Raw genomic sequence first — 57,671 nt, 5'->3', positions numbered from 1 at the left:
CAAATGGATTTGCTGTTGTACGCGCTCCCACCCATAAAACATCAATGTCATATTCCAAAGCTAATTTACAATGTGCTGCAGTAGCTACTTCAGTACCCATTAGTAAACCTGTTTCTTCTTTGGCTTTTTTTAACCATTTCAATCCAATTTCACCTACACCTTCAAATCCTCCTGGACGCGTTCTAGGTTTCCATATACCAGCTCTAAAAATACTTACGTCTGAATCTTTTAATTCGTGAGCAATTTTTAAAACTTGCTCTTCAGTCTCAGCACTACATGGACCAGCTATTACTAATGGATGATCCAATTTGAATGCCTCCAACCAACTTCTCATTTCTTTACTATTTTCCATCTTTACTAAAATTACTTTTTTATGTTTATTCCGTTTAATATTTCTTTAATTCGATTGACACTTTGCATCTCATTATAAATTGCATCATAATCACCATTTTCTAATAACTCTTTAAAATTAGTTAAATTAGAAATGTATTCTTCTAAGGTATTCACCACTTGTTCTTTATTCTGTTTGAAAATCGGTGTCCACATCGCTGGCGAACTTTTAGCTAAACGCACCGTACTTTCAAATCCACTGCCTGCCATATCAAAAATATCTTGTTCTTCTGTTTCTTTGTCAATTACTGTCCTTCCTAACATGAACGAACTAATGTGCGACAAATGAGACACATACGCAATATGTTTGTCATGCGCTTCGGGATCCATATAGCGGATGCGCATTCCTAAAGCCGTAAACAATTGCAAGGCTTTTTCTTGTAATTTAAAAGTTGTTTTTTCTACCTCACAAATGATATTCGTCTTACCTTGAAACAATCCTTTTATTGCTGCCGAAGGTCCTGAAAACTCCGTTCCTGCAATGGGGTGTGTTGCAATATAATTGCGACGCTTGGGATGATTAGCCACTGCTTCACAAATAGGTAACTTGGTGGAACCTACTTCAAAAACAATTGTATTCTCACCAACAGCATCCAATACTTGTGGCAAAACTACCAAGGCAATATCTACTGGAACCGAAACAATCACAAAATCAGCATCGGCTAGATCGTCGGTAGTTCCTTGTTTTTCAACAACGCCTAAATCAATGGCTTCTTGCAAATGGTTCTCATTCGTATCCATCCCTAAAATAGTCGCATCCGGATGCAGCGCTTTGATGTCTAAAACCATCGAACCACCTATTAAACCAATACCTATTACAACTACTTTCATTTTTTGTTTTTTTATTCCTACTCCAATTATAAATAATGATGTAGAAAAATCTGAAATCTAAAATCGTTATTCTTGAATCTAAAATCGATCAATCGCTTCTTGTACTAATTCTTCTTTTACACAAAGTGCAAATCGAATATATCCTTCTCCATTACTTCCAAAAATAGTTCCCGGGGTAATAAAAATATGTTTCTCGTATAAAATTTGGTCGATAAATGCTTCTGAAGAAGAAATTCCTGCTGGTAATTTTGCCCAAACAAATAAACCTACTCCTTCTTTATACACTTCGCAACCTAATTTTTTTGCCAATTGTTCGGTTAAAACACGACGCTTTCTATAAATGACGTTCATCGATTCGAACCAAGAAGCATCACTTTTCAACGCTGCAATGGCTCCTTTTTGGATACCGTAAAACATTCCGCTATCCATATTACTTTTCACTTTCAGCACGGCATCAATACAAACGGCATTTCCTAAAACCATTCCTACACGCCATCCTGCCATATTGAAAGTTTTACTCAACGAATTCAATTCTAAAGCTACTTCTTTAGCGCCTTCCACCTGTAATAAACTCATAGGATTGTCATTCAAAACAAAACTGTACGGATTGTCATTAACTAACAAAATACTGTGTTTTTTGGCGAAAGCCACTAATTTTTCAAACAAAGCCAAACTTCCTCTCGCTCCCGTTGGCATGTGCGGATAACCAACCCACATAATTTTCACTTTGGATAAATCCAATTGTTCCAACGCTTCAAAATCAGGTTCCCAATTGGTACTTTCTTTTAAATCATAATAAACAGGAACCGCTCCTACTAAATTCGTCACCGAAGTATAGGTTGGATAGCCTGGATTAGGAATCAATACTTGGTCTCCTTCATTCAAGAAAGCCAATGAAATATGCATAATCCCTTCTTTAGAACCCATCAAAGGCAAAATTTCAGTAGTAGGATTCATCACTACACCAAAGTTATTTTGATAAAAATCAGCCATACTTTGACGCAATTCGGGTAAGCCTTGATAACTTTGGTATTGGTGGGCATTTTCTTCTTGCATTGCCGAAATCACAGCTTCAATAACAGCTTGCGAAGGCTTCAAATCGGGACTTCCAATTCCCATATTAATGATGGGTTTCCCTTCTGCAGCCAATTGCCTTACTTCTCTCAATTTGGAGGAGAAATAATATTCTTCTACTATATCTAAACGTTTTGCCGTTGTAATCATCTCAGTTATTCTAATTTTATATCAACCTCTAGGTTTTGAATTCTTATATTCTCCCAAAACTTTGAAATACTCGGCCATAATATCGATTAAGGCTTTTACTTTGGCATAATCTTCATATTTCTCAAAGGTCACATCTACAAAAAACGAATATTTCCACGGCGTTTCAATTTTGGGTAACGACTGAATCTTAGTTAAATTCAATTTGCAATCGCTCATCACATTCAAAACTGCAGCCAAACTACCGCGTTTGTGATCCAATTCGAATTTGAGAGAAGCTCTGTTAATTTCATCTGTCGATAAAAGTGACTGTGTTTTACTAATAATTACAAAACGTGTCATGTTATTATTAATCGTTTGAATCTCTGGCGCCAAAATTTCCAAATCATACATTTCAGCAGCAACTTTACTAGCAATGGCGGCAATTCCTTTTAATTGTTTTTCGTGAATTCTTCGAGCTGTTTCTGCTGTATCCTTATCTTCAACAATTTTAATATGAGGATACTGTTTCAAAAACTCCATACATTGCAACAAGGCCATCGGGTGCGAATGCACTTCCTCAATATCTTCTATTTTCTGACCGTTTAACGCCATTAAATTTTGATGAATATCTAAATAATGTTCGCCAATTATGTGCAAATTATTCTTGTCAATCAACGCATAATTAGGAATAATCGGACCTGCAATCGAATTTTCAATCGCCATAACTGCCTGAGTTGACTTTTCAGTCAACAAACTTGCTATTAACTCTTCAAATGACAAACACTCGTCTACTTCAACTTCTTTCTCAAAATACTCTTGAGCCACTTGATGATGGAACGAGCCTTTAATACCTTGTATTGCAATTTTTGCTGCCATAAATTCAAAAAAAAATCCTGATTTTCATCAGGATTGTATATTGTTTTAATTTGCTTTTTAATTTTTCAAATAACCATATAACAATCCTTACTTCCTAAAAAAGAAGTAATAAGTATTGCTAAAATAAAAACGGTTACTACACATATGATGCTTTTTTTGCCTTGTTTAACATTGCAAATATTAGCATTAATTTTAACTCAACCAAGTAAAATAAAGGATATTATAAAACAAAAACAGAATTCTTTATCAAACTATAAAATAATTACAAATTGGCTAAAAAAGTAGTGTTTTAATAATCGATAATTGTGAATTTGAAAATAGTAACCAAATTGAAATCTAAAGAAATAATAAATAATTGCTTTTTCTGTTTACTTTTGTAGTAAATAATAAGCAATGTCAATAGAAATTAAGAACCTTTCTAAAAGTTACGGAACACAAAAAGCATTAGATGCTATTTCATTTGCTATCAAAAAAGGAGAAATTGTGGGTTTTTTAGGTCCCAACGGAGCTGGAAAATCGACTTTGATGAAAATTCTAACTACCTATCTGACAGCTGATGAAGGCAGTGCCAAAGTGAACGACTATGATGTCAATTCGCAACAAAAAGACGTCCAACTTTCTATTGGCTATTTGCCAGAACACAATCCGTTGTATTTGGATTTGTACGTTCGGGAATATTTAGCTTTTAATGCTGATGTATATAAAGTAGCCAAATCACGAATTGAAGAAGTGATTCAATTGACTGGATTAGCTAGTGAAAGTCATAAAAAAATTGGACAACTCTCTAAAGGATACCGCCAACGTGTGGGTTTAGCCAATGCATTATTGCACAACCCTGACGTTTTGATTTTGGACGAACCTACAACAGGTTTGGATCCCAATCAATTGATAGAGATTCGAAATGTGATTAAAAACGCAGGTAAAGACAAAACTGTTTTCCTTTCTACGCATATTATGCAAGAAGTAGAAGCGATTTGCGACCGTGTCATTATTATTGACAAAGGGAAAATTGTAGCCGATACAAAATTGGAAAAATTAATCTCAGAAACCTCTACTCAAATTATCGAAGTAGAGTTTGACCAAGAAGTAACCGAAACCCAAATTGCCACGATTGAAAACATTAGTTCGTATACCAATACCAATGGTACTATTTGGGAATTGACTTTTGCTGCCGATAAAGACATGCGCCCTGTAGTATTTGATTTTGCTACTGCCAACGGATTGAAAACATTACAACTCAACCAGAAAAATAAAAACCTAGAAACGGTGTTCAGAGAGGTTACAAAATAAAAAAGCTTCCAGCCTTTGAAAGATTAGAAGCTTTAAATATCTATAGGTTTCAATTAAAAAACTTTACTCGCTATTTGACGGATATTCTCTGATTTACCCATAGAATAATAATGTAAAAACGGCACTCCAGCAGCTTTTAATTCTAATGACTGTTGTATTGCCCATTCCACTCCTACTTGTCTAATATCAGCTGGTGTTTTACATTTTTCCACTGCATTGATTAAATCTTCTGGTAAGTCAATTCTAAAGATTTGAGGTAAGATTTGCAAATGCCTTTGTACTGCAATCGGTTTTATCCCCGGAATAATAGGAACGTTGATTCCAATTTCTCTTGCTTTGGCAACAAATTCAAAGAATTTTGAATTGTCAAAAAACATTTGAGTTACTACATAATCAGCTCCTGCATCTACTTTTTCTTTCAAACGTTTCAAGTCAGAAGTTAACGATGGTGCCTCCAAATGCTTTTCTGGATAACCCGCTACTCCAATACAAAAATCGGATTTATGTTCGATATCCTTCAAACCGTGTAAATAATTCCCTTGATTCAATTGGTGAATTTGGCTCACCAAATCAGCTGCATAATGGTTTCCGCCTTCTTTCGGAATAAAAGATTGTTCGTCTTTCATGGCATCGCCACGCAAGGCCATTACGTTATCAATACCCAAATAATGACAGTCTACTAAAAGGTACTCCGTTTCTTCTTTGGTAAATCCGCCACAAAGTACGTGAGGTACAGTATCCACATTATACTTGTGTTTAATAGACGCACAAATTCCCAAAGTTCCTGGACGCATTCTGGTTAATTTTTTTTCTAGTAAACCATTGCCTTTATTCACATAAACATATTCCTCACGAGAAGTGGTTACATCTATAAATGGCGGTTTGAATTCCATTAACGGATCTATATTATCATACAATTCCTGGATACTTGTTCCTTTGGTAGGCGGCACAATTTCAAATGAGAATAAAGTTTCTCCTTTGGCTGCTGCTATATGGTCTGTTACTTTCATAGTATCGGTTGTTGGTTGTTGGTTGTCGGTTGTTAGTTGTCGTTTTACTTTAAAACTGACAACAGTCAACCGAGAACTGAATTAATCTGCAATATTCGGAGCCAACCATTTTTGAGCTTGCTCCAGTGTTGTATTTCTTCGTTTCGAATAATCTTCTACTTGATCTTGTTTTATTTTACCCAAACCAAAATACTTACTTTCTGGGTTGGCAAAATAATACCCTGAGACCGATGAAGCCGGCCACATGGCCATACTTTCAGTCAAAGTTACTCCAATTTCTTGTTCCACATTTAAGAGTTTCCAAATCGTTGGTTTTTCTAAATGGTCTGGACAAGCTGGATATCCTGGTGCAGGACGAATTCCTTTATAATTTTCAGCGATCAAATCTTGATTTGATAAATTTTCCTCAGAGGCATAACCCCAAATTTCCTTACGAACTTGCAAATGCAAATATTCAGCAAAGGCTTCCGCCAAACGATCGCCTAAGGCTTTGACCAAAATCGAATTATAATCGTCTAGGTCTTTTTCAAATGCTTTGGCTTTTTCTTCTACTCCAAAACCAGTGGTTACACAAAAACAACCCATATAATCTTGAACTCCTGAATCTTTTGGCGCAATAAAATCAGCTAAGGCGATATTAGGCGCGCCAGCCGTTTTTTGGGATTGTTGACGTAGCGTTAAAAAAGTGAATTGTTGTCCATTATTAGTTGTCAACTGAATGTCATCATCATTAATCGTATTGGCAGGGTAAATTCCTAAAATACCTTTGGCAGTCAACCAATTTTCTTGAATTAACTGATGTAACATTTTTTGTGCATCCGCAAATAAAGACGTAGCTTGTTCTCCAACCACATCATCGGTTAAAATAGCTGGATACTTTCCGTACAATTCCCAAGAATTGAAAAATGGTGTCCAATCGATAAAATCTACTAAATCAGCAATCGCAACCTCAACGGTTTTTGTACCAATGAAATTAGGTTTTGTTGGCGTATAGGTACTCCAATCTAACTTTAATTTATTTACTCTTGCCTGCTCAATCGTTAGGAAATTTTTATCCCTACTACGATTCAAGTAGCCTTCACGAAGCGCATCGTATTCGGTACGAATGTCTTGTGTGTATTTTTCTTTAGTTTCTGAATTCAATAAGTTTCCAGCAACTGTTACTGCTCTAGAAGCATCGTTTACGTGAACTACTGTCGCTTTATATTGAGGTGCAATTTTCACGGCTGTATGCGCACGCGAAGTGGTTGCTCCACCAATCATAATTGGAATTTGAACATTCAATTTATCCAATTCTTTGGCTAAATATACCATTTCGTCCAGCGAAGGCGTAATCAAACCACTCAATCCAATAACATCTACATTATGCTCGATAGCTGCTGCAATAATTTTCTCAGGCGCTACCATTACACCTAAATCGACTATTTCGTAATTGTTACAAGCTAAAACAACTGAAACAATGTTTTTTCCAATATCGTGAACATCACCTTTCACAGTCGCCATCAATACTTTTCCAGCACTTGAGGAAGCCGAACCGTCTTTAGCCGCTTCAATGAAAGGCAATAAATACGCTACCGCTTTTTTCATTACACGTGCCGATTTAACTACCTGTGGCAAGAACATTTTTCCGCTTCCGAATAAATCGCCTACCACATTCATTCCTGCCATCAAATTGATTTCGATAACTTCAATGGGTTTCGAAGCCGCTTGTCTTGCTTCTTCTACATCTATTTCTATAAATTCGTCAATTCCTTTTACTAACGAATGAGTTAAACGTTCTTGTATTGTTCCTGAACGCCATTCTGCAATTGCTTTTTCATTGGCTTTGAAATCCCCTTTGAAACTTTCTGCTAAATCCAATAAACGCTCTGTAGCATCCTCTCTTCTGTTTAACAAAACATCTTCTACATGTTCTAACAAAACAGGATCAATTTCGTCGTAAATCTCTAACATTTCAGGATTCACGATACCCATTGTCATTCCATTCTTAATGGCGTGGTATAAAAATGCGGAGTGCATTGCCTCACGCACTTTGTCATTTCCTCTAAACGAAAAAGAAACATTACTTACTCCTCCCGAAATATGAGCATACGGCAAGTTTTCTCTAATCCATTTGGTCGCACGGAAAAAGTCCAAAGCATTTAATTTATGCTCTTCCATTCCTGTTGCCACTGGGAAAATATTCGGGTCGAAAATAATGTCTTGAGCAGGAAAACCAACTTTATCGACTAATACATCGTAACTTCTTTTACAAATTTCGATACGTCGCTCGTAATTATCAGCTTGACCCTTTTCGTCAAATGCCATTACAATTACCGCAGCACCGTAACGTTTGATTTTTTTAGCGTATTCAATGAATTTTTCTTCTCCTTCTTTAAGCGAAATAGAATTCACGACTCCTTTTCCTTGAACTACTTTCAATCCAGCTTCGATGATTTCCCACTTCGAACTATCAATCATTACGGGAACACGAGATATATCGGGTTCAGCAGCAATTAAGTTTAAGAATTTGGTCATGGCATACACCCCATCCAACATTCCTTCATCCATGTTGACATCAATGATTTGCGCACCACCTTCCACTTGATTTCTCGCAATATCTAAGGCTTCTTCGTATTGCTCTTCTTTGATTAATCGAAGGAACTTTCTGGAACCAGTTACATTAGTTCGTTCCCCCACATTCACAAAATTAGTTTCTGGGGTAATAATTAATGGCTCTAGACCGGACAACTTTAAATAGTTGTTGGTTGTTGGTTGTTGGTTGTTGGTAATATCAATACCCATAATTATAATTTTTTGTAATAATTGATAAATCCATTTAACAATTTCTTACTTGTTTGAATTTGATTAAAAATAACAGTAAAATTATTTTCATCAATATAATTTTGATCCAATGCTAAATAACATTGTGTTTCTAACTCATATAAAGAGCCTCTTGAAATATGCAAAAAATTAATCGTATCCTTAGCAGTTTGACGACCACAACCTTCTGCTATATTAGATAGAACTGAAACAGCACATCTTCTCATTTGATTCACCAAACCAAAAATTTCTTCTTTAGGAAAAACTTTAGTTGCATCATAAATCAAATTAGCTAGTTTCCTAGTTTCAACCCAAACATCTAATTTTATATATTCCATCTTTTTTGTTTTTGGTTGTTGGTTGATAGTTTTTAGTTTTCAATCTATCAACCAACAACTACCAACTATCAACCCTTACACTTTTCTCGGTTTAAACTCTCTCGCTACATCAGCGATTGCTTTGATGTGATCTGGAGTAGTTCCGCAACAACCTCCAATAATATTGATTAAATTATCTTGTAAATACTCTCTAATCAAAGCTTGCATTTCTTCTGGAGTTTGATCGTAATGTCCAAAGGCATTAGGCAAACCTGCATTCGGATGAGCTGAAATATTCAATTGCGTATTCATCGACAAACGTTTCAAATACGGCTTCAATTGGTCGGCTCCTAAAGCACAATTAAAACCAACGCTCAATAACGGAATGTGTGAAATCGAAATTAAAAAAGCCTCCACCGTTTGGCCCGAAAGTGTTCTTCCTGAAGCATCGGTAATCGTTCCTGAAACCATTACTGGCATATCTATTTTACGTTCTTCTTTTACTTCTTCAATGGCGAAAAGAGCAGCCTTAGCATTCAAAGTATCAAAAATAGTTTCCACTAATAACACATCGCAACCACCATCAATCAAGGCTTCTACTTGTTGCTTGTACGCCACACGCAAATCGTCAAAAGTAACTGCACGATAACCCGGATCGTTTACATCAGGCGACATCGAAGCCGTTCTGTTAGTTGGTCCGATAGAACCCGCTACAAATCGGGGACGGTCTGTGAATTCGTCAGCCACTTCTCGAGCAATTTTAGCCGATTGGTAATTCAACTCATATACTAAATCTTCCAAATGATAATCGGCCATACCGATAGTCGTTCCAGAAAATGTATTAGTTTCTACAATATCGGCGCCTGCTTGAAAATACAAACGGTGGACTTGTTTTACGGCTTCGGGTTGTGTAATCGAAAGTAAATCGTTGTTTCCTTTTAACGGATGTGGAAAATCTTTAAAGCGTTCGCCACGAAAATCTTCTTCAGAGAAATTGTTGCGTTGCAACATGGTTCCCATAGCACCGTCTAGGACTAAGATTCTTTCTTTTATGGCTTGTTGAATTTTTGACATATTTTTTATTTTGGCCTTGAAGGCACTTCATCAAACTATTATGTTGTTTACTTCTTGGCAAAAAAATCCCTTTCTGCCTTTTAGCCCTGATGGAAGCGGCATCCTTTTATTCTGGGTTTCAGAAAAAAGATACAGCGTACAGCAGGAAAAAATCTTGGCAAAAATACGCCATTCCTTTGCTTTAAAAAAATATTAGTAACGATCCTTTTAAAAATTTGGAATTGCGTCAGTTGCCAACAAACAAAAAGCGCTAAAACTCGAAAGTAATAGCGCTTTGTATTGTTATGCAAAAGTTTTTACACGATCGCTTTTACTACTGCTTTTGGCGCTTCTTTACGAGTTCCATCAAATCCGTCTACCCCAGAAACGGTAGTGTATTTCAACACATAACGTTTTCCTGGGTTGATGATTTGGTAGGCCGCCTGGCACATCAAAGTGGCTTCGTGGAAACCACAAAGAATCAATTTCAATTTACCCGGATAAGTATTAACGTCACCAATGGCGAAAATTCCGGGAATGTTCGTTTGGTAATCCAAAGCGTTGTTTACTTTGATCGCATTTTTCTCGATTTCCAATCCCCAATCAGCGATTGGACCTAATTTAGGTGTCAAACCAAAAAGCGGAATGAAATAATCTGTTTCGATCGTTCTTTGCACTCCATCTTCTTCAATTACAATCGATTCAATATGATTCGCACCGTTTATACCCACTACTTCTGCAGGCGTAATCATTCGGATTTTACCTTCGTTTTTCAACTCTTGTACTTTTTCTACTGAATCTAAAGCACCTCTAAACTCATTTCGTCTATGAATTAAAGTTACTTCTGAAGCTACATCAGCCAAGAAAATACTCCAATCCAAAGCCGAGTCTCCTCCACCAGCAATTACGACTCTTTTATTTCTGAACTCTTCTGGATTTTTAATGAAGTATTTTACTCCTTTATCTTCGTAGAATTCGATATTTTCAATTAAGGGTTTACGAGGTTCAAAACTTCCTAAACCACCTGCAATGGCAACTACTGGTGTGTGGAATTGTGTTCCTGCATTAGAGGTTACGATAAAGGTTCCGTCTTCTTGTTTTACAATGGTTTCAGCACGCTCCCCAAGCGTAAATCCTGGTTCGAATTGCTTGATTTGCTCCATCAAATTATCTACCAAGTCACCTGCCAATACTTCAGGAAAACCTGGAATATCATAGATGGGTTTTTTAGGATATAATTCGGAAAGCTGTCCACCCGGTTGTGGCAAAGCATCTAGAATATGACATTTTAATTTTAATAATCCCGCTTCGAATACGGCAAATAAACCTGTTGGGCCTGCTCCAATTATAAGTATGTCTGTTTTAATCATGCTATTAGGTTTTATCCTTTAATTATTCTTATCTAATTTTATGCAAATGAACGAATGATTTTAGTTTTTAAAGGTAACATTTATCACTTTTTCAATTCAATCACTATTTCTTATTTTTCAACGATTCGGTAATTTCATTCATTTTTTGGACTTTTTCTTCAAAATTTCCTTTTAAGGTTTTTCGGTATTCATTCAAATTTTCGACCATTGTATTGATGTCGTCTGGAATTATTTCTTCAAAAAATTCTCGCAATCGCTTAGCTGTTGTGGGTGATTTTCCGTTGGTTGAAATAGCAATTTTTACATTTCCTTTGGTTACAATTCCCCCCAAATAATAATCACACAACAGAGGTGTGTCGGCAATATTGCAAATCAAATGACGCTTGCGACACAAATCAAATACTCTTTTATTTACCTTCAAATCATCCGTACACGCAATTACCAAATGGCGTTTGCGAAGCATCCAACGATTGAATTTCTTTGCTGTTAGCTTAACCGAAGGATGTTGTGCAACCAAAGCTTCCAGTTCAGGAAGAAATCGTGGCGCTACTACTTCAACATTGGCATTCGGACTGGATTTCAACATAAAAGATAACTTCTCTAAACCTACATTTCCGCCACCCACAATCAACACATTCAATTGATGTAGTTTTAAAAACACAGGATATAGTTCGTTTCTTTCTTCCATATTTTTTTAGCTTTCGCCAAAGGAACGCTGTTTATCTTTTTTCTATCAAATAGTCGTGATAGAAATCTTTTAGTTTATTACTTTCTCTTACCACTTCGCCAATGACAATAATGGCTGGCGAACTTAATTTCTTTTCCGCCACTACATCTTGAATGCTGTCAATGGTTCCCACTCCTATTTTTTCTTTTGGAGTCGTTCCGTTTTGAATAATGGCTACCGGAGTTGTTCCTTTTGATTCGTTTTGGAACAAACTCACAATCTGCGCCAATTTACTCATTCCCATCAAAATCACCACCGTGGCTGATGATTGTGCAGCTAAAGCTACATCAGTTGACAATTTTCTATCCGAAGTAGTTCCTGTAATTACCCAAAAACTTTCTGAAACTCCGCGTTTAGTTAATGAAATTCCTTGATAAGCCGGCACTGCTACCGAAGAAGATATTCCAGGTACTACGGCTGTAGGAATTCCGAAGCTCTCTACAAAATCAATTTCTTCACTTCCACGACCAAAAATAAACGGGTCGCCTCCTTTTAAACGCACTACGTGTCCATAAGTCAGGGCATTGTCCACAATCAATTGATTGATTTCGTCTTGCGAATACGCGTGACATCCTTTTCTTTTTCCCACAAAAATCTTGATTGATTTTTTTGGTGCATAGGTTAGAATTTCTTCGTTTGCCAAGGCATCATACAAAACCACCTGAGCTTCTGCTAAAGCATTGGCTCCTTTGATAGTTAGCAAGTCTGGATCGCCTGGACCAGCACCAACTAAAGTTACTTTGGGTTGTATTGTTTTATGCATCAGCTAAATCTTTTTCTCTATATTTTTCAATCGTTTCGAAGAATGCTTTTGCTTGTTCTAAATACTCTTTCGCAAATACTTCTGAAGCTTCGTTCGCTTTAATTTGGTACACCAAATCTTTGAAAGCAGTTGCTAGTTGAATGGTATTGGTTTCCACAAAAACGGTGTCAAACAAATCGATGATTCCGGCGTGGTGGTTTGTTTTTTGATTTTCAGCAAGCAATAACGCTTTGGCAGCATTCACAAATCCTGCGTAAGTCAAATAAATGGAATCCGACCATTTTTGATCGTTCAAGGCTTCTTGAGAGAACGTCAATTTGTCTTTCGCTTCTACCAATAAAGTAGCCACTAAATCAATCACCACTCCTGCACATTCACCCACACCTACTGCTTTTACGTAGTTGTCTGCATTTCCCCAATCCACAAAATCAGCTTCTGTTAAGTTGGTTACATCGGCTAAAGGTTTCAAAAATTCGTAAAAATATTTTTCTCCTTTTGCTTCATAATAATTCAAGAACGATTGTCCATTGGCATTTGCTTCAAAATCATTTAAGATCAAACGCAAAGCATCAGGTCCTCTTCGACTTGGAATTTTAATTACTTTATCTGAAAAACGACCTTGACCGTTTCCTAAGTTACCACCTCCCAACAATACTTGAAGGGCTGGTGCTACTAATTTTCCAGAATTGATGGACATTCCTTGAAAACCAATTTCTGCCATATTATGTTGTCCACAAGCATTCATACAACCACTGATTTTAATCGTGATTTCTTGGTTATTGCTATATTGCGGATATTCGGTTGCTAAAACACGTTCTAATTCTACTGCAATTCCTGTACTACTGGCAATTCCTAAATTACAGGTATCAGTTCCAGGACAAGCCGTAACGTCATTGATGGTATTGTATCCTAAGGTAACAAAATCCAACTTGGCTAATTCTTGGTAAAAGAATGGCAAGTTTTCTTCATTAATGTTGCGAATCAAAATGTCTTGACGCAAGGTAAAACGCAATTCATTGGCTCCATAATTTTTAATCAAATCCGCCAAAGCTCTTGCTTTATCAGTGTAAAAATCACCTAAAGCCACTTTAATTCCGATGGCTACATAACCTGCTTGTTTTTGAGCGATGACATTCGATTTTTTCCAAGCTTCAAAACTTGCAGTATCTTCAATAGTCACTTTTGGCACTTCTAATGCAGGTGCTGGAATTGGACCATCAAAAGCAGTTGTGTCAATTTCTACTGTCTGAAAAGACAAGGCTTTTTTCTCTTCTTCTACCAATCGCAAGAATTCGTCTTTACCAATATCTTTAATTAAGAATTTCATACGGGCTTTCAAGCGTTTGGCTCTTTCGCCATAGCGATCAAAAATACGCAAGACCCCTTCTGTCATCGGAATAATTTGGTTTACCGGCACAAAATCTGAAAGTAATTCGGCGTGACTGGGTTGCGAACCTAATCCGCCACCTAACATTACTTTGAATCCGCGTTCTCCATTGATAATTTTTGGAATGAATCCTAAATCGTGCAAATAGCTCAAAGCCGTATCTTTATCAGAAGAAGAAAAAGACATTTTGAATTTACGTCCCATTTCTTGACACACTGGATTTCTTAAGAAAAACTGAAACAAAGCATGTGCATAAGGCGACACATCAAAAGGTTCTTCTGGATCAATTCCTGCATTTTCACTCGCTGTAATATTTCTAACCGTATTTCCGCAAGCTTCTCTCAGCGTGATATCGTCTTTTTCCAAATCAGCCCAAAGCTGCGGCGTTCTATCCAAACTTACGTAGTGGATTTGAATATCCTGACGCGTAGTAATGTGCAAACGTCCTGTCGAATATTCGTCAGACACTTTAGTAATACGCACTAATTGTTCGCTGCTCACTTTACCAAAAGGCAATTTGATACGAATCATTTGCACCCCTTCTTGACGCTGACCATACACTCCTCTGGCCAAACGAAGACTACGAAAACGTTCGTCATCAATTTTTCCTTCTTTGAATAATCGAATTTTTCTTTCTAAATCGATAATGTCTTTTTGGACAATCGGATTTTCTATTTCGGTTCTAAAACTTTCCATTTTTTTGGGCTTTGAGCCTTGAGCTTTGGGCTCTGGACTATTATTTTAATGATTTTGGTCTATTTCTAAACCCTGTCTTTTTATTCCTTTAGAAACTTTAGGCTCAAAGCCCAAAGCCGATAGCTTTTATTTAATTTATAAATCCAACTCCCGCTGTTGTGTTGGTATTGGCGTCAATTAAAATAAACGCTCCATTTGATTTGTTATCATTGTACTTATCAAAATACAATGCTTTGCTTAATTTGATCGTTACTTCTCCAATTTCGTTAATCGCTAATTGCGTAGCGGGAGTTGCTCCTGAATAATCTGTCGCAATCACATTTTTGATTGCATCAATTTTAGCCAAAACTCTATTCGTATTGTGTTGTACCAAATACTTGGTTCCCGGCATTAATTTCTTGCTGTCCATCCAGCAAATAGTCGCATTAATATCTTTTTCTACTTGCGGTAATTCTCCTGATTTCACAATCATATCGCCTCGAGTCACATTGATGTCGTTTTCCAATTCAACTACAATAGACGAACCTGCTTTAGCCTCATCAAATTGTTGGTCAAAGAAGTGTATTTTGGATACTTTTGATTCGGTTAACGAAGGTAAAACCGTAACGGCATCGCCCACTTTAATTGAGTTCCCGTATAATTTTCCAGCATATCCTCTAAAGTCGTGGTATTCTTCGGTTTTTGGACGAATAACCGTTTGCACAGGGAAACGCGTTTTACCGGTTTCAAAAACATCTTCAGGTTTCAAATCTTCTAAATGTTCCAATACTGTTTGCCCAGTGTACCAAGGCATATTTTCTGATTTATCAGCCACATTCCCTCCATTAATAGCACTCAACGGAATGTAACTTACGTTTTGTTCTTTGAACGAACTTTTGGCATTTAAGGCTTGGAAGTCGGCTTTGATTTTGTTAAAAACTTCTTCTGAATAATCGACTAAGTCCATTTTGTTTACTGCAACAATTACCTCTTTCACACGCAATAAATTATTGATAAAGAAGTGTCGGTAAGTTTGCTCAATCACTCCTTTACGAGCATCAATCAAAATGATCGACACTTGAGAAGTCGAAGCTCCTGTTACCATATTACGCGTATATTCTACGTGACCAGGAGTATCGGCAATAATGTAACTTTTCTTTGCAGTCGAAAAATAAATATGGGCTACATCAATCGTAATCCCCTGCTCTCTTTCGGCAACTAAACCATCCGTAGCCAAAGAAAAGTCAAGATAATCGTAGCCTTTTTGCTTGCTGCTTTTTTCTATTGCTTCAATTTTATCCGTAGTCAATGATTTGGTATCATACAATAACCTCCCGATTAAAGTACTCTTTCCGTCATCTACACTTCCTGCTGTTGCTATTTTTAAAACTTCCATGTTTTTAATTAGTTATTGGTTGTCGGTTGTTGGTTGTCGGATTCTCAACTTAAACAAAACCGCACAAAATAGTTAAAACTTACATTCTAAAAGGGGTTGGGTTATTTATAACCTATCAACTAATAACCATCAACCAAATCCTTTTTTCTAAAAGTACCCTTGTTGTTTTCTTTTCTCCATTGCAGCCTCTGAACGTTTGTCGTCAATTCTAGCCCCTCTTTCAGAAATGGTTGACGAGCGAATCTCTCCAACTACTTCTTGAATGGTTGCTGCATATGATTCAACAGCCGCCGTACAACTCATATCACCTACCGTTCTAAAACGAACAATTCTCTCTTCAATTTCTTCATCTTCCTCTTGGTAAACAAATGGCGAATGCGACCAAATCAATCCGTCTCTTAAGAATACTTTACGTTTATGTGAAAAATAAATCGACGGAATTTCGATTCCTTCTTGTTCGATATAACTCCAAACGTCTAATTCTGTCCAGTTGGAAATTGGGAAAACACGAACATTTTGACCCAACTCAATTTTACCGTTCAACAAATCGAATAATTCAGGGCGTTGGTTTTTCTCATCCCACTGACCAAAATCATCACGTACCGAAAAAATTCGTTCTTTCGCTCTTGCTTTTTCTTCATCTCTTCGCGCTCCTCCAATACAAGCATCAAATTTGAATTCTTCAATCGCATCCAAAAGCGTTGTAGTTTGTAAGCTATTTCTGCTCGAATATTTCCCAGATTCTTCTACTACTTTTCCTTGATCAATAGCATCTTGTACATTGCGAACAATTAATTCTAACCCTAATTCGGCTACCAATTTATCTCTAAATTCAATCGTCTCAGGAAAGTTGTGACCTGTATCCACGTGCAACAATGGAAAAGGAATTTTAGCTGGAAAAAAGGCTTTTTGTGCCAATCGTACCAAGGTAATTGAATCTTTTCCACCTGAAAAAAGCAATACGGGTTTTTCAAATTGAGCAATTACTTCTCTAAAAATGTATATCGCTTCGCTTTCTAAAGCATTTGTTTTTACTATTGAACTCATTTATCATTGTTTAAAAGTTTAAAGTTTAAAGTTTAAGGTTTGTTAACCTCTTATCATTAAACTTTCCACTACTCTTTAATTATTATATTCTAATCTCTAATTACTATTGACTAATAACTATTTTTGGTGTAACCCACATTCTTTATGACTTGATTCCCAAGACCATCTCCCTGCCCTAATATCTTCACCTGGAAGAATTGCACGAGTACAAGGCGCACAACCAATGCTTACAAAACCTTGTTTGTGCAAACTATTTTGAGGGACGTTATTCTTTTCTAAATATTCTTCTACTTGGGGTAAGGTCCATTTTAACAATGGATTGAATTTAATGATATCAAAATGAGCATCGTATTCAAAAAAGTTCAAATCACTTCTATTCTCTGATTGCTCTGCTCTTAAACCGGTTATCCAAATGGCATTGCCTTTCAAAGCTTTGGTTAAGGGCGCTACTTTTCGAATGAAACAACATTCTTTTCTATTTTCTACCGAAGCATAAAAACTATTTGGACCTTTTTGATTTAACAAACTTTCTACTGCAATTGTATCTGGAAAATAAGTTTTAATTTCGGTTTTGTATTTTTTCAATGTTTTATGAAACACATCGTATGTTTCTTGGAACAAACGCCCTGTATCCAATGTAAAAACCTTTATTGGCAACTGATTTTTACCAATCAAATCAGTAATTACCTGATCTTCTTGTCCAAAAGAAGTAGAGAAAACCACTTGATTTGGATATTCATTCGCCAAAAAAGCAAGCGTCTCCTCGATAGAGAAGTCTTTTGTTTTTTCCAATAAACTGGCTACGACTGATGTACTCATTATAGTAATTTAGATAAGGTTCGTAAACTTAAAATGACAATTAAAATTCCCACTGCAATCATCATCGGCTTTCTTTGAATTTTATTTACTAAAATGGCAGCAATAGGCGCTGCAATTACGCCTCCTAAAATCAAACCAATAATTACTTGCCAACCTTCAATTCCACCAAAAAGCATAAAAGTTAACCCACTGGCAAAAGAAACAGCAAACTCGGCAGCATTTACAGAACCTATCGTGTAGCGAGGATTTCTACCACGTCCTAACAAGGTAGAGGTTACAATTGGCCCCCAACCACCGCCGCCAACAGCATCCATAAAACCTCCAAAAGAAGCAAGAATACTTAATCGTTTGGTCTTCTTTTTGACAATGTTCTTTTGAGCTGCTTTTCTAATAATTATTATAGCCAATACAATCATATATACGGCAATAAAAGGCTTTATTACATCTCCGTCAATTACATCAGACAGTAAATAGGCTCCTGTAACAGAACCCAAAACTCCAGGAATTAACAAATGCCTTACTAGTTTTTTGTTGATATTTCCAAAACGATGGTGCGATATAGCCGAAACTCCTGTAGTAAACATCTCTGCAACGTGAACTCCTGTGCTGCTTATTGCAGGCGGAATACCATAAGCCAATAAAAAGGAAGTGGAAGTAGCTCCATATCCCATTCCTAAAGTGCCGTCTACTAACTGAGCAAAAATTCCAATTAAGAAAAAAACCAACAACTCTTGGTCAAAACCTGCTACCAAACTATCCCAAGAAAACTCAGCATGATGATTGTAAATCAAACTAGAAATCAAACCTGCCAATAAAACAACAGGGATAATTACCCAAAGACGCTGAAAAAAAGTAGTCTTGATTTTTGGTGAAGTTGTATCCTTGATTAACTGATTGCTCATTTCTATTAGTTATATTTTATTTAAAAACTATTATCCTATCGGATTAGTAGATTAAAATGCAAAAGTAATTCTTTTTTACTAATTACAAAAAGGAATTTAAAAAAGTTTAGATTTAAAAAGAGACGTCTGCGAGGGTGTTGTTTTCGAGTATCATCAGCGTGTTATCGCGGACTTCGGTCATTAATTTATGTACTGAACAACTCGCTTCGTCCACACAATCATCACATTTTTCATAAAAATTGTGACTTACGCAAGGTAGTAATGCAATGGGGCCTTCTAAAATACGGTACACATGCGCCATATTGATGTCTTTGGGATCTTTAATTAAATAATATCCGCCCCCTTTTCCTTTTTTGGCACCCAAAAAACCGGAATGACGTAACAATAATAAAATGCTTTCTAAAAACTTAATCGAAATATGTTCGCTCTTTGCTATTTCAGCAATTTGCACAGGCGTATGATTTTCTTGGCGCGCCAAGAAAGTCAATGCTTTTATTCCGTATTTTGTTTTCTTTGATAACATGTATTATAGGTACGATTTACAATGTGGGATTTACGATGTGCTAAATTATAACACTAAATCGTAAATTCAATATTCAAAATCGTAAATTTTAAGATAAGGCTTGTTCCAAATCAGCAATTACATCCGCAACGGTTTCTAAACCTACCGAAACACGAACTAAACCATCAGTAATGCTTACCGCTAAACGTTCTTCAACAGATAATTTACTATGCGTTGTAGAAGCGGGATGTGTTACAATTGTTCTAGTATCTCCAAGATTTGGCGACAAAGAGCATAATTTTATTTTATCCAAAAAGGCTCTTCCGGCTTCGATTCCGCCTTTGATTTCAAAAGCGACAATATTGCCTCCTAACTTCATTTGCTTTTGTGCAATGGCATATTGAGGATGCGATTTCAAAAACGGATATTTAACTTTATTTACTTGTGGATGGTTTTCTAAAAACTCGGCTACTTTCAATGCATTTTCACAATGTTTTTCCAAACGAACGGCTAATGTTTCCAAACTTTTTGACAAAACCCACGCATTAAAAGGAGATAAAGTAGGTCCTGTTAATCGAGAAAAAAGATAAATATCTTTAATCAAATCAGATCTACCCACTGTAATTCCACCTAAAACACGTCCTTGACCGTCCATTAATTTTGTAGCTGAATGTATCACCAAATCGGCTCCCCATTTGATAGGTTGTTGTAAATAAGGCGTTGCAAAACAGTTATCAATGATTAAAATCAAATTGTGTTTTTTAGCAATTTTTCCCAATAAATCCAAATCGATAATATCTACCGCAGGATTGGTTGGCGACTCCGCAAATAAAATTTTAGTATTGGGTTGAATACAACTTTCTATTGTTTCCGGAGCATTAATGTCAAAATAAGTCGTTTCAATGTTCCACTTTGGGAAATAATTCACAAACAACGAATGGGTTGCCCCAAAAACACTACTCGCCGAAACAATATGATCTCCCGATTTCAATAAAGCCGCAAAAGTAGAATACACCGCTGCCATACCTGAGGCAAAAGCAAAACCGGTTTCGGCACCTTCCATTTGGCATACCTTATTGATAAATTCAATTGTATTGGGGTTGCTATATCGGCTATAGATATTGCGCTCTTTTTCGTCTGCAAAAGAAGCACGCATATCTTCAGCATCTTCAAAAACAAAACTAGAGGTTAAGTACAAAGGCACTGAATGCTCCAAATATTGTGTTCTTTCTAATTGACCGCGTATCGCTTGGGTTTCAAAACCGAAATCTTCTTCGTTCATTGTAGTTGTATTTATTTTTTTAATTCGCTAATTCCACTCCATTCAATACTACTTTGTACAATATTGTTGCTGTAGGTTCTAAAGTTTTGGAAACAGAGCAATATTTTTCAAAGGATAATTGTGCCGCTCTAGCCGCTTTATCTTCGTTGATTGGGCCTTCTAAAAAGAAAACAACCTGAATCGTTTTAAATGGACTAGCGTCTCCTACTGGTACGCGCTCTCCTTCTACCTCAGCTTTAAAGGAAGTTATTTCTTGACGTTGTTTTTTCAAAATCGAAATCATATCGATTCCGCTACATCCTGCTACTCCCATCAATACCAATTCCATTGGACTTGGTCCCATATCATTTCCTCCATACTCTGGACGCGCATCCACATTGACAAGATGCCCTCTATCATTTTTCAATTGAAAATGAAAGTTATCATTTACTCTTTCTAATGTTATTTTCATATTAGCCCCTCCCCGACCCTCCCCATATGGGAGGGAGTTTAGACTGGAGGTAAGTCGTATTTTAAGTTAGTACTGTGTAAATTTAAAAATCTCTTTTATAATCATTAAATAAAAGACGAATCCTACTTAATTCTATTTTTAATATCTATTTTCTCCTTGTTCATTCCCCCTTTGGGGGTTAGGGGGCTTTACCCTTTGTCTGACAATCTCAAAATATCTCCAAAAACACCTCTTGCAGTTACTGCCGAGCCTGCTCCTGCTCCTTGAACTACAATCGGTCTATCGCCATACGATTCCGTGTATATTTCGAAGAATGAATCCGATCCTTTCAATCCGCCTAATGCCGTATCTGATGGAACTGAAACTAATTTTACTTCTAAATTTCCTTTGTCACTTTGCAAATCGCCTGACAATTCGCCAATGTAACGCAACACGTGATTCGGTTGTTGTTCTGCTTTTATTTTGGCGTAGACCGCATCAAATTCTTTCAATTTAGTCAAAAATTCAGATGCGCTTCCTTCACGCAAATGTTCTGGAATTAAATTCTGAATTTCAATTTCTTCAAATTCGTTTTGCAAATCCAATTCACGTGCTAAAATTAATAATTTTCTACCCACATCATTTCCACATAAATCTTCTCTTGGATCGGGTTCGGTATAACCGTTATCAATCGCCTCTTTCAAGATGTCGCTGAACGGAACATCTTTAGCTGAGAAATTATTGAACAAATAACTCAATGTGCCTGAAAACACTCCTTTAATTTTAGTGATATTTTCTCCTGAAAGGTGCAATAATTTAATCGTATCAATCAATGGCAAACCAGCACCAACATTGGTTTCATACAAATAGGTTTTTTGATTGTCTGCCAATACTTTGCGTAGTTTTTTGTAGAAACTATAACTCAAGGTATTCGCTACTTTATTAGACGAAATTAAGTCAAAACTACTTTCTATCAACGGAATGTAATTCTCAACAAATTCAGCACTAGCAGTATTATCTACTGCAATTAGGTTTTCCAAATGATGCTCATTAGCATAATCAATTACATCTTGAATAGTATATAAAGTTCCTTTGTTTTGGATTTCGTTTTTCCAATTGGGTGTTACTCCATTCTTATTTAAAAGTACATTTTGTGAATTGGCAATAGCAAAAATATTCAACTTCACATCTTTACGTTTTTCAATAGCAGTAGCCGATTCCAAAATTTGATTAATCAAAGTTCCGCCTACTAATCCGTGTCCAAAAATGGCAATGTTGATTTTTTTGGAAACCCCAAAAATCTCTCCGTGAATTACATTCAAGGCACGATTCAATTCGGATTTTTTTACTACCAAACTCACGTTTTTACCCGTAACCGTGTTGTTGAACAAAATCGGAACAATCTTGTTCTTAATCAAAGCGGTATATGGTTTGTGAAAAGTGCTTAAATCTTGTCCAATGATAGAAATCACCGACACATTATCCGTTACCGAAATTTTATTCACATCTTTCGAATAGAAATCATTTTCAAATTCTTTCTCTAACTGGATCATCGCTAAAGATGCTTTATCCGCATCAACTACTAAACCAATTCCTCGCTCTGAAGAACCTTGCGAAATAATACTTACACTGATGTCATTATCACCCATGACTTTAAAAATTCGGGCATCGACGCCTGTTTTTCCAAGCAATCCACGTCCTTCTAAATTTACCAAAGCCACATTTTCCAAAACAGAAAGTGTTTTGATTCCTTCTTTACTGGCTGTAGAACGAATTAAAGTTCCTTTATTTTCGTGATTGAAGGTATTTAAAATACGAAGCGGAATATTTTTTTCCAATAACGGAATAATCGTTTTAGCGTGTAAAATGGTAGCCCCAAAATTAGCCAACTCATTCGCCTCGTTAAACGTCAAATAATCAATTTTCTTGGCGTCAGGCACTAAATCAGGATTTGCAGTGTAGATTCCGTCTACGTGGGTGTAGTTCTGTAATTCTTCCGCATCCAAATAATTAGCAATCAAAGAAGCGGTATAATTACTTCCGTTTCTTCCTAAAGTAGTCGTTACGTTTTTAGCATTCGAAGCAATGAAGCCTGTTACAATATTCACTGCATCTTCATTTTCTTTGAAATACTGAATTACATTTTTCTTAGAAGCTTGTTCAATTGGTTGCGCATCGCCAAATTTCGAATCGGTTTTAATTAATTCTCTACTGTCTGCAAAACGCGCATTTACACCATTATTAACCAAAATAGCCGTCAGTAATTTTGCCGAAAGCAATTCGCCAATTGACAAAATTTGGTCTTTAATTTTGCTGCTATAGTCTCCAATTAAGCTTACACCTTCAAATAATTTTTCAAGAACAGTAAATTCCTCTGAAAAATCAACATCTATAAAACCATTTTGCTGTTCCAATTTGAATTGGTCCAACATTATCTTATAACTTTCATTTTTAGCAGCACTATCCAATATTCCCTCCAACTCATCAGTGGCATTGCCACGTGCTGAAACCACCACGGCTATTTTTTCGCCTTGGTTCACTTTGTCTAAAATAATTGCAACTACTTTATCTAATCCTTCTCCATTGGATAATGATTTCCCTCCAAATTTTAAAATCTTCATAGTATTTGATTTTTGGTTATACCACTAAAAAATGGTAGCCAATAAATTATGTAATTGTTGGTATTCTATCAAAAAAGCGTCGTGACCGTGAATGGAAACAATCTCTTGATAGGATACATTTTCTTTGTGTTTTTTTAATTCTTCATAAGTAGCACGGTTCTCATTTGCCGTAAAAAACAAATCAGAATCAATCCCAATAATATGAATATGCGCTTCTATTGTTGATGCTATTGATACAAATGAATCTCTTCCTCTTGTAATATCAATCGTCTTTAATAACTGGTTCATCATTTTGTATGCCGATAGCTGAAAACGCTTTTGCAACTTATTACCGTGATGCGCTAACCAACTTTCTACATTATACACTTGCAATTCTTCATTTAGTGTCCGTTGAAATTTAGCCGAAAAAGAGGCTGGCGTTCTATAACACAACATCGCGTGAATGCGGGCGTCTTCAATTGGTTTTGACGAATTGGCTAAAATTTGCTCTTGCAAAAAACAATTCGCAATCAACCAATCTGTCGATTTCCAATCGGTTGCAATCGGAATTAAATGTTGGGTAATTTTAGGTTCTAAAGCTGCCATTTCCCAAGCAATTCCGCCACCAACAGAACCTCCAATTATCGCAAACAACTGCTTAATTTGCAAGTTTTTAATTCCTTGGTTAAATAACCGTGCAACATCTCTTGCATTGAAATCTTTGTAATTTTCTATCAGGAAGCCATCATATCCGTTACCAGGAACATTGAATGCCAAAACGGTGTATTTCAATGTGTCAATGGTTTTGCTTTCGCCAATAAGATCATTCCACCAACCTTGTTCTCCAATAACTTGAGAATTTCCCGTCAAGGCGTGATTGACCAAAACAATGGGTGCTGTATTCAATTGAGGTCCAAAAACTTGGTAACTTAAATTGATTATAGGATAATGTTCACCACTTTCTGTGGTGAAATTATGTGTTTGTATTTGGTTGAATTTATTTTCCAATGTCAAATCGGTTGTAAATATTGATTTGTGCTGGAAATATTAGAAAGAAAATCTAGAAGTAAACTAGAAAAAATCTCGTGTTATCTTTCCACATTACTGTGGTAGAATGCAGCACCTTCTTCGATTTACCGAAGGGTTGCTAAGGCTTCACTGGGTCTAATCCCTCTACCTTTCTTTATAACATTTCAATACGTTTATTTGAACTTTGAATTGCAAATTAACGTCATAATTATTAAAAAAACAAATCTCGCCGACTTATATTCAACCTAAGATTGCTCTGATTGCAGTAATGTTTCTCCTGCCAACTGTGAAAATTTTAGTTATTTTTCATTTGTAAGAATCAATCTTACACCTATAACACAACTTTACAACAGAATCAAATCGTTTTATTATGAATTCATCAAAACGAAAGAAAATTGAAAATGAACTCATTTTTTTTATTTCATATTAGTTAAACCATATAAATTTTAAAAAAAAGACAAAGTTTAATTTGGAAATCAAAATCGTTTTATAACTTTGCACTCTAATTTCAGAGGAAAAATTTGAACTGATTGCAACCTCGTTAAAAAATGCTAAAGCAGGAACTTCCCTTTAGCATTTCGTGGCAACACCCTTTTTTCCTCGCTTAATTTTAAATAAAATTAAATTATTATGGCTTATTTATTTACGTCAGAATCTGTGAGTGAAGGACATCCAGATAAAATAGCTGATCAAATCTCCGATGCATTAATCGATAATTTTTTGGCATTTGATGCCGATTCAAAAGTAGCTTGTGAAACTTTGGTAACTACTGGTCAGGTGATCTTGGCTGGAGAAGTTAAATCCAATACCTACTTAGATGTACAACAAATTGCTCGTGATGTGATCAAGAAAATTGGTTACACTAAAAGTGAGTATATGTTTGAAGCAAATTCTTGCGGTATTCTTTCAGCTATTCACGAACAATCAGCTGATATCAATCAAGGAGTTGATAGAGCCAGTAAAGAAGAACAAGGAGCAGGTGACCAAGGAATGATGTTTGGTTATGCTACCAATGAGACTGAAAACTACATGCCTTTGGCATTGGATTTATCTCACGCAATTTTGATTGAGTTGGCTAACTTGAGAAGAGAAAACAACGAAATCAAATACTTGCGCCCTGATGCTAAATCTCAAGTAACTCTTGAATATTCAGATGACAACAAACCAGTTCGTATTGATGCGATTGTAATCTCTACACAGCACGACGATTTTGATGAAGAAGCTAAAATGTTAGCTAAAATCAAATCAGACTTGGTTAGTATTTTGATTCCACGTATTAAAGCGAAATACCCACAATATGCCCATTTATTCAATGATAATATTACCTATCATATCAACCCAACAGGAAAATTCGTTATAGGAGGACCTCACGGAGATACTGGTTTGACAGGAAGAAAAATCATTGTTGATACCTATGGTGGAAAAGGTGCTCACGGTGGTGGGGCATTCTCCGGAAAAGATCCATCTAAAGTTGACCGTTCTGCAGCCTATGCAACCCGTCATATTGCTAAAAATTTAGTAGCAGCAGGATTATGTGACGAAGTTTTGGTGCAAGTATCGTACGCTATTGGTGTGGCAAAACCAACATCAATCAACGTAAACACTTACGGAACTTCTAAAGTAAATTTGACTGACGGAGAAATTAGTAAAGTAGTGGAAGGTATTTTTGATATGCGTCCGTACTTTATTGAGCAACGTTTGAAATTAAGAAATCCTATCTATAGTGAAACAGCTGCTTACGGACACATGGGACGTACTCCTGAAACGGTTACTAAAACTTTCTCTGCTCCTGGCGGATTAACTAAAACTGTTACTGTAGATTTATTTACTTGGGAAAAATTAGATTTTGTAGATGCTGTAAAAACAGCTTTTAAATTGTAAATCTTTTTATCCAAAAATATAAAACGAGTTTTCTTAATATTAAGAAAACTCGTTTTTTTTTATATGTTGTATTTCAATACGAATGTAACAAACCTAGGGAGGATAATCGTCTCATTGGCATTGTATCCATTCACGCTAAACGAGTTATTCAACCTTGACTTGGTATTCAATAAATTATTCGCTTGAATTCTGTATTCCAATTTGGCATCTTTTTTAGCATAATTGATACTTGCTGCCATAATTTTAAAATCATTGGTTAACCCAGAAGTTTCATTTCTAAATCGGTTGAACGAATAATCCCAATTGATATTCATTCCTTCTAAGAAATAATAATTCAATTTCACATTTGGACTCTGAGTGGTAAATGCATTATTTGCTTGCTCAGAAAAATTGATTCTATACCCTAAATCAATATTTGGAAGCTTCTTGAATTGAGTCCCCAACGTTAGATTGTACCCGTGATTAATATTTTCAATTCCTTGGATAAATTCTTTAACGGCTCCGCCAATAATAGCTCTATTAAGGACAAAATTTCTATTCCAACTGGCATTTACTCCACCAGATATCTTGTAATATTTTTTAAAACTTTTAGAATAAAAAAGAGTACTATTCAAATTTTCATTTTCAGCATCTAAATTCAATCGATCAGAAGTAGAATAAATCCCTTGGAATAAAATTCCATTGACAACAGGATTTTTAGTAGTTGTATAGGATATATTTCCAAAAATTGTAGTGAAATTATACAAATTGTATTTAGAGTAATTCAATCGGTGTGAGGTAATTAATGAATTTTCTAATCCTGAATTTCCTCTTGCTATACTATTAAAATTAGTAAAAACATATCCTTCAACCAAAGAGTTAATATCGTTAAAGCCGTTTTTAACGCTGTAATTATAGGTAATGTTTTCTGATTTTTTCATATCCCATCTCGCAAATACATCTGGTAAAAATCGATTGAAATTCAATTGAAACGGTCTGTTAAATTGGGTGTTATTGGTACGGTATTGATGGTATGATATCCCAGGATTAAAGGTAAACTTTCCTAACATAAACTTGTAGTGAACTCCTAAGAATGCGTCGTTAAATGAATAACGAACTTGATTACTATATAATGCATTGTCTATTTCAACGACAGACTTGTCTTGTAATATTTGTAATAAACTAGAGTTATACGATTGGAAAGCATTGGTATTCCCCACCGTTAAGTTCAAAATACTTTTATTGGTAATTTGATAGAAGTAATCCAATTTAGCATCCAACTTATTCGTTTTAACGAATCTGGATTGCTCTATATTTAAGGTGCTTTCCCTAACAAAAATAGAACTAGGATCATTAGGGTTTGATGTATTTGAGTTTTGATATGGATTTACTGATAATTGAGGATTGTAAAATGGATCTTCATCCTCATACTGATGTTGCATCTCAACTACCCAAGTGCTTTTTGGATTTTGAGTATAAAACAAGTTTAAACTTTGATTGAATGAAATAGGGTCTTGTTCTTGAAAAGAAAAAATAGAATTCGAGCTATTAATTGGAATTGAATTAATAAATGACGTATAATTCGTTTGGTTAACGTTGTCTTCTTGTTGCCCATTTTTTCTTAAAAAGGCATCATAATCCAATTGAAAATTATCATTGGGTTTGAACTTGGATCCGAATTTAGAAATAAAGGCTATATTTTTTGAATCGGTTTGATTTTTTCTATTTTCAAGAGTTGCGATTTGAGTAGTATTGGGCTGAAATATACCGCGCTCTGAATTAGTAATGGACTGATTATAGGTTGAAGAATAGGCTCCGAATCCTGAAACCGACCATTTTTTTGAAAACGAATGATTCAAATTCAGTGCCCCGAATTTATCCGTCATTTTAGCCACATTATCTCCGCCAGATAAACCGAAGAAGTTTCGATTCAAATTCAATGAAGTCCCGTTTCTACCGATAGTATTTCTTGCTCCTCCTGTTATTCTGAAAAAATCAGCGGATGTTAAAGAAACTTCGCCAATATTATTCAAGTTAACAATAGTATTGACACTCGTTTTTGGAGAATAATAAAATAATTTTGGATTAACAATATATCCTCTATCATTAGCTGCACCAGCACTTATATCTCCAAACCAAAATTTATCTTTTTCTTTTTTCAGTTTAATATTAATTGCGATATCGTCATTATTATTTTCAATCCCTTTCATTTGAGAAACTTCATTGAAATTACGCATCACTTGTACTTTATCTACCGCATCAGAAGGGATGTTTTTAGAACCCAATTTTGTGTCGCCTTCCATAAATGGCTTTCCGTCAACAAAAAGTTTTCTTACTTGTTTCCCTTCTACTTGAATTTGTCCATCTGACGACACTTCAAATCCAGGCAGTTTTTTAAAGACGTCTTCTAATTTTCGTTCTTCCCCAGTTTTGAATGAATCTGTGTTGTACACAATAGTATCGCCTTTGATAGAAACAGGCATTTCACGAACAATTTCAACACCTGCCAATTCAATTCCGCCAGAATCCATTGTGATATTCTGAACTATATTTTCTGATTTTGTAGTCACTGAAATTTCTTTGTTTTGCATTCCAATATAACTCAGCTTTACAATGTAGGACGTATTCGATTTTAGATTCAAAACAAACTTCCCTTTATCACTAGTAATGGCATAGGCATCCATCGCTTTAGACGTTTGATTGACTGCCATAACATTAGCCATTTCGAGTGGCGCTTTTTCAGAATCGAGAACAATCCCTTCAAAACGCACATTCTGACCATAAACGAAAGGCATTACTAACAATATGATAAACAGAATTATTTTTTTCATTCCAATCAATTTATAATTAAAGTCTTTTATATTTTATTGCCCCATTCGTATTTGGAATCCGCCACCACCACTACGACCTTGGTTCATTTCTCTAAACTCTTCCATTTTTTTCACTACAATTTCATCATATTCATTTTGAGAGACTGTTTTGCCTTTTGAAGGCGCTTTAATTTCAGTTTTTTCTTTTGGATTCAAAACCACTTTAGAACAAAGAATAATTGTTTTACCATCGTTTACCTCTAAAATCAAACCAGGTAAACCCCAATATCCTTCAGGTCCTTGACTTACTGGAATTTCAGGAGTATACCAAGCTGTAATCGTAATTTCTTTTGGCAATTCCAGGGCGTCCATAAAACTAGTTTTAGGCGCTTCCTTTGGTTTTTCTTGTTGTGCAGTTTCTTCTTTTTTAGGCGAATCTTTTTGTGCTGCTTCTTCTTTTTTTGGACGGAAGTTTCTAAAATCTGTTTTGCTAGCGGCTTTCACTGCAGTAGCTTTGTAACAGGTGTATCCGCCTATTACTCTGGTTTCAGCTTCCATTTTCCAATTAAAACTGGCTAAGGAATCTTTTACTAAAAATTCCTTACCCATAAAATCTTTGTCAACACTATACGTTTTATCTTTTACATTTTTATAGTAAGTACCTCCGCCACCTGTCATTGAACTCATCATACGAAATCCTCCTCCTTGATTTGAAGCCTCTAATTTTTCTTCTTCTTTATAAATTGAAGCCGATTTGTCAAAATTTAAAACAAAGGTTTTTTCAAACATTTTTTTCATTCGCTCTTCCATCATTTTTTGCATATCCGGAGTTATGCTTTTATTTCCTTCAAAGCGCGCTTTAAAATCTGAGGTGCTGGTTTTCGATTCGTACACCGCCATCCCTTGGAAATCTTTTTGGGCGAAAGTATTAGTATAAACTAATGCAAAGAAAAATAGTAGTATTGTTTTTTTCATCGGGTATTGATTTATGGGTTATTTGTGCAAATATGTCGAATAAACTTCGATTTGTTACCAAAAAAATGTTAAATACTTTTTATAGACTAGTTGAAAATCAAATGGTTTAATGCCAATTCATATAATAAAGGCGAAATAAACAAACAACCAATGAATTCTTCAATTGTGAATAAATCATTCGATAAAATGTGTGGCAAACATTAATTTTTATCTATTTTTACCCCTTTAGAAATTTATCAATTATTAAATCACACTACCGTAATGCATATAGCAGTAGCAGGAAACATAGGTTCAGGAAAAACAACATTAACTAATTTATTGGCTAAACATTTCAAATGGGAACCTCATTTTGAAGACGTAGTTGATAATCCGTATTTGGATGATTTCTATCACCAAATGGAGCGTTGGTCATTCAACTTGCAAATTTATTTCTTAAACAGTCGTTTTCGTCAAGTAATGCAAATTCGCGAAAGCGGTAAAAAAATCATTCAAGACAGAACGATTTACGAAGATGCTCACATCTTTGCTCCCAACTTACACGCGATGGGTTTGATGACCAATCGTGATTACCAAAACTATTCTTCCCTTTTTGAGTTGATGGAATCTTTGGTAAAAGCACCTGATTTATTGATTTACTTGCGTAGTTCTATTCCTAATTTAGTAGGTCAAATTCACAAACGTGGTCGCGAGTACGAAAACTCGATTTCAATTGATTACTTAAGCCGTTTGAACGAACGTTATGAGGCTTGGATTCATACCTATGACCGAGGGAAATTGTTAATTATCGACGTAGACAATATTAATTTTGTTGACAATCCAGAAGATTTAGGAAACATCATTAACCGAATTGATGCTGAAATCAACGGTCTGTTTTAATCTAAATCAAAATTATAGTATAAAAAAATGCCTCAATTTCTTGAGGCATTTTTATTAGTTTAAAATTGAAATCTATTTAATAGCTTCAACTTTGGCTTTCACTTCAGCTTCTGTTCCTTCAAAAACTTGAACAGTTTGTTTTCCGTTTTCAGAAACAGTAACTGTTGCTTTTACTTTACCGTTTTCATTGGTCATTTGAACATTCACTTGTTTTTTAGCTTCTCCTTTTTTTGCACAACAGGCTTTTTCTTCTTTCGCTATGTATTTACCATTAGCATCATACTTAGATAAACACATTGCTTTTTGCTCTGGAGTACATTTCAGACTGTCGCACATTTTAGCACATTCGTCTTTAGTCATAGTAGCGCATTTGCTCATATCACAATTACCCATCATTTCTCCTTCTTCACACGATTTCATCTCAACATGGTAAGTCATTTCTTTGTGAGTCGTACTTCCTTCTCCTAAGATTGGTGCAATTACTAATCCAATCAAACACGTCAATTTAATTAAAATGTTCATTGATGGACCAGACGTATCTTTAAACGGATCTCCAACAGTATCTCCAGTTACAGCTGCTTTGTGTGCGTCTGAACCTTTGTAGGTCATTTCACCATTGATTTCAACTCCTGCTTCAAAAGATTTTTTAGCATTGTCCCAAGCTCCTCCAGCATTGTTTTGGAACACTGCCCAAAGCACACCTGAAACGGTAACTCCTGCCATATAACCGCCTAACATTTCTGCGATTAATTGGTTATTATCAGCATATACTAATTTACCTAAAAGAACAATCGCAATTGGGAAACCAATCGTTAAGATTCCTGGTAACATCATTTCGCGTAAAGCCGCTTTAGTAGAAATCTCCACGCATTTACCGTATTCTGGTTTGCCAGTTCCTTCCATAATTCCTGGAATTTCTTTGAACTGACGACGTACTTCGTACACCATATCCATTGCTGCTTTTCCTACAGAATTCATTGCCAAAGCAGAGAATACTACTGGAATCATTCCTCCAACAAACAACATGGCCAAAACAGGAGCTTTGAAAATATTGATTCCGTCAATACCTGTAAAGGTTACATAGGCCGCAAATAAAGCTAAAGAGGTTAAAGCCGCCGAAGCAATGGCGAAACCTTTTCCAGTTGCTGCAGTTGTGTTTCCAACAGAATCCAAAATATCGGTACGTGTACGCACTTCTTTTGGTAATTCACTCATTTCAGCAATACCTCCAGCGTTGTCAGAAATAGGTCCGAAAGCATCAATTGCCAATTGCATTGCTGTTGTAGCCATCATCGCCGAAGCTGCTAAAGCTACCCCATAGAATCCTGCAAAAGCATAGGAAGACCAAATAGCTGCAGCAAATAAAATTACGGTTGGGAAAGTAGAAATCATTCCTGTTGCCAAACCAGCAATTACGTTAGTTCCAGCACCTGTTGATGATTTTTGAACAATCGCCAAAACGGGTTTTGTACCTAATCCTGTATAATATTCTGTTACCGATGAAATCGCACCACCAACAATTAAACCTACAATAGTAGCATAGAATACACGCATAGATGAAATGTCTTTCAATCCTTCGCCATAGAATTCCATTTTCATAGTAGCAGGCAACATGTACTCAACTAAAAAGTAACAGGCTACTAAAGTCAATGCAATAGAAACCCAGTTTCCAATGTTCAATGCTTTTTGTACTTGTGCTTCTTTAGCATCGTCACTTGAAATTTTCACTAACATCGTTCCGATGATAGAAAATAAGATTCCAAAACCAGCAATCGCCATTGGCAACAAAATTGGTCCGATTCCGCCAAAAGCGTCTTCGATTGTACCACCCATATCTTTAATCACATAGTTTCCAAGCACCATCGCCGCTAAAACCGTTGCCACATACGAACCAAATAAATCGGCACCCATTCCGGCAACATCTCCTACGTTATCACCAACGTTATCAGCAATAGTAGCAGGGTTACGTGGATCATCTTCTGGAATACCTGCTTCTACTTTACCAACTAAGTCAGCCCCTACATCGGCAGCTTTAGTGTAAATACCTCCGCCCACACGTGCAAATAAAGCAATTGATTCAGCACCCAATGAGAATCCTGCTAAAGTTTCTAATACAATAGTCATTTTTTCAGTTCCATCAACTCCCCAAACTCCGTCCATAAAGAAATGAAAGAAGAAAATAAAGAAAGCTGTTAAACCTAAAACTGCTAAACCTGCAACGCCTAAGCCCATTACCGTTCCACCTCCAAAAGAAACTTTTAAAGCTTGTGGCAAACTCGTACGAGCCGCTTGAGTGGTTCTTACATTAGTTTTGGTTGCTATTTTCATTCCCATATTACCTGCTAAAGCAGAAAAGAAAGCCCCAAAAATGAAGGCTACTACAATTAATATATGTGTTGTAGGAACTATAAAAGAAATCCCCGCTAAAACGGCGCTAGCGCCAATAACGAAGAACGTCAATAATCTGTATTCTGCTTTAAGAAACGCCAAGGCACCCTCGTAAATGTAATCTGAAATCTCTTTCATCTTTCCATCTCCAGCGTCTTGTTTTAGTACCCAAGCTCTTTTAACCGCCATGAACAAAAGTCCAATAATTGCCATTACTATTGGCAAGTAAATCATAAATGCATTCATAAAAAATAATTTTGGTTTAATTAATAATTCATTGATAACGAACGAATTTAAACAAAAAAGCAATACTCTTTTCAGAATATTGCTTTTTTTATATGAATTAACTAAAAAAATTATTTAATACTAAATAAGTTTTTAGGTTTGTTTTCAATCGCATCGAAACGCTCTGTACATTCTTTAATGATCGCGTACGCTTCGTTCACATCTCCCCAACCTTCAACATCAACTTGCTTGTTTTCTAAGTCTTTGTAGACTTGGAAAAAATGCTCAATTTCTTTGATTAAGTGTGGGTTTACATCGCTTAAATCATTTAATGAATTCCAAATTGGATCAGAAACCGGAACACAAATTACTTTCTCATCTGGTCCTTTATCATCTGCCATGTGGAAAACACCAATTGGTTTTACTTCCATTACACAACCCGGAAAAGTAGGCTCATTAATCAATACCAAAACGTCTAGTGGATCTCCGTCTAAAGCTAAGGTTTCAGGAATAAATCCGTAATCAGCTGGGTACATCATAGAAGAGAATAACATTCTGTCAAAACGCATTCTTCTAATCTTAAAATCGTATTCGTATTTGTTTCTACTTCCTCTTGGTATTTCGATTAAAACATCGAAAGTTTTTAATTTGTCTGCAGTCATTGTATTTGTTGTATTTTTCTTTTAAAATTTGGTGCAAAAGTAAGGAAACTATACGTTTTTACAAGAGTAAATTGAAGATATCTCTAGAATATTTTAAAACCGTTGCATTTTAGCCAATAATTAGAAAAAACAACAACGCTTCCATTATTCAAAATAATAACAAAGCTTCCAGTCTTTGGTAGGCTGGAAGCTTTGTATATAAATAGTCTGTTTTAATTAAAAGTGAAATCCAAAAGCGCCTTTAATGGCAAATTTATTGGCATCTGGAGTATTTAAATAGCTGCCTCGCCATGAAAAATCAATACGAAATACTTTAAATATGTTGCCAATGCCCGCGCTGTATTCCCAATAGACATTTTCAGGAGCATTATAAGCCAATCCAGAAGCATTGATCAATCGGTTCTCCTCCGATATTGTTCCATAAACAGCTCGTATTCCTATGATTTCGCGCCAGTTTAATTTTCGCATAAAAGGAATGCGAGAAAAAATGCGTCCGTTAAAATTATGATCCCATTTTAAAGTAGCATACTGATCGCTTAAAAATTCATAAAAATTAAGATTATTAAAGGTGTTCTCAATTATAAAATAGGTTTGGTTCCCAGGAATCACGCTCATTAATCCAAGTGGAATAGTGCCAAAAGTTTTTCCTAACTCCATGGTAATATTCGTTCTACCCAATGGACCAATGATGAAAGGTTGTTTATAATACAATTGCAATTTATCATACTTGAAATCACTGTTCAACACTCCTTTGAATCCGTGACTGTAATTGACAAAAAAGCGACTGTAAGGATTGTCTACGACATCTCTTTCTACTCCGTAACCAATCGTCTTTCTTTTAGGCATGAACTCAATTTGAATATTAGCTTCCGATTGTTTTACCTCGCTCTGAGTAGCCATTCTAGAAGCATCTGTGTAATAATCCAAACTAAAAGTAGGCGATGCGGACGCCAAAGTACGATGAGAAATCCCTGCTTGGAAAATAAGGTTTTTCACTGGCTCAATTTCAACTGAAAAGGTCGTTAGATTGATATTGGTTAACTTCCCATTATTTCCAGTAGTAAATAAAGCGGATGAAGCAAAACTTCGCCCCATCACATCATTAGTAGTAGTTAAACTCGCTCCTATTTGCTCAATATCACGTCGATTACCTCCTGAGAGAATAAGTCGGTTTTTCTTATCCACCATCCATTTCCCTGAAAAGCCGTATTTTAATTGTTGGTCTTTCAATCCATAAGCGGTAAACGCTTGAATTCGCCATGGATCATTTGGGCCAAAATAGGTTCTTCCACCAACACGCAATCGAACTCCTTCTACTTCGTTAAAACCTAATGAAGAAAAGATAGGTCCGTAATCAAAGTTCTTAAACTCGACATAACCGCTACCCAAAATAGAAACCAAACTGTACATCTGTTTGAACTTTTTGACGGTTTGAAGCGTATCCAGCATTTTATAAACTCCGGCCTCATCTTTATTTAATTTTTCGAAACGGTTTTCATGCCAATATTCTTCTGACTTTTTGTACACATCGTTGTCAATGAAATTCACTTCCTCTTTATAAAAAGCGAGCGGTTTTTCTTTATTGAATTCATGATTGCGATACAAAGTAGTTCTTTTTCCATACACCCCTTTTGAGTCTTCTTTCTTATTCAAGGCAAAATCAGACATCATATAATCTTTTGTCAACAAGAAAACAGAATCGTTAACAACTTCAAATTCTTGTTCAATATAAATGTCTTTAATCCAGTTAATGTTAGCACTTTTAGTCACTGCCATATTAATTTTTTTAATGGCAAAAGTGGTGTCATTCACCCAAAAATCACCTTTGAATGTCAATTCGTTTTTGCGTCTTGGATAAAATAAAATATTGTAACATTTTTTATTGTCAATATAAGCGCTGTCTCTTAATACATAATTATAGACATCAATACCCGTTCGAGACAATGGGCTTGTAAAACTCTTGTCGAAAAAAGTCAAGTAATTGTTATAAATCGAATAATCGGTATATAAATCTTTGATAAAAGATAAAATCTGTTGATTTCCCTCAAAGCCTGAAGTTTTATTTGCTTTCAGTTTTTCTTTCACCTTTTTTTGGCGGTTATCCCCGAAAACATCAGATAAAGATTCGTTGATAAAGATAGGCAAGTAGGTTTTCCCCGTAACTTTAGAAGTATCCACATGTTTGAAAACAAACTCCATACCCTTGAAAATTTTATTTTTCATGAAAGCACTATCAATAGTGTTCATGTCAAACTCTACCTTCTCGTACTTTTCAAATTGGTATTGATTGAACTGATACAAGCCGTTCTTACGTTTTCGTTCCCAAATTTTTCGAAGAATATCCAAAGCCGGATTATTTTTTTTAGACGTTTTACCAGTAAATATAACTACCTCGTTTAAAGATTCAGCTTCATTTAAGATTGCTTTTAAATTGTAAACAACACTATTTTCTAGGATAATTTCTCTTTCTGAATATCCCGCTGACGAAATAATTAAAACGCTATGTTTTTGAGGAGACTCAATATAAAATCGCCCATCCTCATTGGCCACTACACCTATATTTGATTTTTTGAACACAACGTTGGCAAAAGGAATTGGCTGTTTTGATTTATCCAAAACAATTCCGCTGACTTTGGTCTGTGCTACAATCCACTGACTTAGAATCAGAAAAACAAATAGAATGATTTTAGAGAATTTGGCTGTCATAATTTAAAAAAAATCTCCATCAAATAGAACATCTGATGAAGATTCAAAGGTAATCTTTATATCATTGTTTAAAAAACAATAAATGAATTGTATTTATCTATTTAGCACTTTTTTTACTGCTTTGATAACATCATCAGCATTAGGCAACCATTCTTTCAATAATACAGGAGAGTATGGAGCAGGAGTATCTGCTGTTGTGATACGCTGAATCGGGGCATCTAAAAAGTCAAAAGCACGTTCTTGAACAATGTACGTAATTTCAGAAGCAACACTTGCAAACGGCCAAGCTTCTTCAAGAACAACCAATCTATTTGTTTTTCTAACCGAAGTTAAAATAGCATCATAATCCATTGGACGTACCGTTCTTAAATCAATTATCTCGCAAGATATTCCTTCTTTTGCTAATTCATCTGCAGCAATAAACGCTTCTTTGATAATTTTTCCAAAAGAAACTATTGTAACATCGGTTCCTTCACGTTTGATATCTGCAACTCCAAGTGGAATAGTATATTCTCCATCAGGCACTTCACCTTTATCACCATACATTTGTTCTGATTCCATAAAAATTACAGGATCGTTATCACGAATGGCTGCTTTTAATAAACCTTTTGCATCATAAGGAGTTGATGGTACTACCACTTTAAGTCCTGGTGTATTGGCAAACCAATTCTCTAAAGCTTGAGAGTGAGTTGCTCCTAACTGTCCTGCAGAAGCTGTTGGTCCTCTAAAAACAATTGGCACATTAAATTGACCACCAGACATTTGACGCATCTTAGCAGCATTACTTATAATTTGATCAATTCCCACTAAACAGAAATTGAATGTCATGTACTCTACAATTGGACGACAACCGTTCATGGCTGAACCTACTGCAATCCCAGAAAAACCAAGTTCTGCAATTGGAGTGTCTATAACTCTCTTTTCGCCAAACTCAGCTAGCATTCCTTTAGAAGCTTTATAAGCACCATTGTATTCAGCAACTTCTTCACCCATTAAATATATGGATTCATCGCGGCGCATTTCTTCACTCATCGCCTCACAAATAGCCTCTCTAAATTGAATCGTTCTCATAATTGTTTAGTTATATATGTAATTTCGAAAGCGCAAAAATAAATATTTTATATTACTTAAAAGCATAAAATCTACTAAAATATCAAAAGTTGTATTTCACTATTTATAGTATTTGTTCAACTAGTTTAATAGTTGAAATAAGGCAAATTAGGTAAAAAGTTAAAAAAATAATAAATTAAATAAAAATATTATGCGCGCATAGTAAATATTCATTTTTATTCTATAGATTTGTACAATACAAAAGATAAAAAAACGTATTCTTATGAAAATATTAGTTTGCATCAGCCATGTACCTGATACTACTTCGAAAATTAATTTTACTAATGGTGATACCGAATTTGACACTAATGGGGTTCAATTTGTGATCAATCCTAACGATGAATTTGGTTTAACAAGAGCTATTTGGTTTCAAGAGCAACAAGGCGCTCACGTTACTGTAATTAATGTTGGTGGACCAGAAACCGAACCTACATTGAGAAAAGCACTAGCTATTGGTGCAGATGAAGCAATTCGAATCAATGCTAATCCAACAGATGGTTTTTTTGTAGCTAAACAATTAGCGCAAGTTATTCAAACCGGAGGCTACGATTTAATTATTGCTGGAAAAGAATCTTTAGATTATAATGGTGGAATGGTTCCGGGGATGATAGCTTCATTACTAGACTATAACTTTATTAATTCTTGTGTTGGTTTAACTGTAGATGGCACTAGTGCTACTGCAAGTAGAGAAATTGACGGAGGTAAAGAAATTTTATCTTCTTCTTTACCATTAATTATTGGTGGTCAAAAAGGATTGGTAGAAGAAAAAGACTTAAAAATTCCAAACATGAGAGGAATTATGACGGCACGAACTAAAGCCTTAACTATTTTAGAACCTGTTCAGGCTGACGCAAAAACCAAATCAATCCAATTTGAAAAACCTGCAGCTAAATCTGCTGTAAAACTTGTTGATGCTGACAACCTTGATGAATTAATCAATTTGTTACACAATGAAGCTAAAGTAATTTAGTTCTCCAAACAATCAAATTAGTATAAAAAATTTAAAAATATAAACATGTCTGTATTACTATTCGCTGAATCATCAGATGGAAAATTTAAAAAAGTAGCTTTTGAGTTGGCTTCCTATGCTAAAAAAATAGCCGAAACAACTGGAACTACTGTGACTGCAGTCACTATCAATATGAATGACGTATCAGAATTATCAAAGTACGGTGTAAATAAAGTCCTTAAAGTAACAAACGAATCTTTATCAGGGTTTTCTGCAAAAGCTTATGCTAATGTAATTGCTCAAGCTGCTAAAAAAGAAAGTAGCACTATAGTTGTTGTATCATCAACAACGGATAGTATTTATCTTTCGTCCATTTTAGCAGTAAAATTAAATGCTGGTTTATCATCCAATGTAGTTGGGCTTCCAATAAGCATTTCGCCTTTTCAAGTAAAGAGAACTGCTTTTTCTAACAAAGCATTTACTGTTACTGAAATGACTTCTGAAACTAAAATAATCGGACTTGCGAAAAACTCTTTTGGTATTATCGAAAGTGCGGTAACTGGTTCTGAAGAAGATTTTAATCCTTCAATTGATGCTACTGATTTTAACGTGAAAATCAATTCTGTAGAAAAAAGTTCTGGAAAAATCTCAATTGCTGATGCTGATGTAGTTGTTTCAGGAGGTAGAGGATTAAAAGGACCAGAAAATTGGGGTATGATTGAGGAATTGGCAGGAGTTCTTGGTGCGGCAACAGCTTGTTCAAAACCGGTATCTGATTTAGGTTGGAGACCACACGGAGAACACGTTGGTCAAACAGGAAAACCTGTTGCAACTAACTTATATATTGCTATTGGTGTTTCTGGAGCAATTCAACATATTGCAGGAATCAATTCGTCTAAAATCAAAGTGGTAATCAATAGTGATCCTGAAGCGCCTTTCTTTAAGGTTGCTGACTACGGAGTTGTAGGTGATGCTTTTGAAATTGTACCAAAATTGATTGAGAAATTTAAAACATTCAAAGCGCAACAGTAATTTTAAATTATTGGTCAAAAGGCTACCTAAAAAGTTGGATATTTGTATATTTGCTTTTTAGGTAGTCTTTTTTTTTGAATACCTACAAATTACATTCAAATGTTATGAGTTTAGTAAAATTATCAATTAAAGGAATTTCGTATAGTCAAACACAAAATGGAGCCTATGCTCTAATCCTAAATGAAGTGGATGGCGATAAAAAATTACCAATTGTTATTGGTGCTTTTGAAGCCCAATCCATTGCTATAGCATTAGAAAAAGAAATCAAACCCCCACGCCCACTCACACACGATTTATTTAAAAATTTTGCAGATCGTTTTGACATCGCTGTAAAGCAAGTTATCATTCACAAACTAGTAGATGGTGTGTTTTATTCGAGCATAATTTGTGAGCGTGATAAAATTGAAGAAATAATTGACGCAAGAACTTCAGACGCAATTGCCTTGGCACTTCGATTTGGAGCTCCGATTTTTACTTATAAAAATATTTTAGACAAGGCTGGAATATTTCTAAACCCGAACGCAGCAGAAACCAACAATGAGCCTCAAACCGTAGATGATTTCCTTTCCCATTCAGAAAATTACGCTAACGAAATGGAATCAAATAGTTCTGGCGATACATATAGCAAATTGAGTTTAAATGATTTAAATGATTTATTAGATGGTGCTGTAGAAAATGAAGATTATGAAAAAGCAGCTAAAATCAGAGACGAAATTTCAAAAAGAGATTTATAAATTTTAAAAATACAAACTATGAAAGTCAAAAATGTTATTTCGTTGTTCTTTATTGGATTCATTTCATTTAGTTCGTTTTCTCAGGATTATTACCTACACTGTGGTTCTATTTTAGACACGCAAACAGGTCAATCAACTAAAAATGCTACTATTATTGTTAAAAACAATAAAATTAGTGCAATTAAAGAAGGGTTTGTTTCTAAAAGCAATGCATCCGATATTGAAATCAACTTAAAAAATAAACACGTACTTCCAGGTTTAATTGATTTGCACGTGCATTTGGAAAGTGAACAAAACCCAAAAAGCTATGCTGCAAAGTATACAAATAACGAAGCAGATGTGGCTTTTGAAGCAGCTCGCTTTGCCGAAATTACCTTACTTGCCGGATTCACAACTGTTCGTGATTTGGGAGGAACTGGAGTAAATATTGCATTACGAAATGCAATTAATAAAGGAATTGCTAAAGGGCCTAGAGTGTACACCGCAGGAAAATCTATAGCTTCAACTGGTGGACATGCTGATCCAACCAATGGAAGTAATCGTTCTTTGATGGGAGATCCGGGGCCTCATGAAGGTGTTGTAAATTCGCCAGAAGACGGAGTAAAAGCAGTACGCCAACGCTACAAAGAAGGTGCTGATGTCATTAAAATTACAGCAACAGGCGGTGTTTTAAGTGTAGCAAAAAATGGAAAAAATCCACAATTTTCAATTGAAGAGATAAAAGCAATAACTACAACTGCTAAAGATTACAACATGTTGACCGCTGCTCATGCTCATGGCGACGAAGGAATGCAAAGAGCGATTCTTGGCGGAATTAAAACTATAGAGCACGGAACTTTCATGAGTGAAGAGACTATGGAGTTAATGAAAAAGTACGACGCCTATTTAGTTCCCACAATTACTGCAGGAAAAGAAGTAGCTATAAAAGCGGAAGTTGAGGGATTTTATCCAGCTATTATTGTGCCTAAGGCTAAGGAAGTTGGGCCTCAAATACAGTCTACTTTTGCAAAAGCATATAAAAAAGGAGTTAAAATAGCTTTTGGCACCGATGCTGGAGTTTATGATCATGGAAAAAACGGTAAAGAGTTTGGCTATATGGTGGAAGCCGGAATGCCGACTTTGGCAGCGATTCAATCTGCTACTACAACTAATGCAATGCTTTTAGGAGTTTCAAACGAAATTGGTCAAATTAAACCGAATTTCTTTGCAGACATTATTGCAGTTGACGAAAATCCACTTAACAATATTAAAACATTAGAAAACGTTCAATTTGTAATGAAAAATGGGGTGGTATATAAAAACCTTTAATATATTCTATCCCAATTAAAAGACAATTAAATTTCCTCAGATGAAACAATATGTAGACTTAGTAAAGCATGTAATGGAAAATGGTTGCCAAAAAGGAGACCGAACTGGAACTGGAACCAAAAGTGTTTTTGGTTACCAAATGCGTTTTGATTTAAATGAGGGTTTTCCAATGGTGACAACAAAAAAACTGCATTTGAAATCCATAATACATGAATTACTATGGTTTTTAAAAGGCTACACCAACATTCAATACTTGCAAGAAAACGGAGTTAAAATTTGGGATGATTGGGCAGATGCAAATGGAAATCTTGGGCCAGTATATGGTCATCAATGGCGCAACTGGAATAGTGAAGAAATTGATCAAATTGAAGACCTAATCAAAGAATTAAAAACAAACCCGAATAGTAGACGTCTTTTAGTATCCGCATGGAATCCATCTGTGCTTCCAGATACCACTAAATCATTTACTGAAAATGTAGCAAATAATAAAGCCGCTTTACCACCATGTCATGCTTTTTTTCAATTTTATGTAGCAGATGGTAAGCTTTCGTGTCAATTATACCAGCGCTCAGCTGATATTTTCCTTGGAGTGCCATTCAACATTGCTTCCTATGCTTTACTGACGATGATGATTGCTCAAGTGTGTAATTTAGGAGTTGGAGAATTCATCCATACGTTTGGTGACGCCCATATTTACAATAATCATTTTGAACAATTGGAGCTTCAGCTTTCTAGAGAACCGAAGCCTTTACCTAAAATGATTTTAAATCCAGCAATTACAAATATTTTTGATTTCACCTTTGATGATTTCACATTAGAAGGATATGACCCGCATCCGGCAATTAAAGGAAGTGTGGCTGTATAAATAAACTTTTAAGAAATCCATCTATATATTTAGTAGCATGATTATAATGATTGCGGCTGTAGCCGAAAACAATGCTTTAGGAAAAGATAATGAACTAGTTTGGCATTTGCCAAATGACTTTAAAAGGTTTAAAGAACTTACGACTGGTCACTACATAATCATGGGGAGAAAAACATTTGAAAGTTTTCCTAAACCACTCCCAAATAGAACCCATGTAGTAATTACAAGACAAAAAGAGTATTCGCCTGATGGCTGTATAGTAGTCAATAGTATCGAAAATGCAATTAAAGTGTGTCCAAAAGATGCTCCCGTATTTATTATTGGTGGTGGAGAAATTTACCAACAAGGATTAGAATACACTGATAAAATAGAAATTACAAAAGTACACGGCCATTTTGATGCCGATACTTTTTTTCCAGAAATTGATTTATCTGTTTGGGAATTGGCAACATCGACTTTTAACGAAAAAGACGAAAAACACTTGTTTTCCTTCACTTATCAAACTTATCTCAGAAAATAATTACTTTCAATGTATCGGGAGAGTAAATGTCTTTTGGTTTGTACTGATTCCATTACCAAATACCACAAAGGCAATAGATCATAATAAATTAAAGTTTCCAAAAACAAATTAATTCTTAAGAACGTATTAGCGTTAAAAACCCCTTAAAAAGAATAGGAGTTTGTAAAACCTGAAGACACAAATAACAATAACACTAAATTATTATTTGCTTTCTTTTTCCTCTCCCAATAAATCATTGAAAATAATTTTCATTTTGTAAAATTCATAATAAATTTTAAAGGCTACAATACCAACATTTAGTGATATTTTAGAATTAAAAAAGCGAGTTAGAAATCCACTAAATCCTTTAATTTAAAGTAGTTTGCTTATATTTGCACAAACTTTAAAAATGGCCAGCAAAATTACCCCTTACAAAGACTCTTCTTTAAGTAAAAAAGAACAGGTTGCTCAAATGTTTGACACTATTTCGGGAAACTACGATAATTTAAATCGTGTCATTTCTTTCGGGATAGACGTAAAATGGCGCAAAAAAGTGCTAAAAATGATAGGGAAATCTCATCCAAAAACCATTTTAGACATCGCAACTGGTACCGGAGATTTAGCCATTTTGATGGCGCAAACCAAAGCAGACAAAATCATTGGTCTGGATATTTCTGCTGGAATGTTAGAAGTAGGTGTGCAAAAAATAGCCAACAAAAACTTATCCAAAACTATCGAGATGGTTTTAGGAGATTCAGAAAACATACCCTTTGAGGATGACTATTTTGATGCAATAACTGTTGCTTTTGGGGTTCGTAATTTTGAGAATCTAGAAAAAGGATTGTCTGAAATTTTACGCGTTTTAAAACCTAAAGGCACTTTCGTGATTTTAGAAACCTCTGTGCCTGACAAAACACCTTATAAACAAGGTTATGAATTTTACAGTAAAAATATTTTACCATTAATTGGAAAATTATTTTCAAAAGACAATGTGGCGTACGGATATTTGTCAGAATCTGCAGCAGCTTTCCCTTATGGTGAAAAGTTAAACAATATTTTACGAAAAATTGGGTTTATAGATGTTGTAGCTTTACCACAAACCTTTGGGGTAGCTACTATTTATTCAGCATCTAAAAAATAATATGAAAAAACGTTGTTCTCTTATTTTACTAGTTTGCTCTATGAGCATTCAGGCTCAATTTAGAGAGAGTATTTTTAGCAAAAACCCTGTTAGACACCTTGAGACTTGGCAACAACAGCCTTTGTATTTTGGGTTTTTCTTAGGTATAAACTCTTATGATTTTAAGTTTGATTACAAAAATGAAATCGAAGATATTCAAGTTCAAAAAACAACTGGATTCAATGTGGGTTTGGTAGCCGATTTGAGGTTGCAAGAATATATTAATTTACGTTTCGAACCCGGATTGTATTACACCAAGCGAATTTTAAATTACCCCACTACTCATTTTTCTTTTGTTCCAAAAGCATCTGACACAATTAGAGAGGTAAACAGTACCTATATTCATCTTCCGCTACTGTTGAAATTTTCAGCTTTACGAACCGGAAATATTCGTCCTTTCATACTAGGAGGCGTTTCCACAACATTGAATTTATCTAGTAATTCAAAATCCACCGACGATAATCTTAGCCAACGGTTTAGAGTAAAAGCTTGGAGTCCGAATTACGAATTAGGCTTTGGAATAGATATTTTTTCTGAGTATTTTATTTTTTCCCCCTCAATAAGAGGCGTATTTAGTCTAAAAGACGAATTAATCCGAGACAATGATCCTATGAGTCCGTGGACTGGAAATATAGAATCAATGAGGACAAGGGGACTCTTTATCAACTTTACTTTTCATTAACTTAAAGCGAAACCCTTCTAAATTCACTTAAAATTATAGCTGTGGCTGTGGCAACATTCAAACTTTCTGTTTTTTGAAGAGTTCCAAATCGAGGAATTGTTAATCGATGTTGAATGCTATTTTCTACTTCTTTTGAAATTCCATTTGCTTCGTTACCCATCACAATAATCCCTTCTTGAGGTAAGGTCGTAGAATAAATATTTTCGCCATTCATAAACGTTCCAAAAACAGGGAGTGAAGTTGTGGAAATAAAATCTTCTAAATTGATATAACTCACATTGACACGAGAAATTGAACCCATAGTCGCTTGGACTACTTTTGGATTATAAACATCAACCGTTTCTTTTGAACAAATCAATTGTTGTATGCCAAACCAATCGCATAAGCGAATTATAGTTCCTAAGTTGCCTGGATCTCTGATAGCGTCTAAGGCTACAATCAAACCCGACTGATATAATTCCTTTTGTTCAGGAATTTTAAAAACTGCTAAACAAGAACTAGCTGTTGTTAAGGCACTGATTTTTTTTAAATCCTCCGATGAAACAATTAGTTTTTTGCTGTCACTAACAGATTTGAAATCATCTTCTGTGGTGTATAACTGATGTAACTCAAAATCGGCATCTAGTAATTCTTGAACAACCTTTATCCCTTCTGCTACAAACATTTTATGAATTAAACGTTGTTTTTTTTGCTGAAGACCCGATATAAACTTTATTTGGTTTTTACTAACCATAAAAAAATGTACTTTTGAATTAAATTTTTATTCCACTTGAAAAGTAATACCGCAAAAGTAAGCGCATTTATCTTAATTGCAATAGCCATTGCCGCTTGTAATTCTGTAAAAAGAGTTCCAGATGGCAAATTATTATTGACCGAAAATAAGATATTTGAAAATAATAAAGTAATTAAGACCGAAATTACTTCAAATCAATTGTCTCAAAATCCGAATGCTAAACTATTTGGATTTCCCTTAGCGCTAACACTTTACAATTGGGCTAAACCAAATCCAGACTCTACCTACCTTTTAAAATTCAAGAATAATCCAAAAAAATTAGAGCGAATGACCAAATGGTTGTCTGCTAAACAAGTAGAGCAATTAGGAAATTCATTTTTTTATAAAGGGATTCACAACGTATTAAAAAAAATTGGAGATGCTCCTGAAATTATTGATAAAACTAGAGCAGACAAATCTTTACTTAGATTAAAATACTATTATTTCAACCAAGGTTTTTTTGACATAAAAGCAAATTATACCATTGATAGCTTGAAATATAAGAAAGGAAGGGTCAATTATTTTATCACCACAGGAAAGCCTTATGTATTAGACTCAATAACGCCTTTTATAACATCCCCTGCAATAGATTCGTTGTATCGTTTAACTGCTGAAAGTTCTATTATAAAATCAGGTAGCCAATATAAAACAGAGGATTTTGAGAATGAAAAAAATAGGCTAACTAGTTATTTTAGAAATAATGGAGCGTATCATTTTCAACCTAACAATATTACGTTCAATGTAGATACCATTAATAAAAATCACAAAGCAAATATCAATTTAAAAATAAGTGATTTTAGTTTCCAAGAAAATGATTCGTCTAAAACAGCTCCTTTTAAGTTGATGAAAATTAGTGAGGTAAAAATATATACTGATTACAAAGCCGCTGAAGCAAACTACAGTATAACTGATAGTACAAACTACAATAATTTTACATTGCTGAGTAAGCAAAAATTAAAATACAGACCAAAAGCAATTACAAATGCTATCTTTATTTATAAAGGAAGTCTTTTTTCAGATAACAACACATCATTAACCAGTAGGTACATAAGTAATCTTAAGATATTTAATTATCCATCCATTATTTATGAAAATGACAAAAGGGACTCAACCTCTCAATCATTGATTGCTAAAATTTATTTAACTCCTAAGAAAAAATACAGTTTTGGACAATCTATTGATATTACGCATTCTAACATTCAAAATTTAGGAATAGGATTTAGCCCTTCAATTTCGATACGAAATGTATTCAACGGAGCTGAAACGTTAGAATTTTCAGGCAGAGCCAATGTAGGTTCCTCTCAAGATTTTGCAAATCCTAACGATGTATTTTTCAATGCCTCCGAACTAGGATTGGACTTAAAATTAAATTTTCCAAGAATTGTTTTTCCTTTCAAAACAGAAAGAATCATACCTAAAAATATGTTTCCTTCTACTTTAATTTCAACAGGATATTCCATTCAAAAGAATATAGGTTTGGATAAAGAAAATTTAATTGGTGCCATTGCCTACAATTGGACACCAAAGAAAAATAATACAGCGCGCTTTGACTTATTCAACGTGCAATTTGTTAGAAACTTAAATCCTACGAATTATTTTAATGTGTATACTTCTTCGTATGATGCATTAAATGAAATAGCAAAGAAACCCGAATATAATGTTAACCCTAGTTATTTTGATCAAGAGCAAAATTTGATTGTTGAAAATGGGACGAATAGTTTTATTCAAGATGTACTAAGCGCTACTCCGTCGATAAACACAACTCCAACTGATTTTTCAGCAATTAAAAGTATTGAAGAAAGACGAATTAGATTAATTGAAAATGATTTTATTTTAGCAACAAGTTTTAGCTTTTCAAAAACCACAAAAAAAGACAACAGCGATAATAACTTCTATTTATTTAAAACAAAAATAGAATCTGCCGGTTCACTATTATCACTTTTTGCGAATGCAAGCAATATGGACAAATCCAGTAATGGTCGCTTTGAATTGTTCGATTTAGAATATTCAGAGTACATTAAAACAGAATTTGATTATATCAAACATTGGGGGTTTTCAAAAGAGACTGTTTTTGCCCTACGTAGTTTTTTTGGTATTGCGATTCCATTTGGGAACTCTAATAATATTCCTTTTTCTCGAAGTTATTATTCTGGAGGTTCTAACGATAACAGAGCTTGGAATCCTTTTCGTTTGGGTCCAGGAAGTACAGGAGGTGTAAATGACTTTAATGAGGCTAATATGAAATTAGCAGTTAGTGCTGAATTTCGTTTTCAATTGGTAGGCAATCTTAAAGGCGCTTTATTTGTTGATGCAGGAAATATTTGGAATGTTTTGGACAACACAGAAGATCGAAAAGCGCAGTTTACTGGCTTAAAGGATCTGGAAAATATAGCAATTGGTTCTGGTTTTGGTATGCGATATGATTTTGGTTTGTTTGTATTTCGATTGGATTTAGGATTTAAAACTTATAATCCAGCCAACGAAATAAATAGAAGATGGCTAAAGGACTTTGGTATTGGACGCTCTGTTTTAAATTTTGGGATAAATTATCCTTTCTAATGCTAATAAATTCTTATTTTTGCGGTCTAAAAACTAAAAACAACTAAAAACAATTACAATGTCACACAACATCAAACCAGGGGTTGCAACCGGAGACCAAGTGCAAGAAATTTTCAACTATGCAAAAGAAAAAGGGTTTGCGCTTCCTGCGGTTAACGTTACTGGATCAAGCTCAATTAATGGAGTTCTTGAAACGGCTGCAAAATTAAACGCACCTGTTATTATTCAATTTTCTAATGGCGGTGCACAATTTAATGCTGGAAAAGGATTATCTAATGCAGGAGAAAAAGCAGCTATCGCTGGCGGAATTGCCGGAGCTCTTCATATCCATACTTTAGCAGAAGCATACGGAGCTACTGTAATTTTACACACTGACCACTGCGCTAAAAAATTATTACCTTGGATTGACGGTTTATTAGACGCGTCTGAAAAACACTTTGCAGCTACAGGAAAACCTTTGTTTTCATCGCATATGATAGACTTGTCAGAAGAGCCAATTGAAGAAAATATCGAAATTTGTAAAGAATATTTGGCTCGTATGAGTAAAATGGGAATGACATTAGAAATCGAATTAGGAATTACTGGTGGTGAAGAAGATGGTGTAGATAACTCTGATGTTGACAGCTCAAAATTATACACTCAACCAGAAGAAGTAGCATATGCTTACGAAGAATTATCAAAAGTAAGTCCTAAATTTACTATTGCAGCTGCTTTTGGAAACGTTCACGGGGTTTACAAACCAGGTAACGTAAAATTAACTCCAAAAATCTTAAAAAATTCTCAAGATTTCGTTCAAAACAAATACAACACAGGTGCTAATCCAGTTGATTTCGTTTTCCACGGTGGATCAGGTTCTACTTTAGAAGAAATCAGAGAGGCGATTGGATATGGTGTAGTTAAAATGAACATTGATACTGATTTACAATTTGCTTATACAGAAGGAATTCGTGATTATATGGTTACCAATATTGATTATTTAAAAACTCAAATTGGTAATCCTGAAGGGGCAGATGTTCCAAATAAAAAATACTACGATCCAAGAAAATGGATTCGCGAAAGTGAAGTTACATTCAACACAAGATTAGAGCAAGCATTTGCTGACTTGAACAATGTAAATACTCTATAATTAACAATTAACCATTGACGATTTATTTAATTGTCAATGGTTCTTTATTTAGTACAACTATGGCTTGGTTTAAAAGACAGGAAAAAGGAATTACTACTCCTACTGAAGACAAAATGGATGTTCCAAAAGGTCTTTGGTACAAATCTCCAACGGGAAAAATTATTGACGCAGAGGAATTAGCACGCAACTTGTATGTGAGCCCTGAAGATGATTTTCACGTTCGAATTGGAAGTGAAACTTATTTCGAAATTTTATTCGACAATAATGAGTTTGTTGAATTAGATAAAAATATGACTTCTAAGGATTCACTTAATTTTGTGGATACCAAAAAATATTCAGATCGTCTTAAAGATGTTACGGCAAAAACAAAATTGAACGATGCAGTTCGAACTGCTGTTGGAAAATCCAAAGGAAAAGACATAGTGGTTTGCTGTATGGATTTTGCTTTTATTGGAGGATCAATGGGAGGAGTTGTAGGTGAAAAAATAGTTAGAGGAATTGAACACGCAATCCAACACAAAATGCCTTTTGTAATGATTTCGAAATCAGGTGGAGCGCGTATGATGGAAGCGGCATTTTCTTTAATGCAATTAGCCAAGACTTCTGTAAAATTGGTTCAATTGGCAGATGCTAAATTGCCTTATATTTCATTATGTACTGACCCAACAACTGGAGGAACTACTGCTTCTTATGCCATGCTTGGAGACATCAATATCTCTGAACCTGGTGCGCTAATTGGTTTTGCAGGACCTCGTGTAGTGAGAGATACTACTGGAAAAGATTTGCCTGAAGGATTTCAAACTGCAGAATTTCTTTTAGAACATGGTTTCCTTGATTTTATTACACCAAGAAAAGAATTAAAAGACAAGATCAACTTGTATATCGATTTAATTCAGAATAACGATATTCGCTAGTCGAAAAATAACAATAAGAAAAAACCCCAAAAGGCAAATTGCTTTTTGGGGTTTTTTATACTTTAAAATAGTCCTACATTCCAGTTCTAATGGCTTCTACGGGATCTAATTTAGATGCTGTAATTGCAGGCATAATTCCAGAAATCAAACCAATTATAGCTGCTAAGCTTGTCCCTAAAATTACATTACCCATACTTAACACAAATTCAAAATCCATAGCTTTACTTAGCACTATAGAAATAATCCAAACTAAAAACAATCCCACAACACCTCCAATTACTGAAAGAATTACCGCCTCAAATAAAAATTGAAATAAAATAAATCGATTTTTAGCCCCCAAAGATTTTTGTATTCCAATCAAATTGGTTCTCTCTTTTACCGAAACAAACATGATATTAGCAATGCCAAATCCTCCTACCAGTAATGAGAATCCACTTATAATCCAACCCACTACATTCATTTGCCCAACAATTCCATCAATTAAATCGGTAAAACCAGACAAAACGTTGATGAAAAAATTATCAATTTCATCTGTTTTCATACCGCGATAATTACGTAACTTCTGAGTAAGTTCTGCTTTAAAAGCATCCATGTCAACTCCTTTTTCAGGCTTTATTAAAATTACCGGAGTTAAGGCATCGTTATTATCACCATACATTCTTCTTAAAAAATTAACTGGGATAAATACAGAAGTATCATTACTATCCCCAAAAATTCCAGCACCCTGTTTTTTTAACACTCCAATTACCGTAAATCGTTGTCCATAAAGTCTAACATTTTTGCCAATAGGACTAGCCCCTTCAAAAAGACCCGATGCAATTTCATTTCCTAAAACGATGACCGCTGAACCTGAATTGGACTCGGATTCATTGTAAAACCGCCCTTCATCAAATTCTAATCCCTCAATTTCTATAAATTCATGAGAAACAGGAACTACATTAATATCACTCACTGTAGCCGACTGGTATTTTATTGTTTCTCTATTAACAAAAAATTGAAAAGCCATTTGATTGAGATCATTTAATGAACTTTTTAAATATTCATATTCATCATACTTTACATTTGGGAATTGCTCTCTTTTCCATTGAGGAATTTCAGAGGGTCCAAAAGAAAAGCGCATTAAATAAATGGTATTTTTATCTAAACTACTCAGGTCTTTTTTAATTTTTCTATCCAAAGAATCTACCGCAGCTAACACTGCTATAATTGAAAATATTCCAATAGTAACCCCCAGTAAAGAAAGTAAAGTCCTGAGTTTATTATTGCGTAAAGCATTCAATGCAAACCCAAAACTCTCTTTTAATAAACGAAGATATACTAACATACTATTTCACTTTTGTATTATTGTAAAATTGAACAAATTTTATTCAAAAACCTAATATAAATTAACCCTCCAATTTGTCTTCATAATTAGCAGAATGTTACAGCTCTTGATGGATATTTATAATCAAAAAAAAACTATTTTTGCACTTTATAATTTTAACTACAAAATGAACACAACTAAATCCATTCAATCTGCATTAATTTCAGTATTTTCTAAAGACGGTCTTGAACCAATTGTAAGAAAATTGCATTCTCAAAATGTAACACTTTATTCAACCGGTGGAACAGAAGATTTTATCAAAAATTTAGGCATTCCAGTAATTCCTGTTGAAGATGTAACTTCATATCCATCGATTCTAGGCGGAAGAGTTAAAACATTACATCCGAAAGTTTTTGGAGGTATCTTGAACCGTCAGGATAATGAAAGTGATGTGCAACAAATGAAAGAATTTGACATTCCTCAAATTGATTTAGTCATTGTTGATTTATACCCTTTTGAAAAAACAGTTGCTTCAGGAGCAAGTGAAGCAGATATTATTGAAAAAATTGATATTGGCGGAATTTCATTGATTCGTGCCGCTGCAAAAAACTTTAAAGACACTGTTATTGTAGCTTCGGTTGATGATTATAGCTTGTTTTTAGATATGATTACCAATCAAAATGGTGCAACTTCATTAGAAGATAGAAAACTTTTAGCAACCAAGGCATTTCACGTTTCTTCTCACTATGATGCTGCGATTTTTAATTATTTCAATACTGACGAAACAATTTATAAAGAAAGTATTGCCAATGGACAAGTATTGCGTTACGGAGAAAATCCTCATCAAAAAGGGTTTTTCTTTGGCGAATTTGAGAAAATGTTCAATAAAGTCCACGGAAAAGAACTATCCTACAACAACCTACTTGATGTAGACGCTGCTGTAAATTTAATTAATGAATTTCAAAATGACGGACCAACTTTCGCTATTCTAAAACACAACAATGCTTGTGGGTTAGCTTCAAGAAAAACAATTTGTGAAGCGTATTTAGCTGCTTTGGCTTGCGATCCAACATCAGCTTTTGGAGGTGTGCTAATTGCTAATACCAAAATTGATGTTGCAACAGCAACTGAAATTAATCATCTGTTTTGTGAAGTTGTTATTGCACCTGAATTTGATTCAGAAGCCATTACTATTTTAGAAGAAAAAAAGAACAGAATTATTTTGGTCCAAAATAAAGTTGCCTTGCCAGAAAGACAAGTTCGAACTTGTTTGAACGGAATTTTAGTTCAGGATAGAAATAATATTACCGATACAAAAGAAGATTTAAAAACAGTTACAATTACAGCACCAACAGCTCAAGAAGTAGAAGATTTAATTTTTGCATCAAAAGTGTGTAAAAACACTAAATCGAATACGATTGTTTTTGCTAAAAACGGAACGCTCATTTCCTCTGGAACAGGGCAAACTTCTCGAGTTGATGCGCTAATGCAAGCTATTGATAAAGCAAGTGCTTTTGGTTTTGACCTTAACGGAGCTTCCATGGCAAGTGATGCTTTTTTCCCTTTTCCTGACTGTGTGGAGTTGGCTAAAAAAGCTGGAATCACTGCTGTAATTCAACCTGGAGGTTCAATTAAAGACCAATTGAGTATCGACTATTGTAACGAAAATAAATTAGCAATGGTATTTACAGGAACACGTCATTTTAAACATTAATTTGTTTAACTTTGCTTGTTATTTAATTTTAAATTTAAAACCCAATTACGCTTATGGGATTTTTTGATTTCATGACCGAGGATATCGCAATCGACCTTGGTACCGCAAACACACTAATTATTCACAACGATAAAGTTGTTATAGATAGCCCTTCTATTGTTGCTAGAGATAGAATTTCTGGTAAAATAATTGCTGTTGGTAAAGAAGCCAACATGATGCAGGGTAAAACTCACGAAAACATTAAAACAATTCGCCCTCTAAAAGACGGAGTAATTGCTGATTTTGATGCGTCAGAGAAAATGATTAATATGTTTATTAAGAGCATTCCTGCATTGAAAAAAAGAATGTTTACTCCAGCATTACGAATGGTCGTTTGTATTCCATCAGGGATTACAGAAGTAGAAATGCGCGCGGTGAAAGAATCCTGTGAAAGAGTAAATGGAAAAGAAGTATATTTGATTCACGAACCAATGGCGGCTGCTATTGGTATTGGTATTGACATTATGCAACCTAAGGGAAATATGATTGTCGACATCGGTGGTGGTACTACTGAAATTGCAGTAATTGCACTTGGCGGAATTGTTTGTGACAAATCGGTTAAAATTGCTGGAGATGTATTTACCAATGACATCATTTATTATATGCGTACCCAACACAACTTGTTTGTTGGAGAAAGTACTGCCGAAAAAATTAAAATTCAAATTGGAGCTGCTTTAGACGATTTGGAAACTGCTCCAGAAGATATGTCAGTACAAGGACGAGATTTATTAACTGGAAAACCAAAACAAGTTGAAGTTTCTCACCGTGAAATTGCAAAAGCCTTGGATAAATCTATTCAACGTATCGAAGATGCGATCATGGAGACGCTATCTCAAACTCCACCTGAATTAGCCGCAGATATTTATAATACTGGAATTTACCTTGCTGGAGGTGGATCTATGTTACGTGGTCTTGACAAACGTATTTCGTTAAAAACTGATCTTCCTGTTTACATAGCCGAAGATCCGTTAAGAGCTGTAGTAAGAGGAACTGGAATGGCGTTAAAAAATATCAATCGATTCAAAAGTATCTTGATTAAATAATATTTTTTTAAAAGAAAATCATCAATTATACATTTAAAAAATGCAGCAAATAGTATCTTTTATATTTAAAAACAGTAATCGCTTACTGTTTTTGCTGCTTTTAGGTATTTCGTTATCACTAACTATTCAATCCCATTCTTTTCATAGAAGTAGAGTAATTAGTTCAGCTAATTTCTTAAGCGGAGGAGTATACGAACAACTTAGCGAATTTGATGAATACTTGAATTTAAAATCACAAAACGAGGCTTTAGCACAAGAAAACGCCACATTAAAAAGCCTACTATTTAAGACAGCTGATTCTTCTGTAGCAGCAAGATTAGATAGTATAAAAGGAGTACGCTCTCAAGACATAATTGTATCCAAAGTTATTCGTAACTCGTACAGTGTATATGAGAATTATCTAACCATCAATTCCGGAGAACGTCAAGGCATCAAACCTGACATGGGTGTTATTAATAGTTTGGGAATTGTTGGGATAATTGATAATACGTCTCCAAACTATGCAACAGTAATAAGTATTTTGAATAAAAAATCGCAAATAAATGCCAAAGTAAAAAAATCAAATCACTTTGGTTCTTTAATTTGGAATGGAAAAAGTACGGGATTTGTTCAATTAATTGACGTTCCAAGATTAGCTTCGGTAAGAAAAGGAGATACTATTGTAACAGGAGGACAATCTGTAATTTTTCCGGAAAATATTAATATTGGAACAATTGACAAAGTGTACATTGACAATGAAACCAATTATTATACTTTAGATATCAAATTATTCAATGACATGACCAATCTAGGACATGTATATATTATTAAAGGAAAAGACCGACAAGAAATTATCAATCTAGAAAAAAGTAAAGAAGATGAATAGCAGCTTTTTTTTAAATATTTTTAGATTTATCAGTTTGTTCTTATTGCAAATAATTATTTTCAATAACATTAATCTATTTGGCTTTGTAAGTCCGTTTCCTTATGTGCTTTTCATCATTTTATTTCCTGTAAACGGAAATAAATCAGCGCTTTTAATTAGTAGTTTTTTACTTGGTTTATTGCTAGATATTTTTAGTAATTCTGGAGGAATACATACAACTGCAAGTATACTATTAGCTTACTTCAGACCTAGTATTTTTAAATTTGCTTTTGGAGTGAGTTATGAATACCAAACCATTAAACTAAACGATACTCTAACTCCAGAGAGATTTTCATTTCTTTTTGTTGCAATTTTATTGCATCATTTGATTTTATTTATTTTAGAAGCTTTTCAATTCAGTCTATTTTTTGATATTCTATTGAGAAGTATTACTAGTACAGTCTTAACAATTATCATTTCAATTATTATAATCTATTTAATTAAGCCAAATAAGCGATGAGAAAAGTCTTGCTACCTACCTTAATTATTATTGGAGCTTCATTATTAGTTTTACGTATTTTTTTTCTACAAGTTGTCGATGATTCATTTAAATTGAAATCCGATAACAATGCCATCAAGATAAAATATGACTATCCTGAGAGAGGTTATATTTTTGATAGAAAAGGCAAACTTTTGGTTTCAAACCAAGCTTCTTATGATATTATGGTAATTCCAAGGGAGGTTAAAAAAATTGACACAACCGAATTTTGTGAACTTCTCAATATTACAAAAGAGGATTTTATCAAGAAAATCGAGAAAGCTACAATATACAGCCCAAGATTACCTTCGGTATTTTTAACTCAACTTAATAAAATTGAATTTGCTGCTTTCCAAGAAAAAATTAGAAAATTTGAAGGTTTTTATTTTCAAAAACGTTCTCTTCGAGATTATGAAGTAAATTATGGCGCAAATATTTTTGGCTTTATCACCCAGGTAAATGAAAACTTAATTGCAAAAAACCCCTATTATAATAGTGGTGATTTAATTGGTAAACAAGGGGTCGAAGAAAGTTATGAAGAAATTTTACGAGGAATTAAAGGGGTAAAATACATCCAAAAAGACAAATACAACAGAGAAATAGGTTCATTCAAAGAAGGAAAATACGACACTATTGCAGTACAAGGAAGCGACATCAACTTAACAATTGATGCAGAACTTCAAAAGTACGGCGAAGAGTTAATGATCAATAAACGCGGTGGTATTGTAGCAATCGAACCCAAAACAGGAGAAATACTATCATTAGTTACCGCTCCTTCTTATGATCCATCCATATTAGTAGGTAGACAACGTTCTAAAAATTATACCCAATTGTATCGAGATTCCATTGCCAAACCATTATATGATAGAGGGCTCCTTGCAGAATATCCGCCAGGATCACCTTTTAAAATTTTGACTGGTTTAGTTGCTTTACAAGAAGGCGTTATTAATGAGCAGACAGCTGTTGCCTGTAGTCATGGATTTAGTTATGCAAGAGGTCGTTTCATGAGATGTCACTGTCATGGTGGAATGTTGCAATTACACAGAGGTATTTATGAATCTTGTAATGCCTTTTTCGGAACTTCTTACATGAAAACGATCAATAAATATGTAATACCAGCTTACGCAGTTGATGTTTGGAGCAAACATATAAAAAGTTTTGGACTTGGACAATTTATGGGATATGACCTTCCAACTGGGAGAAAAGGCAACATTCCAGATTCTAAAACCTATAAAAGAATTTATCCAAATGGAGGTT

48 protein-coding genes and 1 riboswitch (2 of these 49 cut by a window edge) are annotated in these 57,671 nt (G+C 34.8%); of the genes, 19 read left to right on the top strand and 29 right to left on the bottom strand.

Annotated features, from left to right (window positions below):
• The 4 genes from LPC23_RS04510 to LPC23_RS04495 form a co-directional block, all read right to left on the bottom strand.
• Nucleotides 1-352, bottom strand: partial view of a bifunctional 3-deoxy-7-phosphoheptulonate synthase/chorismate mutase type II gene (locus LPC23_RS04510; protein WP_229326954.1) — the 5' end (the start) only. Its footprint begins 731 nt before the window's first position; the window shows 352 of its 1,083 coding nt (coding positions 1-352); it begins with the start codon at nucleotides 350-352; the stop codon falls past the left edge of the window.
• An 11-nt stretch (nucleotides 353-363) separates the two neighbouring features.
• Nucleotides 364-1,221, bottom strand: coding sequence for a prephenate dehydrogenase (locus LPC23_RS04505; protein WP_229331425.1), 858 nt, complete (start codon nucleotides 1,219-1,221; stop codon nucleotides 364-366).
• 78 nt (nucleotides 1,222-1,299) lie between these two features.
• Entirely contained in the window at nucleotides 1,300-2,445 is a 1,146-nt protein-coding gene (locus tag LPC23_RS04500; RefSeq protein WP_229331423.1) for a pyridoxal phosphate-dependent aminotransferase, read from the bottom strand.
• Nucleotides 2,446-2,466: 21 nt separating this feature from the next.
• Entirely contained in the window at nucleotides 2,467-3,300 is an 834-nt protein-coding gene (locus tag LPC23_RS04495) for a prephenate dehydratase (RefSeq protein WP_229331421.1), read from the bottom strand.
• A 393-nt stretch (nucleotides 3,301-3,693) separates the two neighbouring features.
• Between LPC23_RS04495 and gldA the strand changes: the two genes are divergently transcribed.
• Entirely contained in the window at nucleotides 3,694-4,590 is an 897-nt protein-coding gene (gene gldA, locus LPC23_RS04490) for a gliding motility-associated ABC transporter ATP-binding subunit GldA (RefSeq protein WP_229326949.1), read from the top strand.
• 53 nt (nucleotides 4,591-4,643) lie between these two features.
• Here gldA and metF read toward each other — a convergent pair whose 3' ends face one another.
• The 17 genes from metF to LPC23_RS04405 all read right to left on the bottom strand — a co-directional run bounded on the left by metF (nucleotide 4,644) and on the right by LPC23_RS04405 (nucleotide 24,680).
• Entirely contained in the window at nucleotides 4,644-5,600 is a 957-nt protein-coding gene (metF, locus tag LPC23_RS04485; protein WP_229326948.1) for a methylenetetrahydrofolate reductase [NAD(P)H], read from the bottom strand.
• An 81-nt stretch (nucleotides 5,601-5,681) separates the two neighbouring features.
• Nucleotides 5,682-8,384, bottom strand: a complete 2,703-nt coding sequence (gene metH, locus LPC23_RS04480) for a methionine synthase (RefSeq protein ID WP_229331419.1) — start codon at nucleotides 8,382-8,384, stop codon at nucleotides 5,682-5,684.
• A gap of 2 nt (nucleotides 8,385-8,386) precedes the next feature.
• Entirely contained in the window at nucleotides 8,387-8,740 is a 354-nt protein-coding gene (locus LPC23_RS04475; RefSeq protein WP_229331417.1) for a four helix bundle protein, read from the bottom strand.
• 75 nt (nucleotides 8,741-8,815) lie between these two features.
• Nucleotides 8,816-9,793 carry a homocysteine S-methyltransferase family protein gene (locus LPC23_RS04470; protein WP_229331416.1) on the bottom strand — a complete coding sequence of 326 codons (978 nt, stop codon included), beginning with the start codon at nucleotides 9,791-9,793 and terminating at the stop codon, nucleotides 8,816-8,818.
• A gap of 296 nt (nucleotides 9,794-10,089) precedes the next feature.
• Entirely contained in the window at nucleotides 10,090-11,142 is a 1,053-nt protein-coding gene (locus tag LPC23_RS04465) for an NAD(P)/FAD-dependent oxidoreductase (RefSeq protein ID WP_229326944.1), read from the bottom strand.
• Nucleotides 11,143-11,245: 103 nt separating this feature from the next.
• Entirely contained in the window at nucleotides 11,246-11,830 is a 585-nt protein-coding gene (locus tag LPC23_RS04460) for a precorrin-2 dehydrogenase/sirohydrochlorin ferrochelatase family protein (protein ID WP_229326942.1), read from the bottom strand.
• A 31-nt stretch (nucleotides 11,831-11,861) separates the two neighbouring features.
• Nucleotides 11,862-12,632, bottom strand: coding sequence for a uroporphyrinogen-III C-methyltransferase (gene cobA, locus LPC23_RS04455; protein WP_229331414.1), 771 nt, complete (start codon nucleotides 12,630-12,632; stop codon nucleotides 11,862-11,864).
• Nucleotides 12,625-14,715: a nitrite/sulfite reductase gene (locus LPC23_RS04450; RefSeq protein WP_229331412.1), complete on the bottom strand. Its 2,091-nt coding sequence runs from the start codon at nucleotides 14,713-14,715 to the stop codon at nucleotides 12,625-12,627. The genes cobA and LPC23_RS04450 overlap by 8 nt, the downstream gene beginning before the upstream one ends.
• 130 nt (nucleotides 14,716-14,845) lie before the next feature.
• Complete coding sequence (locus tag LPC23_RS04445; RefSeq protein ID WP_229331410.1) at nucleotides 14,846-16,090, bottom strand: sulfate adenylyltransferase subunit 1; 1,245 nt, start codon at nucleotides 16,088-16,090, stop codon at nucleotides 14,846-14,848.
• Nucleotides 16,091-16,237: 147 nt separating this feature from the next.
• Nucleotides 16,238-17,137, bottom strand: coding sequence for a sulfate adenylyltransferase subunit CysD (cysD, locus tag LPC23_RS04440; protein WP_089081165.1), 900 nt, complete (start codon nucleotides 17,135-17,137; stop codon nucleotides 16,238-16,240).
• 117 nt (nucleotides 17,138-17,254) lie between these two features.
• Nucleotides 17,255-17,956: a phosphoadenylyl-sulfate reductase gene (locus LPC23_RS04435; RefSeq protein WP_229331408.1), complete on the bottom strand. Its 702-nt coding sequence runs from the start codon at nucleotides 17,954-17,956 to the stop codon at nucleotides 17,255-17,257.
• Nucleotides 17,956-18,858 (bottom strand): sulfite exporter TauE/SafE family protein, encoded by a 903-nt coding sequence (locus LPC23_RS04430; protein ID WP_229331406.1) that lies wholly within the window; start codon nucleotides 18,856-18,858, stop codon nucleotides 17,956-17,958. The genes LPC23_RS04435 and LPC23_RS04430 overlap by 1 nt, the downstream gene beginning before the upstream one ends.
• A gap of 112 nt (nucleotides 18,859-18,970) precedes the next feature.
• Entirely contained in the window at nucleotides 18,971-19,381 is a 411-nt protein-coding gene (locus tag LPC23_RS04425; RefSeq protein ID WP_229331404.1) for an RrF2 family transcriptional regulator, read from the bottom strand.
• Nucleotides 19,382-19,469: 88 nt separating this feature from the next.
• Nucleotides 19,470-20,642, bottom strand: coding sequence for a trans-sulfuration enzyme family protein (locus tag LPC23_RS04420; protein ID WP_229331402.1), 1,173 nt, complete (start codon nucleotides 20,640-20,642; stop codon nucleotides 19,470-19,472).
• A 19-nt stretch (nucleotides 20,643-20,661) separates the two neighbouring features.
• Nucleotides 20,662-21,093 carry an OsmC family protein gene (locus tag LPC23_RS04415; protein ID WP_229331400.1) on the bottom strand — a complete coding sequence of 144 codons (432 nt, stop codon included), beginning with the start codon at nucleotides 21,091-21,093 and terminating at the stop codon, nucleotides 20,662-20,664.
• A gap of 188 nt (nucleotides 21,094-21,281) precedes the next feature.
• Nucleotides 21,282-23,693 carry a bifunctional aspartate kinase/homoserine dehydrogenase I gene (gene thrA / locus LPC23_RS04410; protein ID WP_229331398.1) on the bottom strand — a complete coding sequence of 804 codons (2,412 nt, stop codon included), beginning with the start codon at nucleotides 23,691-23,693 and terminating at the stop codon, nucleotides 21,282-21,284.
• Nucleotides 23,694-23,717: 24 nt separating this feature from the next.
• Nucleotides 23,718-24,680, bottom strand: coding sequence for an alpha/beta fold hydrolase (locus tag LPC23_RS04405; protein WP_229331396.1), 963 nt, complete (start codon nucleotides 24,678-24,680; stop codon nucleotides 23,718-23,720).
• Nucleotides 24,681-24,757: 77 nt separating this feature from the next.
• Nucleotides 24,758-24,864: riboswitch (SAM riboswitch) on the bottom strand.
• A 467-nt stretch (nucleotides 24,865-25,331) separates the two neighbouring features.
• Here LPC23_RS04405 and metK point away from each other — a divergent pair.
• On the top strand, nucleotides 25,332-26,582 hold the full coding sequence (gene metK / locus LPC23_RS04400) for a methionine adenosyltransferase (RefSeq protein ID WP_229331394.1): 1,251 nt from the start codon (nucleotides 25,332-25,334) through the stop codon (nucleotides 26,580-26,582).
• Between the two features lie 59 nt (nucleotides 26,583-26,641).
• Here metK and LPC23_RS04395 read toward each other — a convergent pair whose 3' ends face one another.
• Nucleotides 26,642-29,392 (bottom strand): carboxypeptidase regulatory-like domain-containing protein, encoded by a 2,751-nt coding sequence (locus tag LPC23_RS04395; RefSeq protein WP_229331392.1) that lies wholly within the window; start codon nucleotides 29,390-29,392, stop codon nucleotides 26,642-26,644.
• A 33-nt stretch (nucleotides 29,393-29,425) separates the two neighbouring features.
• Nucleotides 29,426-30,346 (bottom strand): GLPGLI family protein, encoded by a 921-nt coding sequence (locus LPC23_RS04390; protein WP_229331390.1) that lies wholly within the window; start codon nucleotides 30,344-30,346, stop codon nucleotides 29,426-29,428.
• A 261-nt stretch (nucleotides 30,347-30,607) separates the two neighbouring features.
• On the opposite strand from LPC23_RS04390, the gene LPC23_RS04385 reads away from it, so the two are divergent.
• Nucleotides 30,608-31,222, top strand: a complete 615-nt coding sequence (locus LPC23_RS04385; RefSeq protein WP_229331388.1) for a deoxynucleoside kinase — start codon at nucleotides 30,608-30,610, stop codon at nucleotides 31,220-31,222.
• Nucleotides 31,223-31,294: 72 nt separating this feature from the next.
• Here the strand turns inward: LPC23_RS04385 and LPC23_RS04380 are convergent, their stop codons facing one another.
• From LPC23_RS04380 to LPC23_RS04365, 4 genes are all read right to left on the bottom strand, one after another.
• Complete coding sequence (locus tag LPC23_RS04380; RefSeq protein ID WP_229331386.1) at nucleotides 31,295-33,856, bottom strand: sodium-translocating pyrophosphatase; 2,562 nt, start codon at nucleotides 33,854-33,856, stop codon at nucleotides 31,295-31,297.
• A gap of 110 nt (nucleotides 33,857-33,966) precedes the next feature.
• Nucleotides 33,967-34,497, bottom strand: a complete 531-nt coding sequence (locus LPC23_RS04375; RefSeq protein ID WP_229326914.1) for an inorganic diphosphatase — start codon at nucleotides 34,495-34,497, stop codon at nucleotides 33,967-33,969.
• Nucleotides 34,498-34,713: 216 nt separating this feature from the next.
• Entirely contained in the window at nucleotides 34,714-37,203 is a 2,490-nt protein-coding gene (locus LPC23_RS04370) for a DUF5686 family protein (protein ID WP_229331384.1), read from the bottom strand.
• Nucleotides 37,204-37,296: 93 nt separating this feature from the next.
• Nucleotides 37,297-38,274 carry a pyruvate dehydrogenase complex E1 component subunit beta gene (locus tag LPC23_RS04365; RefSeq protein ID WP_229326910.1) on the bottom strand — a complete coding sequence of 326 codons (978 nt, stop codon included), beginning with the start codon at nucleotides 38,272-38,274 and terminating at the stop codon, nucleotides 37,297-37,299.
• A gap of 262 nt (nucleotides 38,275-38,536) precedes the next feature.
• Between LPC23_RS04365 and LPC23_RS04360 the strand changes: the two genes are divergently transcribed.
• The 8 genes from LPC23_RS04360 to porT all read left to right on the top strand — a co-directional run bounded on the left by LPC23_RS04360 (nucleotide 38,537) and on the right by porT (nucleotide 45,562).
• Nucleotides 38,537-39,283, top strand: a complete 747-nt coding sequence (locus LPC23_RS04360) for an electron transfer flavoprotein subunit beta/FixA family protein (RefSeq protein ID WP_229331382.1) — start codon at nucleotides 38,537-38,539, stop codon at nucleotides 39,281-39,283.
• A 45-nt stretch (nucleotides 39,284-39,328) separates the two neighbouring features.
• Nucleotides 39,329-40,294, top strand: coding sequence for an electron transfer flavoprotein subunit alpha/FixB family protein (locus LPC23_RS04355; protein ID WP_229331380.1), 966 nt, complete (start codon nucleotides 39,329-39,331; stop codon nucleotides 40,292-40,294).
• A gap of 104 nt (nucleotides 40,295-40,398) precedes the next feature.
• Nucleotides 40,399-41,028, top strand: coding sequence for a bifunctional nuclease family protein (locus tag LPC23_RS04350; protein WP_229331378.1), 630 nt, complete (start codon nucleotides 40,399-40,401; stop codon nucleotides 41,026-41,028).
• An 18-nt stretch (nucleotides 41,029-41,046) separates the two neighbouring features.
• Nucleotides 41,047-42,336 carry a metal-dependent hydrolase family protein gene (locus LPC23_RS04345; protein ID WP_229331376.1) on the top strand — a complete coding sequence of 430 codons (1,290 nt, stop codon included), beginning with the start codon at nucleotides 41,047-41,049 and terminating at the stop codon, nucleotides 42,334-42,336.
• Nucleotides 42,337-42,376: 40 nt separating this feature from the next.
• Nucleotides 42,377-43,201 (top strand): thymidylate synthase, encoded by an 825-nt coding sequence (locus LPC23_RS04340; RefSeq protein ID WP_229331374.1) that lies wholly within the window; start codon nucleotides 42,377-42,379, stop codon nucleotides 43,199-43,201.
• 37 nt (nucleotides 43,202-43,238) lie between these two features.
• Entirely contained in the window at nucleotides 43,239-43,721 is a 483-nt protein-coding gene (locus LPC23_RS04335; RefSeq protein WP_229331372.1) for a dihydrofolate reductase, read from the top strand.
• A gap of 388 nt (nucleotides 43,722-44,109) precedes the next feature.
• Complete coding sequence (ubiE, locus tag LPC23_RS04330; protein ID WP_229331370.1) at nucleotides 44,110-44,841, top strand: bifunctional demethylmenaquinone methyltransferase/2-methoxy-6-polyprenyl-1,4-benzoquinol methylase UbiE; 732 nt, start codon at nucleotides 44,110-44,112, stop codon at nucleotides 44,839-44,841.
• Between the two features lies 1 nt (nucleotide 44,842).
• On the top strand, nucleotides 44,843-45,562 hold the full coding sequence (gene porT / locus LPC23_RS04325; RefSeq protein ID WP_420842316.1) for a type IX secretion/gliding motility protein PorT/SprT: 720 nt from the start codon (nucleotides 44,843-44,845) through the stop codon (nucleotides 45,560-45,562).
• A gap of 1 nt (nucleotide 45,563) precedes the next feature.
• On the opposite strand, the gene LPC23_RS04320 is transcribed toward porT, so the two are convergent.
• Nucleotides 45,564-46,295: a TrmH family RNA methyltransferase gene (locus LPC23_RS04320; RefSeq protein WP_229331365.1), complete on the bottom strand. Its 732-nt coding sequence runs from the start codon at nucleotides 46,293-46,295 to the stop codon at nucleotides 45,564-45,566.
• 36 nt (nucleotides 46,296-46,331) lie between these two features.
• Between LPC23_RS04320 and tamL the strand changes: the two genes are divergently transcribed.
• From tamL to accD, 3 genes are read left to right on the top strand one after another with little or no spacing between them, the layout of a single operon-like run.
• Complete coding sequence (gene tamL, locus LPC23_RS04315; RefSeq protein ID WP_229331363.1) at nucleotides 46,332-48,893, top strand: translocation and assembly module lipoprotein TamL; 2,562 nt, start codon at nucleotides 46,332-46,334, stop codon at nucleotides 48,891-48,893.
• 58 nt (nucleotides 48,894-48,951) lie between these two features.
• Entirely contained in the window at nucleotides 48,952-50,019 is a 1,068-nt protein-coding gene (gene fbaA / locus LPC23_RS04310) for a class II fructose-bisphosphate aldolase (protein ID WP_229326893.1), read from the top strand.
• A gap of 59 nt (nucleotides 50,020-50,078) precedes the next feature.
• Complete coding sequence (accD, locus tag LPC23_RS04305) at nucleotides 50,079-50,933, top strand: acetyl-CoA carboxylase, carboxyltransferase subunit beta (protein ID WP_229327126.1); 855 nt, start codon at nucleotides 50,079-50,081, stop codon at nucleotides 50,931-50,933.
• 73 nt (nucleotides 50,934-51,006) lie between these two features.
• On the opposite strand, the gene LPC23_RS04300 is transcribed toward accD, so the two are convergent.
• Nucleotides 51,007-52,257, bottom strand: a complete 1,251-nt coding sequence (locus LPC23_RS04300; RefSeq protein WP_229326892.1) for an ABC transporter permease — start codon at nucleotides 52,255-52,257, stop codon at nucleotides 51,007-51,009.
• Nucleotides 52,258-52,423: 166 nt separating this feature from the next.
• Here LPC23_RS04300 and purH point away from each other — a divergent pair, with 166 nt between their 5' ends.
• The 5 genes in view from purH to mrdA are tightly spaced (at most 53 nt apart) and all read left to right on the top strand, a layout consistent with a single transcriptional unit that may run on beyond the window.
• Nucleotides 52,424-53,950 (top strand): bifunctional phosphoribosylaminoimidazolecarboxamide formyltransferase/IMP cyclohydrolase, encoded by a 1,527-nt coding sequence (gene purH / locus LPC23_RS04295; RefSeq protein WP_229331361.1) that lies wholly within the window; start codon nucleotides 52,424-52,426, stop codon nucleotides 53,948-53,950.
• A 53-nt stretch (nucleotides 53,951-54,003) separates the two neighbouring features.
• Nucleotides 54,004-55,032 carry a rod shape-determining protein gene (locus tag LPC23_RS04290; protein ID WP_229326889.1) on the top strand — a complete coding sequence of 343 codons (1,029 nt, stop codon included), beginning with the start codon at nucleotides 54,004-54,006 and terminating at the stop codon, nucleotides 55,030-55,032.
• Nucleotides 55,033-55,072: 40 nt separating this feature from the next.
• Complete coding sequence (mreC, locus tag LPC23_RS04285) at nucleotides 55,073-55,897, top strand: rod shape-determining protein MreC (RefSeq protein ID WP_229331359.1); 825 nt, start codon at nucleotides 55,073-55,075, stop codon at nucleotides 55,895-55,897.
• Nucleotides 55,890-56,396, top strand: a complete 507-nt coding sequence (locus tag LPC23_RS04280; protein WP_229331357.1) for a rod shape-determining protein MreD — start codon at nucleotides 55,890-55,892, stop codon at nucleotides 56,394-56,396. The genes mreC and LPC23_RS04280 overlap by 8 nt, the downstream gene beginning before the upstream one ends.
• Nucleotides 56,393-57,671, top strand: the 5' portion of a protein-coding gene (mrdA, locus tag LPC23_RS04275) for a penicillin-binding protein 2 (protein WP_229331355.1). Its footprint extends 671 nt past the window's final position; only the first 1,279 of its 1,950 coding nucleotides appear in the window; its start codon is at nucleotides 56,393-56,395; its stop codon lies beyond the right edge, outside the window. The genes LPC23_RS04280 and mrdA overlap by 4 nt, the downstream gene beginning before the upstream one ends.

Source organism: Flavobacterium ammonificans (assembly GCF_020885975.1).
Lineage (GTDB): Bacteria > Bacteroidota > Bacteroidia > Flavobacteriales > Flavobacteriaceae > Flavobacterium > Flavobacterium ammonificans.
The sequence above is the reverse complement of the archived record's forward strand: the minus strand, read 5'-3'. Positions and strand labels throughout refer to the sequence as shown.

What these genes read in the sequence shown, in the direction of transcription:
- LPC23_RS04505 (WP_229331425.1), bottom strand. Translation starts at nt 1,221, where the DNA reads ATGAAAGTAGTTGTAATAGGTATTGGTTTAATAGGTGGTTCGATGGTT.
- LPC23_RS04500 (WP_229331423.1), bottom strand. Translation starts at nt 2,445, where the DNA reads ATGATTACAACGGCAAAACGTTTAGATATAGTAGAAGAATATTATTTC.
- LPC23_RS04495 (WP_229331421.1), bottom strand. Translation starts at nt 3,300, where the DNA reads ATGGCAGCAAAAATTGCAATACAAGGTATTAAAGGCTCGTTCCATCAT.
- gldA (WP_229326949.1), top strand. Translation starts at nt 3,694, where the DNA reads ATGTCAATAGAAATTAAGAACCTTTCTAAAAGTTACGGAACACAAAAA.
- metF (WP_229326948.1), bottom strand. Translation starts at nt 5,600, where the DNA reads ATGAAAGTAACAGACCATATAGCAGCAGCCAAAGGAGAAACTTTATTC.
- metH (WP_229331419.1), bottom strand. Translation starts at nt 8,384, where the DNA reads ATGGGTATTGATATTACCAACAACCAACAACCAACAACCAACAACTAT.
- LPC23_RS04475 (WP_229331417.1), bottom strand. Translation starts at nt 8,740, where the DNA reads ATGGAATATATAAAATTAGATGTTTGGGTTGAAACTAGGAAACTAGCT.
- LPC23_RS04470 (WP_229331416.1), bottom strand. Translation starts at nt 9,793, where the DNA reads ATGTCAAAAATTCAACAAGCCATAAAAGAAAGAATCTTAGTCCTAGAC.
- LPC23_RS04465 (WP_229326944.1), bottom strand. Translation starts at nt 11,142, where the DNA reads ATGATTAAAACAGACATACTTATAATTGGAGCAGGCCCAACAGGTTTA.
- LPC23_RS04460 (WP_229326942.1), bottom strand. Translation starts at nt 11,830, where the DNA reads ATGGAAGAAAGAAACGAACTATATCCTGTGTTTTTAAAACTACATCAA.
- cobA (WP_229331414.1), bottom strand. Translation starts at nt 12,632, where the DNA reads ATGCATAAAACAATACAACCCAAAGTAACTTTAGTTGGTGCTGGTCCA.
- LPC23_RS04450 (WP_229331412.1), bottom strand. Translation starts at nt 14,715, where the DNA reads ATGGAAAGTTTTAGAACCGAAATAGAAAATCCGATTGTCCAAAAAGAC.
- LPC23_RS04445 (WP_229331410.1), bottom strand. Translation starts at nt 16,090, where the DNA reads ATGGAAGTTTTAAAAATAGCAACAGCAGGAAGTGTAGATGACGGAAAG.
- cysD (WP_089081165.1), bottom strand. Translation starts at nt 17,137, where the DNA reads ATGAGTTCAATAGTAAAAACAAATGCTTTAGAAAGCGAAGCGATATAC.
- LPC23_RS04435 (WP_229331408.1), bottom strand. Translation starts at nt 17,956, where the DNA reads ATGAGTACATCAGTCGTAGCCAGTTTATTGGAAAAAACAAAAGACTTC.
- LPC23_RS04430 (WP_229331406.1), bottom strand. Translation starts at nt 18,858, where the DNA reads ATGAGCAATCAGTTAATCAAGGATACAACTTCACCAAAAATCAAGACT.
- LPC23_RS04425 (WP_229331404.1), bottom strand. Translation starts at nt 19,381, where the DNA reads ATGTTATCAAAGAAAACAAAATACGGAATAAAAGCATTGACTTTCTTG.
- LPC23_RS04420 (WP_229331402.1), bottom strand. Translation starts at nt 20,642, where the DNA reads ATGAACGAAGAAGATTTCGGTTTTGAAACCCAAGCGATACGCGGTCAA.
- LPC23_RS04415 (WP_229331400.1), bottom strand. Translation starts at nt 21,093, where the DNA reads ATGAAAATAACATTAGAAAGAGTAAATGATAACTTTCATTTTCAATTG.
- thrA (WP_229331398.1), bottom strand. Translation starts at nt 23,693, where the DNA reads ATGAAGATTTTAAAATTTGGAGGGAAATCATTATCCAATGGAGAAGGA.
- metK (WP_229331394.1), top strand. Translation starts at nt 25,332, where the DNA reads ATGGCTTATTTATTTACGTCAGAATCTGTGAGTGAAGGACATCCAGAT.
- LPC23_RS04395 (WP_229331392.1), bottom strand. Translation starts at nt 29,392, where the DNA reads ATGAAAAAAATAATTCTGTTTATCATATTGTTAGTAATGCCTTTCGTT.
- LPC23_RS04390 (WP_229331390.1), bottom strand. Translation starts at nt 30,346, where the DNA reads ATGAAAAAAACAATACTACTATTTTTCTTTGCATTAGTTTATACTAAT.
- LPC23_RS04385 (WP_229331388.1), top strand. Translation starts at nt 30,608, where the DNA reads ATGCATATAGCAGTAGCAGGAAACATAGGTTCAGGAAAAACAACATTA.
- LPC23_RS04380 (WP_229331386.1), bottom strand. Translation starts at nt 33,856, where the DNA reads ATGAATGCATTTATGATTTACTTGCCAATAGTAATGGCAATTATTGGA.
- LPC23_RS04375 (WP_229326914.1), bottom strand. Translation starts at nt 34,497, where the DNA reads ATGACTGCAGACAAATTAAAAACTTTCGATGTTTTAATCGAAATACCA.
- LPC23_RS04370 (WP_229331384.1), bottom strand. Translation starts at nt 37,203, where the DNA reads ATGACAGCCAAATTCTCTAAAATCATTCTATTTGTTTTTCTGATTCTA.
- LPC23_RS04365 (WP_229326910.1), bottom strand. Translation starts at nt 38,274, where the DNA reads ATGAGAACGATTCAATTTAGAGAGGCTATTTGTGAGGCGATGAGTGAA.
- LPC23_RS04360 (WP_229331382.1), top strand. Translation starts at nt 38,537, where the DNA reads ATGAAAATATTAGTTTGCATCAGCCATGTACCTGATACTACTTCGAAA.
- LPC23_RS04355 (WP_229331380.1), top strand. Translation starts at nt 39,329, where the DNA reads ATGTCTGTATTACTATTCGCTGAATCATCAGATGGAAAATTTAAAAAA.
- LPC23_RS04350 (WP_229331378.1), top strand. Translation starts at nt 40,399, where the DNA reads ATGAGTTTAGTAAAATTATCAATTAAAGGAATTTCGTATAGTCAAACA.
- LPC23_RS04345 (WP_229331376.1), top strand. Translation starts at nt 41,047, where the DNA reads ATGAAAGTCAAAAATGTTATTTCGTTGTTCTTTATTGGATTCATTTCA.
- LPC23_RS04340 (WP_229331374.1), top strand. Translation starts at nt 42,377, where the DNA reads ATGAAACAATATGTAGACTTAGTAAAGCATGTAATGGAAAATGGTTGC.
- LPC23_RS04335 (WP_229331372.1), top strand. Translation starts at nt 43,239, where the DNA reads ATGATTATAATGATTGCGGCTGTAGCCGAAAACAATGCTTTAGGAAAA.
- ubiE (WP_229331370.1), top strand. Translation starts at nt 44,110, where the DNA reads ATGGCCAGCAAAATTACCCCTTACAAAGACTCTTCTTTAAGTAAAAAA.
- porT (WP_420842316.1), top strand. Translation starts at nt 44,843, where the DNA reads ATGAAAAAACGTTGTTCTCTTATTTTACTAGTTTGCTCTATGAGCATT.
- LPC23_RS04320 (WP_229331365.1), bottom strand. Translation starts at nt 46,295, where the DNA reads ATGGTTAGTAAAAACCAAATAAAGTTTATATCGGGTCTTCAGCAAAAA.
- fbaA (WP_229326893.1), top strand. Translation starts at nt 48,952, where the DNA reads ATGTCACACAACATCAAACCAGGGGTTGCAACCGGAGACCAAGTGCAA.
- accD (WP_229327126.1), top strand. Translation starts at nt 50,079, where the DNA reads ATGGCTTGGTTTAAAAGACAGGAAAAAGGAATTACTACTCCTACTGAA.
- LPC23_RS04300 (WP_229326892.1), bottom strand. Translation starts at nt 52,257, where the DNA reads ATGTTAGTATATCTTCGTTTATTAAAAGAGAGTTTTGGGTTTGCATTG.
- purH (WP_229331361.1), top strand. Translation starts at nt 52,424, where the DNA reads ATGAACACAACTAAATCCATTCAATCTGCATTAATTTCAGTATTTTCT.
- LPC23_RS04290 (WP_229326889.1), top strand. Translation starts at nt 54,004, where the DNA reads ATGGGATTTTTTGATTTCATGACCGAGGATATCGCAATCGACCTTGGT.
- mreC (WP_229331359.1), top strand. Translation starts at nt 55,073, where the DNA reads ATGCAGCAAATAGTATCTTTTATATTTAAAAACAGTAATCGCTTACTG.
- LPC23_RS04280 (WP_229331357.1), top strand. Translation starts at nt 55,890, where the DNA reads ATGAATAGCAGCTTTTTTTTAAATATTTTTAGATTTATCAGTTTGTTC.